Raw genomic sequence first — 56,003 nt, forward strand, 5'->3', positions numbered from 1 at the left:
ATCTATAAGTCATCAAAGGGACTTTTCACCTTGTTTAAGGTCTTTTGAGATACATGGGTATAGATTTCAGTAGTACTGCTACTTTGATGACCGAGCAGCTCCTGAATGATTCTCAGGTCTGTACCTCCTTCCAGCAAATGGGTAGCATAAGAATGCCTAAGCCAATGAAGAGTGACAGGTTTTTTGATTTTTGTCTTTTTTAATGCTGATTTTAATACTTTTTGAATGCTTCCTTCACTGTAAGGTCTGCCTTCCTGTTGTCCCTCAAACAGATAAATCTTTGGTCTGCAACTTAGGTAATATCGACGCAGCATTTCAATGGTTTTGTCGCTAATTGGTACCATTCGGTCCTTTTTTCCTTTTCCTTTGTTTATTCTTAGTATCCCTCTCTCAGATTCTACATCTTCGAGTTGCAGATTCAAAAGTTCCTCCCGCCGAAGCCCACAAGCATACATTAAACTGAGCATGGTTCTATGCTTTAAATTTTGATGGGCATGCAGAATTGCTTTTACTTCAGCTTTACTTAGCACATGAGGTAGTGTTTTTTCATTTTTGGGTCGTTCAATATTAAGGGGGTCAAGCTTTCTGTTTTTTTGTTTTTCAAAAAATTTTTTGACAGCATTGATTATTCCGGATTGATAGGAAACCGAATAGTTATTCTCTAAAATATAATTTTTCTGAAAAATCTGTAAATCCTCGGAATCAATCAGCTGGGGTTCTTTATTGTCCAAAAATCTGAAAAATAGAATTAATCCGGACGCATATTGCTTTATCGTAGATTCTGATAGTCGCCGATTTCTCATATAATCGACAAACTTCATTATATCCGATTTTCGATCTTCAGAAAGTCTGGGGAGGAGATCTGAGGGGGCTTGCTCTATTTTCTTAAACCCTGAATAATCAAGCCAGGCTTTTCCTTTAAAAGCGGAAAGCAGGTCCGAAATGATGGAATCGGAATGGGGCAGAATCCATGCGCGCAGACTAGGACTCCAAGTAGCTCCCGAAAAGGTCTTTATCGTACGGATCAAAAGCGGATCATAGTTAAACTGCACATGGATTACAGGTTTCTTTTTACTTCCGGCGCTTTTGACTCTGATTGTCTGCATGTCGGTAAAAATAAACGATGGATTAAATTACTATTTTTTTGGAAAAAGAGCAGGTTTGAGATTAAAATTTTTAGTTTGATTTTTGCCTCCAGCCTCACAGGGTTAAGGAAGGTTGTTCGAGATTTGAAATCTCGAACTCTTATCCTAGGATTTGTAATCCGAATTGAAACAGGTCGCGCCTTCAGCGCTCTTGTAATGATCTGACTCTTTTGCCCCAAATTGCATTTGGGGCTCTAATTTTTTGCGTCTTCAGCGTATTTAGGTAAACCAACCCTCCTGAGGATTAGGTTTTAACTGTGATTATGAAAAAGGGAAGTCTTCTAGTTGTGACTGGAGATCCATCGAGGGCGGACGGGCTACTCATCACTGTGATGTGGTTAATCCGAAAGATAATAGAATGGACCGGTATTGAGATTTGTGGTTTTTGGTCCTTTTGGGCTAAGCCAAAAGGACAAGAAAAGGAACAAGTAATCTAATCGGCACCGAATGGAAAATAGTCTTGAGAACCTCAATATTGGCTTGATTTTTACCTATTCGCTGAACCCTCCAAGGGATTGGTTTTTTTGAATATTGTGAAAAAATATTATCCTTCTTTTCGAATAAGCAAAACCCTTGGAGGGTTTTTAGTTATTTTTTTCGAAGACCTGCCAGGCCTAGAACCAAAAAAAAGCCCCGAATATCGAGGCTTTAAGTTTTAAAAGGTAGAATTCATATCAAAGGCTTCCAGGTAGTCAGCTACTCGCCGCACAAACATGCCACCTAAGGATCCATCTACCACTCGGTGGTCATAGGAGTGGGAGAGGAACATCTTATGCCGAATAGCAATCACATCGCCTGTGGGCGTTTCTACTACGGCTGGTTTTTTGACGATCGCACCCACTGCCATAATGGCAACTTGTGGCTGCGGAATAATCGGTGTGCCCATGACATTGCCAAAGGAACCTACATTAGAAACGGTATAAGTTCCTCCGCTAAGATCATCAGCAGTCAGTTTGTTGGTTCTCGCACGGTTGGCGAGGTCATTTACTCTTTTAGAAATCCCTACCAAATTGAGCTGATCGGCATTTTTGATGATCGGTACAATCAAATTACCGGAGGGCAGCGCTACGGCCATTCCGATGTTGATGTCCTTTTTCTTGATGATGCGATCCCCGTCTACGGAAATATTAATCATTGGAAAATCCCGGATCGCTTTGGCTATCGCCTCTATAAAGAAAGGGGTATAGGTAATGGATTCTCCGTATTTCTGTTTGTAGGCATTTTTGTTTTTCTCTCTCCACTGCACGATATGGGTCATATCCGCCTCGACAAAGGAGGTCACATGGGGTGAAATCCGCTTGGAATCCACCATACGCTGAGCAATCATCTTGCGCATGCGATCCATCTCGATGATTTCATCGGTGGCAGAGATACTGACCTGAGCTTTCGGCGTTTCAGCAATCGATGGTGCAGGTGCAGCAGGCTGACTAGTTTGAGCCTGTGAGCCTCTGTTTTTCAGGTAATCCAGCATGTCCTGCTTGGTGACGCGACCTTCTTTGCCCGTTCCGGGGATTTTGGAGAGTTCGGCTGCTCCTATACCTTCCTCCTTTGCGATGCTTCGCACCAAAGGAGAATAGAATCGTTCGTCCGATGCAGCTGATTCGGATTCAGCTGCCGCTAGTAAGGACTCGGTATGCGCAGGTGCAGCGGCTACAAGTTCTTCCTTAGGGGAAGGTTTTTCTTCAGAAGCAGGAGCGGCAACAGCTGGAGTCGAAGAAACCTCTTCGTCCGTCTCAATAATCGCGATAGGTGCGCCTACAGCAATGACATCTCCCTCTTTAGCCAATATCTTTTTGAGTACTCCACCATGAGTGGCAGGTACCTCGGTATCTACTTTATCGGTGGCCACTTCCAAAACCGACTCATCTTGCTCGATGGTATCTCCCTCGTTTTTGAGCCAGGTAAGGATGGTGCCTTCTATGATACTTTCGCCCATTTTGGGCATCAGCATTTCTACACTTGCCATACTATTTTTGGTATTTAATTGGGTTTATATTCAAGTTTTAAAATTAAATTTTATCAAACATTGAAACAAGCCTTTAGTATAAAATTTTATTCTTCAATCTTGGAAATGAAAATCCTCAACATATTGAGAAGTGCCACTCCTGTAAGTTGAATATTTAGCATTCGATCCTGAGTCAGTTGCAGTTTTTTGGTTTTTGTCTCTTGTCCATTACTGACTGCTATCCAGACGGTTCCTACGGGTTTTTCCTCACTACCGCCATCCGGACCGGCGATTCCACTGGAGGAAAGCCCAAAGTCTGACTGAAATAGTTTCCTCACACCTTCAGCCATTTCTTGAACCGTTTCTTCGCTGACAGCTCCCACTTTTTGAAGGGTATCGGGCGAAACGCCCAAGATTTCAGTCTTAAACTGATTGTGATAAGGGACTACCGAACCTTGGAAATAAGCACTGCTTCCAGCTACCGTTGTGATCAAATGAGAGACATAGCCACCACTACAGCTCTCTGCCAAAGCTAGGGTTTTCCCCGAATTCTTCAAAAGTTTGGCAATTGCTGTTTCCAAGGTCTCCGCATCAAATCCATAGACATACTTCTCGATACGGGGCAAGACCAAGCGGATTTGCTGCTCTACCTCTTGCTGAATTTTTTCCAGATTTTCTCCAAAGACTGTCAGTCTCAATTTGACATGACCCAATGAGGGGAGGTAAGCGAGCCGAATGTGTTCCGGAAGTGCATTTTCCCAATCATTAATCATATCAGAGAGCCAGCTTTCGCCGATTCCGGCTGTTTTAATCACTTTATGATAAATCACCGGCAATTCGAAAATTTCATGCAGTTTTGGAAGCACAAAGTCGTTCATGAGCTTTTTCATCTCATGGGGTACTCCAGGCATGGACATCCAGTAGCTGTCTTTTCGCTCAAACCACATCCCCGGAGCAGTTCCCACTTCATTTGGTACATAGGTGCAGCAGGAGGGAAGATGTCCTTGGAGGATATTCAGCGGGGTCATTTCACGTCCTCTACGTTTGAAGAAGTCAGTGATGGCTTCGACTGCCTCGGGAAACTCCCGAATCGGACAATCAAAATATTCTGCCAAAAGCGGCTTGGTCAAATCATCTTGAGTGGGCCCCAATCCTCCTGTGATCAAAATCAAATCTGCACGCACCTCCGCCTCGGCGAAAGCTTTTAGGATATCTGCTCTATTGTCACCGACGGTAGTCTTGCGGATGACCTTGACTCCTTTGAGATCCAGCTGCTGAGAAATCCAATGGCTGTTGGTGTCCACGATCTGCCCGTAGAGTAATTCATCTCCAATAGCAATGATTTCTGCTTTGATCTGCTTCATGGTATTATCTTACTTTAGCTTTGTTGAGGATTTTGGAAAAGAGTGTGGGAAAGAAACGCTTGAGATACACGGCATAGGTTTCTTTTCCCCCAATGAGTACTTCTTCTTTTTTTCGGTTGATGGCTTTGAAGATTTCTTCAGCACAATCTTCGGGTTTCATTCCTTTTTCCTGTGCCTCATCCATTTCATTAAGCGGGCTACCATCGGCAGTTAAAGCATTAATCGAGACATTGGTTCGGATAAAACCGGGACAAATTAAAGTTACCGTGATATGGTCTTGAAAATGCTCTGCTCTCAGCGTATCAAAAAAACCGTGAAGGGCATGTTTAGAAGCAGCATAGGCTGATCGATAAGGGGTGCCAAATTTTCCCACCAAACTGCTTACCACACCAAAATGTCCCTGCTGATTTTGAATGAAGTGGGGGAGAATCGCTTTGGTCAAGGCGACCGTACCGAAGAAGTTGATTTCCATTAGCTTTCGATCCACCGAAAGTGCAGTTTCTTTGATTAGAGACCGCTGACTGATGCCGGCATTGTGAAGGAGAATGTCGATTTTTCCGAACATAGCAATGGCTTCTTGGGTCTTGTTTGGCATTTCTTCTGATTTGGCCAAGTCCAAGCCTAAGATTTTCACATGATCCGATGTAGGGCATTGGGCTTTGACTTCCTCCAAAGCTTCGAGATCACGTGCCGATAGAATCAAAGCATAGCCTGCATTAGCAAAACGTAGTGCTGCTGCTCGTCCAATTCCGGAAGATGCTCCGGTGATCCAGATTACTTTTTGATCAGTCATTTGGGCTATTTTCGTTCATAATCGACAAAGCGAAAAGCATAGGAATGTCTCTCATCTGTAGGATGATATTCTTCGAAAGTGATTTTCCATTCGGCAGGATCAAACTCCGGAAAATAGGTGTCCCCTTCAGGTTCGGCCTCTACTTCTGTCAGGATCAACTTGTCTGCAAGTGGAAGGGTCTGTTTATAGATTTCTCCACCCCCGATAATAAAAAGCTCATCCAAATTCAATTTGTTACAAAAGGTAAAGGCATCTTCAAAATTTTGGAAGGTATAGTGACCTTCAGGCACCTCGAATTCAGGATCTCGGGTGATGACCAAGTGTGTTCGATTGGGAAGAGGCTTGCCGAGTGAAAGGAAAGTTTTCCTTCCCATCAATAAGTAGTGACCTGTAGTGATGGCCTTAAAACGTTTGAAATCAGCGGGTAGCCTCCATACGAGTTCATTTTCTTTTCCGATGACGTTATTTTTTGCCCGAGCGGCAATTAGAGTTAGCTTCATATATTCTTGTTCAAAGCGGAATTTACCTCGATCAAGTGGTTTTAAAAAGTCAAAATTTATCAAAAGGGTGAAAATGAAAAAAGGCAATGGATTAACCGCTGCCTTTTGATTTCTAAGTATGTTTGTGAATTAATCCTCACCCATTCCCTGCATAATATTTGGGTATTCGGCCATGGTTAGGGATTTGGGGCTGTTCATATCGATTTCGATGACGTTCATTTCTACCGTGCTGCCATCCACATCGGTAAAGGTCATGGCCATAAAATCACCGGAAGGAAGATGGCTGAATCGCTTGGCATACTTTTCTTTAGTGGCTTTTTTCATCATGGGACTGTTCATTCCCCAGAAAGCAGTAAGGCCTTCGATCGGCTCTTGTGTGATCCAATAGTTTCCTTCTCCATCCTCACTTTTGACATGGTATTCATCGCAGGTGTATCCTAGGATGGTTTTGGTATTACCTGTTTTTTCAAAAGTAATATCCTGCTCATCGATTTGATTATCCACTTCCTGATCGACGATAGTTTCGGGATCCATTTTATAAGCAAAGCTGTTTTTAGTGCCTTCGCTATCCATAAAGACGATGGAGGCTTTGTTTTTCGTGTCAAAAATAATGGTGGAAACCGCCTCTTTGGACTTGGGGTCGGTGATTTCCATTCCGATGTATTCGTTTGGCGTCAAAAGTGATTTCATCTGCACGGGATCTTCGGCCTTTCCTTTGGCATTTTTGGAGATGATTTCCATAGTCATAAACCCTGTAAAATCGTAGGCTTCCTCGGTATCCACAGGTTCACCCATTCCCGCCATAATGGATTCCATATCCATATTTAGAGGACTGGACTCACTGCTTCCTAGAGCGCTGAGTTGCTTTTCTATTTGCCGCTGCACGAGCTTATTGACTTCTTCTTCGGTTTTTTTCTCGAGCGCATTTTGGGCTCCACGCTCTGCTGCCTGTTTGAGTTTTTTGATTAATTGAGCTTCTACCGTGGTACTTGCTAAAAGTAAAATAGGTAGAAAAATAAAGAGTAGCTTTTTCATAATTCTAGTTTTTAAAATGCTGGTTTGTTTGAGTTTAAAGTTCTTTAAAATTTGGTGGAATTAAAAATTTCCCCCTTAAATCTGCAAAGATCATGGTTAAAAGAGGAGGTTTAATTGTAAAAAAAATCCGCGAAGAATACACGAATAAGACTTTGGTTTAATGGAAGAAATAGCCTCAGAGAGAACATTTGATTTTGAAAGAAATAGGGAGCTCAGCCACGAATCCACGAAAAAGGTTTTGGCTCAAGGGATTTGGCTAAAAAACGCTTGGACAAAAGCACGGAATGATTTTTTGATTTATGGAAGAGTTTTTCAAAATCTTCGATGATTAGCGGGCAAAAAAATCTTGCTTTGGCATTCATGAAAAATATTAGTGAATTAGTGGCATAATATTCAGCTACTAATACACGAATAAGACTTTGGTTTAATGGAAGAAATAGCCTCAGAGAGGCGCCCTTATTGTAGAACAATTGAGAATAAAGAGAGAGAGCTTCGGAGAAGCGATTTGATTTGTTTATTAACAAAAGCCACGAATTCGCGAATAAGGTTTGGCCAAGAACATTTCAAAAAATCAGCGCATTTTGGCTTAAAATTTAGCCACGAATGCATGAATGCGAATTTGGTTTGATTTCGAGTAAAACGAACTAGTGATCTCATGTTTCCATTTGATTGTAAAGCTATCTAATCCTTAAAATTTTGTAAATTAGTAGCAAATTGTTGCCTTATTACATCAATCGTATGACTAATTGAACTCAAATGAAGACGGTAAGAAAAACTATCACAGTAACCCAAAAACAAAGCGATTGGATTAAGTCCCGCCTTGAAGCAGGTGATTTCACCAATGAAAGTGAATACATCCGGGATCTTTTAAGAAAAGATCAATATCAGAATTCAGAATTTACCATAACAAAGGCTTTGATAGAGGAAGGCTTAGAAAGCGGAGTTAGTGAGGCGGGTATTCCTGAAATTATGAGGGAAGTTGAGGAAAAAATGAAGCGAGATGGGAGATTATAAGTTGTCCAATGCTGCAAAGAGAGACCTTTCCTCAATCTACGAATTTGGGATTGAGACTTTTGGTATTCATCAAGCTAGGATTTACTTAAATAAACTGCATAAGGCCTTTTTGATATTAGCGGAAAATCGGGAATTAGGCCACGATGTATCCGAATTTGCCGAAGGATTAAGAAGGTATATTTTTGATTCTCACGCTATATTTTACCTACCAATAGACTCTGGGGTTTTTATCGTAAGAGTATTGGGGCAGCAAATGGATTATAAAAAGCACATTAAATAAGAATTTTTTAGAAAAGAAATGCTTCGTTTTCTAAAAAACAGCCACCAATACACGAATAAGATTTGGTTTAATGGAAGGAAAAGCCTCAGAGAGGCGCCCTTATTGTAGAACAATTTAGCATAACAAGGAAGAGAGTTTCTGAAAAGCGATTTGAGTGGATGAGTTTTAAAAGCTAGCCACGAATAAATTTAAAGCAGATTGGAACAATCAACTCTCTCAAATTTTTCCCGCAGAAAGACGCAGAAAAAGGAGCAGATGATCGCAGATTTTTAGTGTACCAAATAAAGAGTGGTAAAATGCTTCAAAAATAAATTAGTGCATTTTGGCTTAAAATTCAGCCACTAATACACGAATAAGATTTGGTTTAATGGAAGAAATAGCCTCATAGAGGCGCCCTTATTGTAGAATAATTGAGAATAAAGGGGGAGAGAGCTTCGGAGAAGCGATTTGATATAGTTCTTTAAAAAAGCCGCGAATTCACGAATAAGGTTTGGAGAAAAGAATTTCAAAAAATTCGTGCATTCGTGGCTTAAAATTTAGCCACGAATTCACGAATAAGAATTTGGTTTGATGGGAGGAATAGCCTCATAGAGGCGCTCTTATTGTAGAATAATTGAGAATAAAGGGGGAGAGAGCTTCGGAGAAGCGATTTGATATAGGTATTAATAGAAGCCAAGAATTCACGAATAAGGTTTGGAGAAAAGAATTTCAAAAAAATAATGCATTCGTGGCTTAAAATTCAGCCACGAATTCGCGAATGAGAATCAGCTTAAAGCTCCTAATTTAACTTAGAAAAGGACGATCATTCCTGCTCTAATGAACAGATTTGTGTTCCTAGGAGATCTGATACCCTCGCAGAAAATCCTCAGCTTTCATCCGCTTTTTACCCTCTAGCTGTAATTCCAAGATTTCAAGAGGCGTGGTTCCCGTTCCTATCAGAAAGGATTTCTTCTCATCCGACCAAAATTCCCCAGGCTCCAATTTTTTCTTCTCATCTGAAATTTTGGTCTTATAAAATTTCCAAACTTTACCATCAATTTCTGCCCAAGCAGCAGGATAGGGGGAAAGCCCACGTACTAAATTATGAATAGACTCGGCTGTCTGATTCCAGTCAATTTTGCCCGTTTCCTTGAAGATTTTTGGGGCATGATGACGCGCTCTGCTTTCATCTTGAGGTAAGGGCTTGACTTCATCTTTGGCTATGGCTTCCACCGTACTAAGGACTAATTCAGAACCGATATTCATCAGTTTCTCGTAGACCGAACCCAAATCATCCTCGGGGAGGATTGGTACTTTCTCCTGAAAAATAATACTCCCGGTATCGATTTCATGCTTGAGAAAAAAGGTGGTGACACCCGTTTCGGTCTCCCCATTGATGATGGCCCAATTGATCGGGGCAGCTCCTCGATAATCGGGAAGCAGGGAGGCATGAAGATTAAATGTGCCCAATGGAGGCATGTTCCAAACGGATTCTGGAAGCATCCGAAAAGCGACCACAATCTGAAGATCAGCTTTCAGCGCTTTTAATTCCTCTTGAAATTCAGGATTTTTAAGGTTGGTTGGTTGCAAGATGTGAAGTCCAAGCTTTTGGGCAGCTTGCTTGACGGGGGAACCCACCAATTTTTGCCCTCTCCCTTGGGGCTTGTCCGGGGCAGTGATCACTCCGACAATATTCCACCCGGACTCGACCAGCTTTTCCAATGCGGGCACAGCAAATTCGGGCGTGCCCATGTATATAATTCGTAATTCTTCTTTTGACTTCACTGCTGTATTTATCATTCGTTATTCAGCGCTTTTTTATTTACTCTAGATTTAGCAAAAAACAAAAGCTTCAATGTTTAAACTGCTCTATTTCTGTCTTCAGTCTTCCTTCTCCTCTCTTATTCGTAAATCAAATACTTCTCCCGCTTCTGCATGTAGGCTTTCAAACCTGCTTTCCAACTTTCCCTTATTTCTGACTCACTTTTTCCAGCTAAAATCTGTTTTTTGAGTTCATCTGTTCCGGCTAAGGTATTGAAGAAATTATTGAAAAATTTCTCTTTCATCCCTGATTTCTCATACGCGTCCAGCAAATACTTGAGCGTAAATTGATGATCAAGTGATTCATCCCGTAAGTCCACACCATAGCAGCGTTTATCTTGATGGGGTGGGGTTTTGGACATGCCATCTATACTTACAGGAGTAAAGGTAAAATTCCCGAATTTAGGATCTGGATAGCCATACATCTGAAAAGGATCGTAAGTACCTCTACCTAATGACATCACCGTTCCTTCAAAAAAGCAGGTGCTTGGATACAATTTGATAGCCAAATCACTGGGTAAATTTGGGGAAGGTTTTACAGGAAGGTTATAAGCTTGATCCCGCTGCCAATTGGCAACAGGGATGACTTCTAAATCGGCAGATATCCCTCCTTTGAGCCATTTTTCTGCATTGATCATTTGGGCGAGTTCTCCCACAGTCAACCCATGTACTACAGGGATGGGATGCATGCCCACAAAGGATTCGTAGCCCGCCTTGAGCATGGGGCCATCCACGAAGCTGCCATTGGGATTTGGGCGATCAAAAATGATCACTTTTTTACCTTGTTCTGCACAGGCCTCCATCACGTAGTGCATAGTGCTGATATAAGTGAAAAACCGTATTCCTACGTCCTGTAAATCAAAAATAACTACATCCAAGTCTTTGATCTGATCTGCGGAAGGTTTTTTGTTATTGCCGTAAAGTGAAATGATGGGAAGTCCTGTTTTTTGGTCTATGCTGTTATCCACTTTCTCTCCGGCATCGGCGGTACCTCGAAATCCATGCTCGGGTACAAATACTTTTTTGATCTCAACTCCCTTTTCCAACAAAAAATCCACCACATGTTTTTTGTCAGATTGGGGGAGAATGGAGGTTTGATTACCTACTAGCCCCACTTTTTTACCTTGAAGCAAAGGCAGATACAGCTCGCTTCGCTCAGCCCCGGTCAGGGGAGTTGGCTGAGCATGAATGGAAAACATCACCACGAGAAATAAAACCCCTGTCAAAAAGTGGGAAAGAACTGTATTTTTCATATGCTTCATAGTATTTTGCGCTGCGTTTAGACAAATTAAATCACTCTATTGAACCTTTCCTATTTCATAGCCAAAAGAATCAGTTTTAAAGGTAGCGGGGGCTTTTCCAAAACCATCCACCAAATAGCAGTGGGGAGTTTGGCTTTGGGCTTGGCTGTCTCTATTCTTTCCTTTATGGTTTTGGGAGGTTTCCAAAAGACAGTTTCTGAGCGTGTTTATGGTTTTACTGGACACTATCAGGTTCAGCGCTTTAGCATGAGCAATGCCTTTGAAGAATTGCCTTTTTCTCTCAAATCAGAGTTCTCCGAAAAGAAATCCTCCTTAGCATTTATTGAAAAAACCCAATCCTTTGCGCATAAAGCAGCCTTAATCAAGGGCGAGCAGGAGGTGGAAGGCGTTTTGATGAAAGGAGTGGGGCTGGATTTTGACACCTTGGCATTTAAGGAATACCTGGTGGAAGGAAGATTGATTCAAATTCCAGAATCAGGCACCTCCAATGAATTGATGCTAAGCCGCTTCATTGCTAATCGGCTTCGGTTGAAAGTGGGCGATCGAATCATCCTGTATTTCGTACAAGATCCTCCTCGGTACCGACGTGTGGAAGTTGTGGGAATCTATGAGACATTTTTGGAGAATTTTGATCAAAAAATAGTAATCGGCGAACTCCAAACCATTCGAAATCTGAATGGCTGGAAGTCAGATGAGGTAGGGGGAATAGAAGTTTTTGTGAATCAGGATCCGAGCGAAGAATTGAGCTACAGGATGGAGGAAATCCTAGACCTTGATCTTAAACTGATCAATTCGCAAGACAAATATTTGGAAATATTTGATTGGCTAAAGCTCCTGGATACCAATGTGTATGTGTTTATCAGTTTAATTGGTTTCGTAGCCATTTTCAACATGGGAGCCATCCTGTTTATCCTGATTATGGAGCGTACGCAGATGATTGGATTGCTTAAAGCCTTGGGCGCAAAGAATGCTCAAATCCGTCGGATTTTCTTCTGGAATGGCATGCGGATTTTAGGTCGGGGCTTGCTGATCGGAAATGCCATAGGACTTGGCTTTGGCTTTTTGCAGTATTACTTTCGATTGATTCCTTTGGACACTCAAAGCTACTACATGAGCTATGTTCCGATTGATTGGAATTGGCCGGTATTTTTACTGATCAACATGGGTATCACCGTATTGACGGCACTTGTGCTTTGGATTCCTGTGGTGGTTATTTCAAGGGTGAATCCCATTCAATCGATTCGCTTTGATTAAGCTTATAGGGTGAAAAAATACTTTTAATTTTCATCCAGATTACCCCTAATACGGCTTCTTTGAAGATTCCTTTGCTCATTTTCGAAGTGCCTTTAGTTCGGTCTGTAAAAATGATCGGTACTTCGGTGATCTTAAAGCCCAATTTCCAAGCGGTAAACTTCATCTCGATCTGAAATGCATAGCCGATAAAGCGAATATTATCCAAGACTATTCCTTCCAAGACCGATCGGTGATAGCATTTAAATCCTGCAGTGGAATCTTTGATCGGTAGTCCTGTGATGAATTTGACATATACAGAGGCAAAATACGACATCAAAACGCGACCGATCGGCCAATTAACTACATTGACACCGGTGATGTAGCGTGAGCCAATAGCCAAATCAAATCCTTCATGAGCACAGGCTTGATAAAGTCGGATAAGGTCTTTGGGATCATGAGAAAAATCCGCATCCATTTCAAAAATGTAATCAAAGCCTTTGCTCAAAGCCCATTTAAAACCCGAAATATAGGCTGTCCCCAGGCCTAATTTCCCTTTTCGCTCCAAAAGATGTAATCTATCGCTAAATTGGTTTTGATGGTCCCGAACAAGTACAGCGGTGCCATCAGGGGAAGCATCATCGATAATTAACAGTTCAAAATTCCCCTCCAAAGCCATCACAGCCTGAATCATATCGGCAATGTTTTCACATTCGTTATAGGTGGGGATGATGACGAGTTTGCGATGCTTCATATTCTTTCTAAAGTCCAAAAGTAATCTTTAGCAGGAGTTTTTGAAGAATGGTGCTTGCTAATTTTACTTAAAAGCTACATTTGCAGCAAAATCACCCCTATGGAAACAAAGATTGCAATAGTTAGCTATTTTTCAACAGGTGCTTACGATGCCAACACTGTCGATGAAAACGAAATTCTCTCTGGCATACTTACTGACCTTGGATTTTCCAATGAAATCGTCGCCTGGTCCGACCCCCAAGTTGATTGGTCTTCCTATTCTACCTTGCTGATCAAGTCGGTTTGGGATTATTTTGATTATTATCCTGAGTTTTTGACCTGGATGGATAAAATCAATGAGTTGGGGATTCCCGTGCTCAATGATTTGGATACCATTCGATGGAATAGCTCCAAGTCGTATTTGCTGGAAATAGAAGAAAAAGGCTTCCCTGTGATCGCTGGAAAACTCCTAGAAAAAGGTTCAATTCCCAAGCTAGAGGAAATAAAAGAGCATTTTGACCAAGAAGTTTTGGTAGCCAAGCCCCTAGTGAGTGGGGGAGCAAAGAATACCTTTAAAATTCCGGTCAATGAATGGGAGGATTATGCTCCAAAGCTTCAAAAATTACTGGAGGGAGAGGCCTTTTTGCTGCAGCCTTTCATTCCCGAAGTGGCTAGTGTAGGGGAGTATTCTCTGATTTTCTTTAATGGGATTTTCTCTCATGCTGTTTTGAAAACTCCTGCCAAAAAAGATTTTAGAGTTCAGCATTATTTCGGAGGAACGATAAGTGTGATCGAGCCAACAGCGCATTTACTTGAAACAGCTAAAAGTTTCATACGAGAGTTTGCTTCTAATTCGCTCTATGCCCGAGTCGACGGTGTGTTGGTCGATGGGAAATTTTATTTGATGGAGTTGGAACTGATCGAGCCCTATCTCTTTCTCGACCGTACTGCAGAAGCTATTCCCAACTATATCAAGGCACTCAGCGATCGCTTATTGTAAATTTAGCTACATAGGTCCAAGTGACTCTGAGCATAATCCGAACCTTTACTCGCTGCTTCTTGGATAAACAGACAGCCTTGGGAGTTTCCCATTTGGGTCATGCAAATGCCTTTTTTGGCTAAAGCTTCCACATGCTTGGGATTTTGCTTCAGTACCGCTTCAAAATCCTCTAAAGCCCAATGAGGATAGCCTGCTCGCATTAAGGCAAAGCCTCTGTTGTATCTCCCGATCATGTTGTCAGGCTCGTACTTCACATAGGTATTAAATGAAGCCGCGCAGCCGAGGACATCGCCCAAATAGGCCCGGGCCATTCCTTGATAATAGTGCAGTTTGGGCTCTTTGTCATTGATTTCTTTGGCTTTTTGGAAAAACTCATCAGCCTGTCTGTAACTCTCGGTCATTAAGAGAGCCTTGCCTAAATGATAGAGAATCTGATAATCTTTAGGGTCTTTTTTGGCGGCATTGAGGAGGGCTAGTTCTGCTTCCTTGTAGCGTTTTTCCTGATAATAGATCTTACCAATTCCTGCAAAAGCTTGTGCATAGTTGGGGTCGAGGTCAATGATCCGTTCATAATCCTTTATGGCTTCAGGGATACGGCCAAGTTCTTCATAGGACCTTGCTCTGAGGTGCAGGGCTTTTAGGTCTGTGACTTGAAAAAAGAGGTATTGATTAAGCTCGGAGATGACTTCTTCGTATTCCTGATTGTAAAAAAGACGCTCGGCATTTTGTAAGGTAGATTGGCAGGAAGAAAATAAAACGGCGAGCAGTAAAATAGTTGGTGTATGAGTTTTTCGTAGCATGGCTAAATAAACAAAAAAATAAAGGGATAGAAAATTATTTTTAAAAAATTCTATCCCTTTTTTTACTTTTTTAACTTAGAGAACTCCCTTAGTAGAAGGTAGTTGGTCAAGGTTTTTTGGATCACGCTGTACGGCCATTTTTATGGCTCTTGCTAGACCTTTGAAAACAGCTTCAATTTTATGATGCTCATTTTCCCCTTCTGCTTTGATATTCAGGTTACATTTTGACGTGTCTGAGAAGGATTTGAAGAAATGGAAAAACATTTCTGTTGGCATATCGCCTATTTTTTCCCGCTTAAATTCAGCTTCCCATACTATCCAAGGTCTCCCTCCAAAGTCAATTGCTACCTGAGCCAAGACATCATCCATAGGCAAAAGAAATCCGTATCGATAGATTCCTTTTTTGCTGCCAAGGGCTTGCAGATAAGCCTCTCCAAGCGCTAATGCAGTATCCTCTATGGTGTGATGCTCATCTATGTGCAGATCGCCATTCACCTGAATCTCCAAATCCGTCGAACCATGCTTTCCGAGTTGCTCCAGCATGTGATCAAAGAAATGCAAGCCCGTATTGATTTTACAGATGCCTTTTCCATCTAGGTTGAGCTTGATGAAAATGTCTGTTTCAGAGGTAGTTCTTTTGACTTCTGCTGTGCGCGAAGGGAATTTGAGAAATTGATAGATCTCATCCCAGTCCTTGGTCGAAAGTAATGCATCCCGCTGTGGTTCTCCAATGAAAATCGCTTGTGCACCAAGATTTTTGGCCAGTTGAATATCGGTCAAACGATCACCGATCACAAAGCTTCCCTCGAGATCGTATTCTTCAGAGAAGTATTCCTCCAAGAGCCCCGTTCCAGGCTTTCTTGTGGGTAAGTTCTCATGTTCAAAACTATTATCGATATGAATGGCCTGAAATTGAATATTTTCCTGTTCCAGGGTTTTTAGCATTTTGTACTGTGCAGGCCAAAAGTCTTTTTCGGGAAATGAATCCGTGCCCAATCCATCCTGATTAGTGACCATTACGAGTACAAAATCGGTTTCTTCGGCGATTTTCCGAAGGTTGGAAATTGCCTTGGGCACAAATTCGAGCTTTTCCAAGCTATCTACTTGATAATCCGTAGGTGGCTCTTTGATGATCGTGCCGTCTCGGTCTATGAATAAAACTTTCTTTTTCATCTGATTATAATTTGTTTTTTAGAGGTCAGATGGAATCTCGCACATTTTCCCCGATCCATCGGGGCATGCCTCTGTGTGTCGTTTGCGTCGTGCTCGATTTCATGTGTCTATAATTGATTTTCAAAGGTCACTACCTGTCCCGAACTTGATTCGGGATAATCTTGCATACTTGATAGTTATCCCAGTGTGTGTCGCTTTTTGTCATGCTCGATTTCATTAACAATTTTTGATTTGCGAGCTTTTCAATTTCTAAGCTCCTATTTTTCGCTAATTCTTTGAAAATTTTGCAGCGAGTTTATCTAAGTCTAGCTACTAATTTTCGATTTCTGAAAAAACGTTTTTGAGTGCGCTTATCAGGGTTTCATTTTCATATCGTGTGCCTACTGTAATGCGGAGGCAATCCTCACAAAGGACCACCTTAGATCGGTTGCGGACGATGATCTTTGAATCTATAAGCGCCTGATATACCTCATTTGCTTTTGGCATTTTGACCAAGAGAAAATTAGCCTGAGAAGGGAAGACTTTTTGAATAAAAGTCAAATTTGACAATTCCTTTTCTAGATAAGCTCTTTCCTCTAAAATCTCCGCAATCATTCGGTTAACTTTACCAACATTTTGGATGGATTCTAATACGGTATCTTGAGTCAAGCCGGAGATATTATAGGGTGGTTTGATTTTATTTAAAATCTGTATCAGCTCTCTAGAAGCAAAAGCCATCCCGAGTCTAAGTGATGCCAAACCCCAAGCCTTGGAAAAGGTCTGCATGACTAATAAATTGGGAAATTCACTGAGATGCGTCGTAAAACTCGGTTCGTCATTGAAATCGATATAGGCCTCATCTACGACTACTATACCTTCGAATTTTTGAAGGATATAGAGGATATTTTGGCGATTGACCTTATTGCCACTAGGGTTATTTGGGCTACAAATGAAAATGATTTTGGTATTTGCATCTACCTTTTCGAAGATCAAATCCACCTGTAATTGAAAGTCTATGCTGAGTGATACCTTTTTGGTCTCCACATCATTGATCGCAGCACTTACTTCGTACATGCCGTAGGTGGGAGGTAGGAGAATCACATTGTCTTTTCCTGGCCTGCAAAATGCCCTAAATAAAAGGTCAATGGCTTCATCGGAGCCATTTCCCAAGAATATCTGACTCGGGTCTACTTGTTTTATTTTTGATATTTCGGTTTTTAAAGCCAGCTGATAGGGGTCAGGGTATCTGTTGAAATCTTCATCGGTGATAGAGCCATAGGGGTTCTCATTGGCATCTAGAAATATCCCTTCTTTACCTGAATATTCATCCCTAGCCGAAGTATAAGGCTGGATTTTGGCAATATGGGGACGTAGCAGAGAATTCAGGTCGAAACTCATAAATTATTTTCTTTCAGGTAATTGAGTCTGATGGTCACAGCATTTTTGTGTGCGTCAAGGAGCTCATTTTCAGCCATGATTTCTACTGTAGGTCCGAGGTTTTTCAAGCCTTCCGGACTTATTTTTTGATAGGTGATTTTTTTGACAAAGGAATCAAGTGATACTCCGCTGTAGTTTCTCGCGTAGCCGTAAGTGGGCAGGGTGTGATTGGTGCCTGAAGCATAATCTCCCGCAGACTCAGGTGTATAATTTCCTATGAAAATAGATCCGGCATTCACTATAGCATCCACTGTTTCTTCCTCTTTTTGCACAGAAATAATAAGGTGCTCGGGAGCATATTCATTGATAAGGGCAATCGCCTCATCTTCATCTTGCAATACCACTGCTACAGAATTATTCAAGGCCTTTTTGGCTATATCTCTTCTTGAAAGCTTTTCGAGCTGCTTGTTGATTTCTTTCAGTACTTTTTTCGCAAATTTTTCTGTGTGAGTCACCAACACTACTTGTGAATCTACTCCATGCTCAGCTTGAGACAATAAATCTGCGGCGACAAAGGAAGGAACTGCAGATTCGTCAGCATATACCAACACTTCTGAAGGCCCCGCCGGCATATCGATAGCCACTCCGTATTTGGTAGCTAGTTGTTTGGCTGCGGTCACAAATTGATTGCCCGGCCCAAATATTTTATCCACCTGAGGCACTGATGCTGTCCCAAAGGTCATGGCCGCCACGGCTTGTGCACCGCCCACTTTGACAATCTTGTGGATCCCAATTAACTGAGCGGTGAACAGGATAGCAGGGTGCACTTTTCCCTCTCGATTGGGAGGCGTACAAAGGACAATTTCTTTACATCCAGCGATCTTGGCCGGAACTCCTAGCATCAAAACAGTACTAAATAAGGGTGCAGTACCTCCCGGAATGTATAATCCCACTCGCTGTACGGCTACACTTCTGCGTTTGCAGAGCACACCGGGCATGACTTCTTCTACCAGTTCGGGACTAGCTTGGGCTTGGTGAAAACGTTCAATATTTGCTTTGGCAGTCTCAATAGCTTGTCTCAGCTCAGGACTTAAGGCGGCAGAAGCAGCCAAAATCTCCTCTTCTGAGACCAATAAGCTATCCAAGTCAACATGATCGTATTCATGGGCAAACTTGTATAAAGCCTTATCCCCGTTCCGTTTGACTTTTCTTAGGATGGGTTTAACTATTTTGTTGATCTCTTTGGTTTTAAAAACAGGACGGGCCAATTCTTTTTTCCAAGTAGAAGGAGCGGGATTTACAAGAATATTCATACGTACAAAAATTTTTAGATGACCATTTTTTCAATCGGTACTACCAAGATTCCTTCAGCACCTGCCGCTCGAAGTTCTTCGATATTTTCCCAGAATTGATCTTCACTGAGTACCGAGTGTACAGAAGACCAGCCCTCTTGGGCAAGTGGCAAAATAGTAGGGCTTCGCATACCGGGGATCAAGCTGATAATTTTGTCCAGTGATGCATTGGGTGCATTAAGAAGGACGTATTTGTTGCTTTTGCCTTTTTGAACAGCATTGATTCTGAAGAGAAGTTTTTCTGCTATTTCTGATTTCCAATCCTCCAATTGACTATTGGCGATCAGCACTGCCTCAGATTTGAAGATTTCTTCTACTTCCTTGAGTCCATTCATCATCAGCGTGGAGCCTGAACTGACGATATCGCAGATGCCTTCTGCCAAGCCGATAGAAGGAGCGATCTCCACAGATCCGGAGATTTCGTGAATGTCTGCAGATATATTTTTGGAGGCTAAATAGTCCCCAAGAATTTTCGGATAGGAGGTGGCTATATTTTTTCCTTCAAAATACTGTATTCCATTGTATTCCTGTCCTTTGGGGATGGCTAGGGAAAGTCTACATTTAGAAAACCCTAGTTTTTTGAGGGTTTTGACTTTTTTGTCTTTTTCGACAAGCTCATTTTCTCCTACAATCCCCAAGTCTGCCACTCCATCAGCAACATAGCCGGGAATGTCATCGTCTCTGAGGAATAGAAACTCGATGGGGAAGTTGGTGGAGGTTGATTTTAATTTACCTGTTCCGTTGTAGAATTTGATTCCACATTCTTTGATCAGGCTGAGAGAATCATCGGATAGTCTGCCACTTTTTTGGACAGCGATGCGAATTATTTTTTCCATGATGCAAGTTACACTTAGAAATAAAAGGCTGGTAATAAATTAGTGGTGAATGGCCGAATCCCTATCATCAGCGTCACCGGGTGGGGGTATAAAAATATTCCTCAATGGGAATGATGGAAATGATGCATCCCGTCTCTATGAAGCGGGGCATTAAAAATCTCAATTGCGGGGATGAGTTGTTTCATTTCGAAAGCAAATATACGTTCCCCTATCAAACAGGCAAGTCCGCGAACTGTTTTTTAAAAGTTAAATTCATTTGAGATCGAAAGCGTAGGTTTTTGGAGTAAGTTTCAAAATCAAACTGTAAATTCTTAAAACACTCAACATCCTTTTACGGAGTGATTGCTGAAAGTAATCATGCTTTTTTAGGTATCACCTCCAGAGTAAAGTCCATGATGGCCTGGTAGCCTTTGTCCGAAGGATGGATTAGATCCTGAGAAAAGAAGTCCGGTTCTAGGTCTAGATGGAGAGTTTGATAGTACAAGATTGGGTTTGCGGATGCCAAATTCTGCATTTCAGATGTGAGGTACCTGCGCTGGATTTTGAGGTAGGATTGAAGTGTTTTGGGAAAGGCAGGAAATAAATGAACAGGAGGAATGTCCGCTAAATAGATCCAACTGGGTTGAAATCTATGCTCGAGATATCCAATCAGTTCTTGGAGTTGCTGCTTAAAACGTTTAGGGTGGGTTAGTTTGAAGGAATCATTAGCTCCCAAAAACAGGAGTATTCCTTCTTTTTCTCCTGCGAGCTGTTCGAGATCTTTCCTGAAATAAGGCAAGCACTCACCTGTACGAATTCCGTTTTTCCCAAAGTTGTAGACTTGTATTTCCGGTCCAAGGGCTTGATAGAATTTACCTGCTAGTGTTTGGCTTTGATCAGAAGCTCCGACACCTGCTGCAGTAGATTCTCCCAAAATCAAGTACTGATCAGGTCCACTTCCTGGGATCAAGCGTTCACTTTGGGCTGGAGGAAGTGGGAATCTTTTTTTGACAGAACTTGCCTGCCAGGCTAAGTATGGAAGCATGGGGTATAGCCTAAGCTGAAAAAGTGTATACGAATACATCCGTTAAAAATTAAAGCTTCTAAGCATCCTTTTCCACTCAACCACCGGATTTTTTGGCCTTATATCCCGCTGAGAGTAGCACCTGAAGTACCTTATCCCTGTGATCTCCCTGAATCAGGATTTCTCCCTCTTTAGCTGACCCACCTACACCACATTTGGTTTTGAGCATTTTACCCAAGTCTTTCAAATCATCTTCACTGCCTACAAATCCGTCGACAAGCGTAACTTGCTTGCCTGCTCGGGCTTTTTTGTCCAACATGACTTTGAGGTTTTGCTGCGCAGGGGGAAGTGTGTTTTGGTTTTCTTCCGAATCGTAATCAAACTCAAAGCGGTCATCGGTCGAATAGACCATTCCGTCACGTTTCTTCCAGTCGTTGTTTCTTTTTGCCATAGCCAAAATTAAAAAAAGCCTGCATCTTAAGGCAGGCTTTTGTTATTATTCTTTAGTTCTAAAGGTCCAAACAGGCCTTTTTGCGTGATTAACTACGTCTTCTGCGATGCTTCCTGTGATCAAATGCATAAACCCTGTCCTCCCGTTGGTTGCCATTGCGATCAGGTCTGCTTTGATATCCTCTGCAAACTCGATGATGCCACCTTCTTCGGAAAGGGAATTGTAGATTTCCGCTTTCACATTTTCGAAATTAAACTGCTTGGTGAAGTATCTTATTCGCTGAAGTGATTCACGACTTGTCTCAAAAGTGCCCGGCGTATTGACAATAACGAAATATAGCTCCGCATCAAATAAATGCTTTAATCGCTTCACTCTTGCTGCTACTTCTGGTGAGTTTTCTCTGAAATCACTGGCAAATACAATCTTTTTGATGTCCTTAGGATGAATGGCACTCTTGATCGTGACCACGGGACATTGTGAATTTCGAACAACCTTCTCGGTATTGCTACCGATCAAGATTTCTTCCAATCCGGAGGAACCTTGAGAACCCATCACTACAAGATCAGGTTTTTCGGCCTCGATCGATTCGTAAATGCCTTTGAAAGCATTTCCCATTTTCAAGTTGGTAGAAAATTTGAAATCGCTTTTTTCATATTTCTTCTCCAAATCGGCCATTTGGGTTTTTCTTCTATTGGTAAGCTCAATAAAGAAGATTTGATTTTCCATTTCAGGAATCATTTCTCCACCTCCCATGGTACCAAATCCAGTATTTGCAGGGATTTCCATCACATGAAGTACTTCTACATGGACATTGTCCAGTCGCTCTGCAAGGGCAATACTGAAATCTAGAGCAAATTGTGCTTTTTCAGAGAAATCGTAGGGTACGAGTATTTTGGTCATTGTCAAAAAGGTTAATGTTTATGCCAAATTAACAGATTTTTTAGATCAAAAAAGGATTTGAACCCGAATGATCAAAAAAGAATCCCTAGTCCAAACAGGAGTACCCATAGTAAGGTGCTTAATGCCATTCTTTTCAAAAAAGGATCTGTTTCTTTCGAAGAACTGGCTCTTTGTACCCCTAGTCCGACTAAGATCATCAGTGGCAAAGCAATTAAGGCTAATAATGAGTAGTAATGCTCTGACAAAATAGCCCATAGAATCAAGCTGATATTACCAAGGTCCACCAAAGCCCAATTGTAGGTGATGGCCCATTTTTTTCCAATCCTCACCGGGATTGATTTTTTGCCGGCATTTTTATCTGATTCTATGTCTCTAATATTATTAATGTTCAAAACTGCGGTGCTAAAAAAACCGACAGCAGAAGCGATCAATAGTGAAGCGGGAGAAAAGGAGAGGGTATGAAGGAAATACGTTCCTAATACACCCAAAAGACCAAAAAACAAGAAAACTGAGATGTCTCCCAGGCCGGCATAGCCATAGGGATTTTTTCCCGAAGTGTAGGTTATGGCCGCCCAAATCGCTGACAAACCCAAGCCTAGAAATAAAAGGAAAAGCTTCCAATCCTGGAGTGCAATGAAAATCAATAATAAACCAGAGATAAGCGATAAAGCTCCAAAAAGGATCATGGCTTTTTTCATTTCGGAAAGGCTGATAAGACCTGATTGAACAGCTCGGATTGGACCTTCTCGCTCAGCTGAATCTGCTCCGTGAACCGAATCTCCGTAATCATTGGAAAGGTTTGACAGAATCTGTAAAAAGGTTGTCGTCAGTGCGGCCAAAAGTAAGACCTCCCAGCGGAAGTCACTGTCATATGCTGCCAAAAAGGAACCTGCTAAAATACTGGCTAGGGCTAGGGGTAAAGTTCGAAGCCTGACTGCATGTAGCCAGGCTTCTTTTTTAGAACTTAATTCTTTATCCACTGATTAATAGTTATTACTGAGATACTAGTGAAAGTATTTGTTCATCTAGGGGTGTCACAGAAGAGGGAAAGAACTTTTCTAATTCCCCTGCTTCGTTGACGTAATATTTACAGAAATTCCATGAAGGCTCCTGATTATTCCATCCATTTTCTTTTTCGTCAGAAAGCCATCTGTAAAGTGGGTGTTTGTCAAATCCCTTGACAGAGATTTTCTCAAAAACAGGGAAGGTTACGCCATAGTTGGCAGAACAGAATTCTTTGATTTCCTCATTGCTGCCCGGTTCTTGTCCTCCAAAATTATTGGCAGGAAAGGCCAAGATGACGATTTTGTCACCGTAATTCTCATGGAGCTCTTGCAGGGCTTCATATTGTGGAGTATAGCCACATTTGGAAGCCACATTGACGAGTAGAACTTTTTTGCCTTTAAACTGCTCGAAACTTACTTCGTTTCCGTCGAGATCCTTGAGCTTGAAATCGTAAAATTTACTTTCCATGGTTTCTTGATTAAGGGTTGATTCGCTCGATATATAATCAGCTGGGCGCTCCAATGTTTTGCCACAAGCTAAGGTGGCCGTAAGCATGAGAATTGAAAGAAGTTTTTTCATTGTAATAAAATTAGAGGTTAGTGGACGCTCAGGTTTCCTGTAAAGGTAAGTCTGTTTTTTTTGCAGGTTATCTTTGGTGAATATTCATTCAAGACGGACCACCGCTTACATCCTTTCAGGCACTGCAATACCAAGCAAACTCATTCCTTTTTTGATTGTTTTGGCTGTCTGAGAAGACAAAGCTACCCGAAATGCCAATAGATCGGTGTCGTTTTCAGAGAAAATAGGCACATCGGCATAGAATCGATTGTATTCCTTAGCCAAATCAAAGAGGTACTGAGCAATGATGGCCGGGGAAAATTCTGCGCCTGCCTGTTTGATTTTTTTCTCAAAGTCATTTAAAACCAAAATCAAGGAAGATTCTGATTCCGCCAATTGATCGATTTTGGAAAAGTCGGCTTGTTGATAATCTACACCAATCTGATCTGCCTTGCGAAGGATAGAAGCGATGCGAGCATGAGAGTATTGGATAAAAGGTCCTGTATTGCCTTGGAATTCTATGGATTCCTTAGGATTGAAAAGCATTCGCTTTTTAGGATCTACTTTGAGCAAGAAGTACTTCAATGCCCCTAAGCCCAGAATTTCGTAAAGCTCCTTGGCCTGTTCCGTATCAAATCCTTCGATTTTGCCCAATTCCTTGGTATGGGATTCTGCCGTAGCTATCATTTCCTTCATCAGGTCATCGGCATCTACCACTGTACCCTCTCGTGATTTCATTTTCCCTGTGGGCAAATCTACCATTCCGTAGGAGAGGTGATACAAACCCGGTCCATAGGGTCGGCCGAGCTTTCTCATGATTTTAAACAAGACATCAAAGTGATAATCCTGCTCATTTCCAACTACATAAACTGATTTATCGATTTTGAAATCATTGTATTTCAAATCAGCCGTGCCCATATCTTGTGTGATGTAGACAGAAGTGCCATCTGCGCGCAAGACAAGCTTTTCGTCTAGGCCTTCTTCGGTCAAGTCAACCCATACCGAGCCGTTTTCTTTTTTATAAAAAACCCCTTTTGCCAAGCCTTCTTCTACGATATCTTTTCCAAGTAAATAAGTATCAGACTCGTAATAGAATTTATCAAAATCCACACCCATGGTTCTATAGGTGCTATCAAAGCCCGCATACACCCACTCGTTCATTTGCTTCCAAAGTCCAACAGTATCGGGATCATTTGCTTCCCATTTGCGAAGCATGTCTTGAGCTTCTAAGAGAATAGGCGCATTCTTTTTGGCATCTTCCTCGGATTGACCTTGATTTTGGAGTTCTTTGATTTGTTTTTTGTATTCCTTGTCAAAAAGCACATAATATTTTCCCGCTAAGTGATCCCCTTTAAGCCCGGATGAAGTTGGCGTTTCCCCATTCCCGAAGTGCAAATAAGCCACCATAGATTTGCAGATGTGAATCCCACGGTCATTGACCAAATTGGACTTGATGACTTCGTATCCATTAGCTTTGAGAATCTCAGCCACGGCGTAGCCTAGGAAATTATTGCGAAGATGGCCTAGATGAAGTGGCTTATTGGTGTTTGGGGAGGAGTATTCCACCATCACTTTTTGCCCGTTGGCGGGAAGCTGCCCGATTTGACCTTTGGAATAAAGCTGTGTAAAGACGTCTATCCAAGTGTTTTCGTTCAGTACCAAGTTTAGAAAACCTTTGACCACATTAAAATCACTAACATCTTTACAGTTTTTCTTTAGGAAATTCCCAATTTGAGTTGCAGTGGCCTCAGGTGCTAGTTTGGTGATTTTTAGGTAAGGAAAGACTACAAAAGTGTAAGTCCCAGCAAACTCCTTACGAGTAGGTGCCAGGCTGAGTGTATCTAAGGCCAATTCCTCCTGAAACAATTCTCTGAAAGCCTGCTGAATTGCTGAAAGGATATTTTGCTGGATGGTCATGTTATCTTGATGAGTTAAATGCGCTGTTTTCCTATGATTTTTACTTGATCATTAGGAGTGTATTTTTCGAATTAGAAGTGATCTACAAGTGATTTGGTAGTGATTTCAAGTACCTCAAATGCAGCTTCAGCCATGGTGTTTTCAGTGTCTAAGGTAGGATTGACTTCTACTATTTCCCAACAGCACACCCGCTTGTCTTTGATTAATTCTGCATTGAGGGTGATTGCCTCTTCCACAGTGAGTCCGTCCGGTACAGGTGTGCCAGTGCCTACAGAGATGGAGGTATCTAAACTATCCACATCAAAGGAGATGTAGATTTGATCACAGTCTTTTAAAATTTCTAAGGTCTGGGCTGCAATTTTGGAAATCCCTTGCTCCCTTACTTCCTGTGTTTTAAAATTTCTGATTCCGTATTTTTCCATTAAAAAATCCTCAGGAGCTTCCGTGTCTCTTACGGATATAAATACAATATCCTTTGGGTTGATTTTTGGTTGGTCACCACCGATTCGCTTGATTCTTTCCCAATAAGTAAGTGTCTCTTCTGAGGGTTCGTTGACTTTGGACTCCAAATTATCCAAATGAGAAACCATCGCTAAGGGCATTCCGTGCATATTGCCGGATGGAGTAGTAAAGGGAGTGTGTAAATCTGCATGGGCGTCAATCCAAATGATGCCCAAGCGTTTATCCGGGTCAGCGGCTTTGATTCCCATGATGGTACCCGCTGCTGTGCTATGGTCTCCGGCTAGGACGATGGGGAATTTTCTGTCCAGTCTGAGGGATTCGATGGTAGAATAGACGTTTTTTAATACCTGATAAACTCCATCAATGTACTTGGCATTTGGATACTTATTGCCTTTCCAGAGGTAATTGTTGGCGTCTTGGACATTGATCGGGTCAAACTGCGTGAAGAAATCTGATTTTTTGTCCAAGCTGGCGATCTTCAAGGCATCTATTCCCAAGCTAGCTCCTCGTGTGCCTGCGGCGAGTTCTGAGCGAACCTCAACCAATTTAATATCTCTCATAAGCATAAAAGTAATTTGGGTGTAATTTTTAGAGTGCGCAAAAGTAGCTAAAAAGCCCCATTTATCCATTTTTTTAAACTTCAGAAATTCATTTCCTTTCCTAGGAATAGGTGATTTTAATCCCTTAATTCTCCAAACAAGAGGAACCTTTGAGGGGATTTTTAGTATTTGATTTGATATCCAATTAGAAAAAGCAATTTTTGTAAAGAAATCTATAAAACAGGGCAAATGAACCGATATATTGATCTAATTCAACAGACTTTTGACTTTCCTACCAAAGAATTTCATGTGGAAAACAATGAATTGTTTTTCAACGGAGTGAATCTCATGGAAATCATTCAAACCTACGGCACACCGCTAAAGCTCACGTACTTGCCCAAGATTTCTGAGAGTATTCAAAATGCCAAGACTTATTTTAATAATGCCATTCAGACGCATAACTACCAAGGGAAATATACTTACTGCTACTGCACTAAATCTTCCCATTTTAGTTTTGTATTGGATGAGGCACTGAAGAATGATATTCATATCGAAACTTCCTCCACATTTGATATTCCATTGGTCAGAAGTCTTTATGCCAAAGGCAAAATCACCAAGGACACTTACATTGTTTGCAATGGTTTTAAGCGTGAAAAATACAAGCAATACATTGCCGAATTGCTCAATGACGGTTTCAAAAACTGTGTTCCTATTCTGGATAATTTGACTGAAATCGATTATTACCTTGAGCATGTCAAAGTGCCTTTTCAAGTAGGGATAAGAATAGCCGCAGATGAAGAACCTAAATTTGGATTTTACACCTCAAGGCTAGGGGTAAGGTACAATGATATCATTCGTCTCTTCGAGGAAAAAATCAAGGATAATCCTCAGGTAAGCTTGAAAATGCTTCATTTCTTCATCAATTCGGGGATAAGAGATACTGCCTATTATTGGTCCGAATTGACGCGCTTTATTCAAAAATACGTGGACCTTAAGAAAATAGCCCCAAGTCTCGATACGATGGATATTGGAGGCGGTTGGCCCATTAAAACCAATGTGTTTTTTGACTATGACTACCAATACATGGCAGATCAAATCGTCAAAAATATCAAATGGATGTGTGCTAAAAACAACACGACCGAACCGAATATCTTTACCGAATTTGGTAGCTATACCGTCGGGGAAAGTGGAGCGGTCCTGTATTCTGTGTTAGAAGAGAAGCTCCAAAATGACAAAGAGCTCTGGTACATGATCGATGGCTCTTTTATCACTCAATTGCCAGATAGCTGGGGTCTCAATCAAAAGTACATCATGCTGGCTGTCAACAATTGGGAAGAAGAGTATCATAACATTTCTCTCGGAGGCCTGACTTGTGACAGCATGGACTATTACAACTCCGAAGCGCATCAGTTTAATATTTATCTTCCCAAAGTAGAAAAAGGAAAAACGCAATACATTGGATTTTTCCATACGGGAGCTTATCAAGAATCCCTTGGTGGATATGGAGGAATTCAACATTGTTTGATACCTGCACCCAAGCATGTATTGATAGATAGAGATGAGACGGGTAAGATTACCCATCGTCTTTTTGCTGAGGATCAGACTGAGGAGAATATGCTTAAGACGCTGGGCTATACTTCTTAAAGGACATTAGGCTGTCTCTTGAGGTGTTAGGAAATGCCTAGGAGATAGCCATTATTGATTTTTACAAAATTTAGGACAAAAAATTTTACATCATAAATTTTCCTGTCGGACAAATTTTATTTGGTTTCCTATGTGGGTAAACCTAGTGGCTGATTGCAACAATCGATTGCGTCTAAAACAATATTCGAGCTGCTTAATTTATTGACAAAAAGCCAATTATTGTTTGGCAGGTAATTTGGACATTAAGCAATTATGAAACAGTTTTTCCTGGCATTGAGCCTGAGTTTTTTCTTAATTCAATTAAGTGAAGCGCAGGAATCAAAAAATTATAAAGGTGGCTATACCTTCAATAATCTTCGGGGAATTGGAGATTTTGATTATTACCTGACCGATGAAAACGAGCCTGTTCTGAATGGTAAATTTCTTTTTGAGTACAAGAAGCTGGATAGTCTGTCCAAAACAAATTTTTTGAAATTGGAAGTAGAAGGAAACTTCAAGGCCTACCAAAAGGATCAAAACTGGAAATACAAAAAGTCCGCTCACCGGGTAAGGATAGAGGACATTGTAGAAAGAACCATTCAGGCTGATTTAGATACGCGCTTGATAGATTTGACGGCTCAGTATCAGGAGGGAAAGCTCGAGGGTCGATGGGATTACATGGAGAAAAAATGGGAACAGGATACATTTGTTGATGTTTTCAAAACCAATACATTACGATTTGATGATGACAAATTGATCGGGGAGGTACGCTTTGAAAGCGCAGAGCAGGGAAATGCCTATCAAATTTTTGGTCAACTAGATGAAAAAGGCTTGATGGATGGAAATTGGGATTTCTTTTACACCGCAGATCAAATTCCTATTCATGAGACCCGTCGCTACGAAAGCGGATTTTTGATTGGACTATCCAAAGTCAATAGCCTGACCAATGAAAAAATAGATGAAGTAGTCTTTTTTAATGCCATCGAAAAACTGGACTCTCTCAATCAGGGGTTTGAAGTAGATTACTCAGTTTCCGAGGAGTTTTTTGGTTTGACGTTCAATGATGGCTTTGCTGAGACAAGCGAAGAGTTCCAAGAGCAATATCGAGGTACTTATCTCTTGGAAGATGCCTTGTTGAGGATTTTGCAGTTTGAGCAGGAGACTTTTGTGGAAAGTGACGAATTGATTAAGTCCCCGATCTCCACTCGTCGATTTGCCTATGAGGTAAGCGAAGAAGATGAAAAGCGCTATCAACAAATTATTTTGCTTTTTGATGAACTGAAAGATGAAGCTAACCGCAAAAGCAGAATAGATTTTCTATCTCTCAATCAAAATACCTCGGATTCTCTCTCGTATGGTTTGGCCTATTTCGAGTATTTAAGGGACAAACTATCAAAGTTTGACCGAGTTATGGATTTGTTGCGAAGTGAAGACATTCGGTTTTATGATCCTAGTAATTATCTCCGGGACGGCCTGGACTTTCTGGATGAAAGCGAGGAGATTAATTACAGCTTTAGAGGGAATTTGAAGACAAAAGTGTTGGATTTTTCAGAAGTAGAAAAAGTCAATATGCTAGGGGAGGATTTGCTCAATTACCTAAAGCAGGAATACGCCCTTTTTGAAGATCTCAATGGTTTCATTAGCATTCAACAGCAGTCTTTCAGACAAGATAAGGATCTGGAAGCTTTGGAGTCTAGGGTGTTGAGCGAAAAAGGACTGATCGATAGTGTCAAATCTTCCCTTCCAATTCGAGACGAAGCTAATGAGACTTTGGTTAACGCTTTTTATGAAAATCTCGCAGTACAGCAATACCAATCGCTTCTTGATGAATACAATCAAACCGAAGAATTTTTGGAAAAAGCCAACAAAGGTGATGAACTCATCGAGCTACTACAATTTGTACGCACAAGGTTGCCGGAACTGTCGAAATATAGCTCAATGGGGGAAAGGTTGAAAAGCAGGTTCACTGAAAAGACGCTAGATCCCTTCACTTTTGAGACGGAGTTTGAGGTATTGCGACAGGCTGTTTTAGTCGAATCGGCTCAGCGCATCTTAGCTTATGAGCTGCAAGAGATCAAGCAGACCACCGACTTTAATCTAGTCAGAGCGAGACTGTTGACCTTGGATGAATTAGAAAACCGACTTTTGGAACTCCAAGGCAGAAATACGAAACGCCTGGAGCGGAATCTAAATCAGTCCGCCGGAGATATTAATCAACTCAAAAAATTGCTATCACTGTGAGATTAAAGGATATTAAAATACTTTGTTTTTCCTTGTTGTTCATGATGGCAATGAGTAGTGGGTTTGCGCAAGACTCCTCCAATAATGGGGACGAAGATCAGCGAATTACCTCGAGAAGATCTGAGCTTTGGAATGGATTGTACACGAAGTATCGGGTGGGAGAGAAGCTCTATTACTACGGTGAATATCATGTGAGGACTCGGGATCAGCTTGTGCAGAATATGGCACAGATTTACTTGAGGTTTGGGATGAGTTATATCATCAATAAAAACCTGGAAATCACAGGGGGTATCGTGACACCATTTTATTGGGCTCCGCCGGAGTATCAAAATCAGGAAAAAGAATATGATAATATCGTCAATCAGTTCAGGTTTTGGCAGCAAGCTTTATTCATCCAACCTTTGGGGAGAGCAAAAATATATCATCAGATCAGAACCGAACAGCGTTGGAGAAGAGATTATTTCGTAGACTCACCTTTTGAGCTGACGTATAGATGGAGATATAAGATAGCTTCCTATATTCCAATCAATTCACCCAAACTTCAGAAAGGAACTTATTTTCTCTCTGTTTACAATGAGGTATTTGTCCAAACTGGTAAAACAGTTATCCGAAATCCCTTTGAGGATAATCGATCTTTTATTGGTTTAGGTTATATCTTGAATGAGAACATTCAGTTTCAGGCAGGATATGCTAAGAGCTTTCAGCAAAGAGAATCCGGTATCAATTACAACAATCGAGATTTGATCAGATTCTCGGTCTATCACAATTTGGATTTTACAAAAAAGAAAACCCCTCCCGTAGATTTCCAGCCTGTGTTTTAAATAAAAATGTAGGGAATGTAGATCAAGCAAGCAATTATAAAAGCGGTAAATACAGCAAAGGTCACCGCTCCTGAAGCTATATCCTTGATGAGGCCAATTTTGGAGTGAAAATCCGGATGGATAAAATCACAGACTTTTTCCACTGCTGTGTTGAGACTTTCGATGGCTAAGACAAGTCCTATAGCCAAAACCTGCAGCGCCCACTCAAATCGATCGATTTGGAAATAAAATCCCAAAATAGTAAACCCAAAGGCAAAAATAACTTGAGTGATGATGGAGTTTTCATTTCGAATCAGCCAGAAAAAACCTTTTAAGGCATAAACGATACTTTTGATTCGACCAAGAATAAAACTGGACATGAGAATAATTTTTGTCAAAAATAGAAATAAACGGCATTGCCGAAAGGAATAAAAAATTCCCTTCCTCGAGTGAAGAAGGGAAAATTGAACCAGAAATGAATCTGCACTATGGTATTTTATTTGTCAGCATGAGATCCTTCACAGTGGTCTATGATTTTCCCGTCAAGACTCAAATATCCCCCCATGGCATCCGCAGTCATACAGGAGTGTACAGGAAGAATTCCCAGCAATTGACCTACTTCTGCAACATTCATTAAAGCGTCTGAGGCTTTGATGATTCCGTGTTCCTGTGAGATACTTTTTAGATAGGATCTGTTTTGTACTTCCGGAATTTCCCATCCGCTTTCGTTGAGATAAACTACTTCGCCAAAATTGTTTGAGCCATCTGCCTCTAAGAGTACATCTTTTGCCAAGTGCACTCCCCCTCCGTGTACTAAAATTTCATTTCTTTCACGATTGATATCAACGATAGGGACTGCAAGAGCAACAGCAATGTCGGATTTATCACAGCCACCAAGTTTTTCTTGCATCAAATCATAAAAGACGAAGTTACCGGGGCCCATTTCATCGATTTCACCAAAATCCTCCATCACTGCACAGCCTGGTGTGTCTCCTGTCCGAGTAAGTAGGAGGGGGTACTCGGTACTATATTTATTTTTTAGCATTTCGAGCGCATTGCGCGTTTGCTCATAGAGCGCTGGAATATCGGGCATGTAGTAGGAGTGCCCTGCATGAAGATAAAAACCTTTAAAATTAAGCTTATCGGACTTTTTTGCGATCAGAAGGATTTCTTCGATTAAGCCAAAATCAGCGACAGAAACACCAGTACGACCATATCCTGCATCGATCTCTATAAAAAATTCTACAGGGACAGCCAATTCATCCACCAAACGCTGGGCAGTCACTGGATTGATTACCTGAACGGAAATGGATTGATCGGTTGCTATTTTATTCAGGCGAGGGATTTCTCGTACGTTAAATGGAAAAGCAATATGGATGGTTGACCACCCTTGCCCACTGAGGTATTCCGCCATTTTGATGGAGGAAGTAGAAATTTCAGTGATACCATAGTCTTTTGCCCATTCTCCGATCATTCGGGATTGGGCAGTTTTCCAGTGAGGGGCTAGGTTTAGACCATGGCGTTTGGCCTTTTCTGCCATTCGTTGAATATTGGCTCTACAAATTTTTTCGTCTATCAGTAAGGTAGGTGAGGTAATAGAGGATAGGTAATCCATTTTGGTGGTTTTAGGTTTTGATTGAAAACTAAAAATAGGAAATTCTCCCGAAGGCCTAATAAAATTCGATTTTTCCTGAAGAAATAGAGCGGGATATAGAGGGCATTAAATTATAAAAATCATGATTTTAATCAGCGTAATTGGTGATATCTGCTCCTGACAAATTCAAAGATTCTTTCAATCTTGTATCACAGATGAAAACTGATCCTATGCTGTTCAAATCAGAAAGTCCATTTTTACGCGAAGTCGGAGAGATTGCGAGGTTTACCGGACGGTTTTTCCGCGAGGTAGTCAAGCCTAAGCAGGAGTGGGAGGAGTTTGTCAACCAATGCTACTGGGTAGGATATAAGTCCTTGACCTTGGTGGGGATCACTGCATTTATCATGGGGCTGGTGCTGACGATTCAATCTCGACCTACCTTGGTAGAGTTTGGTGCCGCTTCGCTTTTGCCTTCTATGGTTTCGGTTTCCTTGGTTAGGGAGATTTCTCCCGTCATCACGGCTCTGATATGTGCGGGGAAAATCGGTTCGGGTATGGGCGCAGAATTGGGGTCGATGCGGGTGACTGAGCAGATCGATGCCATGGAAGTGTCCGGTACCAATCCCTTCAAATATTTGGTAGTCACCAGAGTTTTGGCTTCTACCTTGATGGTTCCGGTTTTATCAAGTCTTGCCATTGCCATTTCTATTTATGGTGGATACTTGGGAGTGAATATTCGGGGACAAGTCAGCTGGTCCTTGTATTGGCATCAGGCTTATGATGCTTTGAGTTATGGAGATTTCATACCTGCCTTTATCAAGACATTTTTCTTTGGCTTTGCCATTGGCATCATAGGTACCTACAAAGGCTATACCTCTCAAAAAGGTACAGAGGGAGTAGGGAGATCAGCTACTACTGCTGTGATAGTAGCTTCTCTCCTGGTATTCGTGATTGATCTGCTAGCTGTTCAATTGATGGATTTATTAGGCCTGACTTGATATGAATAAGGAAGCAGCCATCATTACGGTCGATCATCTGAGCAAGGCTTTTGGAAGCAATGTAGTACTGACGGATTTTTCTATGGAACTGAATCCTGGAGAAAATCTTGTAATCCTAGGGAAATCAGGATCCGGTAAATCGGTTTTGATCAAATGTATCATCAATTTGATAGCGCCTGATCAGGGAAAAATCAGGGTCTTAGGGAAAGATATCAGTGAACTCGACCAAGAAGAAATGGATAAACTTAGAGCAGATATTGGTTTTCTCTTTCAAAGCAATGCCCTCTATGACTCTATGACGGTGCGACAAAATCTGGAGTTTCCACTTCGCAGGCATTGGACTGAAGAGGAGCGGGAAAAAAATGCCAAGAATGCAGTAACCGAAGCTTTGGAAGATGTTGGGCTGGCTCATACGCTAAACATGATGCCTTCGGAATTGTCGGGAGGTATGCGAAAGCGGGTGGCTTTGGCGAGGACCTTGATTCTAAAGCCAAAAGTAATTCTTTATGATGAGCCTACGACCGGTCTTGACCCCATCACTGCACGAGAAATAAGCAATTTGATCGTGAAGATTCAAAAAAAATATCAAACTGCCTCCATTATCATATCCCATGATATGAACTGCATTCGCATCACTTCCAATCGGGTAATTATGCTGATCGAGGGAAAAAATTATGCGAGTGATACCTTAGAAAATTTAAAGCAAAATCCGGATCCAAAAATCCGTGAATTCTTCGATTGATTATGAAAAAGGAAAAACAAATAGCAAATGCAAAACTAGGGTTCATGGTGCTGGCGGGTCTGGTATTTTTGGTTTTTTCGCTCTACATGATAGGGAAAAATCAAAATATTTTCGGGACCTCCTTTCGGATTTATGCTGATATAGAAAATGTAAATGGACTCCTTCCCGGCAACAATGTGCGTTTTCGCGGAATGGATGTAGGAACAGTCTCAGCAATGGATATGCTCAATGAGGAAACGATTCGTGTAGAAATGCTCATTCATAAATCCAAACGAGAATTTATCAAGAAGAATTATCAAACATCGATTAGTACGGATGGATTGATGGGTAATAAAGTTCTGCAAATTTTAGTGGTAGAAGGAAGTGCATCGGTGGTAGAAGAGGGCGATGTCCTACTACCGGCTACAGCCTCCGGCACTGATCAGATCCTAGAAAAGCTTGAGACCTCTGGAGAATACTTGGAGAAATCCCTGATTAACCTGGCTGAAATCACCGAAAAACTAAATACCAATGTCGTCCTGTGGGAATTATTGGGGGATGAGGAACTCGCCCTTTCCATCAAATCGGCTGTTGGAGAGTTTAGAGCAGCGGGCGAAGCGGCCAAGGGAATGACAAAGGTCGGTGAGTCTATGATGAAAGAATTCGAAGCAGGAGAAGGCTTAGTTTCTCGACTTTTCACGGATACCAGCATGGTCAATTCGCTTCAAGTATCTCTAGATGCGATACAGGTCAGTAGTCTGCGGGCAGATGCTATGGTTGCAGATCTGGGTCAAGTCGTAAGTAATTTAGAACAAGGAAAAGGTGCTGTGGGAATGGCACTAAATGATTCTACTTTTCAATCCCAAGTCTCGGAGACTATTGTTGAATTGATGGAAAGTGCTCAGAAGCTGAATGAGAACCTCGAGGCTTTACAGCACAATTTTCTATTCAGAAGATATTTCAAGAAAAAAGCCAAAGAAGAAGAGAATCAAGAGCTTTGAGCAATGAGGAAAGCTTAAGCTATCGGAGGAGTATTTGAGGGATTTTTGAAGGGAAAATACCAAATGCTTGCGATGAAGCCCGCCATTTCTACTAATTTTGTCACCCGATGAAATCGACACGATTAAAATCATCATTAAACACACAGGGCAATGATTATATTAATCGTCAAAGATTCCATAGCCTGCCCCGACTATTCGGGGTGACCTTTAAAATTCAATTATAAACACATGAAAAAGGCCCATTTTTGTGCCTTAATTAGCCAAATTATTCAATATTCGAAGTCATATCTTCATGGAAGCAAAACAAATCCGGAGTACATTCATATCCTTTTTCCAGTCTAAGCAGCATCAATTTGTCCCTTCAGCACCCATCGTGGTCAAAAATGACCCCACTTTAATGTTTACCAATGCGGGGATGAATCAGTTCAAAGATGCCTTCTTGGGTAATGAAACGGCAAAATTTTCTCGAGTAGCCAACTCTCAAAAATGTCTTCGAGTCAGCGGTAAGCACAACGACCTGGAGGAAGTAGGGGTAGATACCTATCACCATACCATGTTTGAAATGCTGGGGAATTGGTCCTTTGGAGATTATTTTAAAAAAGACGCCATTGCCTGGGCTTGGGAGCTTTTGACTGAAGTATATAAACTCCCCAAAGACCGATTGTACGTTTCCGTTTTTGAAGGGGATTCAATTGATCAATTAAGTATGGATCAGGAGGCTTTTGACTTTTGGAAAGCAATCGTTCCTGAGGATAGAATCATCATGGGGTCTAAAAAGGATAATTTTTGGGAAATGGGAGACACTGGACCCTGTGGACCCTGCTCTGAAATCCACATTGACCTTCGTTCGGATGAGGAGCGTGCTACGGTCCCTGGGAAAGACCTAGTCAATCAGGACCATCCCCAAGTGATCGAAATCTGGAACTTGGTTTTTATGCAGTTTAATCGTCTTTCCGACGGAAGCTTAAAGGAACTGCCGGCTAAGCATGTGGATACAGGAATGGGTTTTGAGCGACTGGTGAGAGCGATCCAATTCAAATCCTCCAATTACGACACGGATTTGTTCACCCCATTTATCCAAGAACTCGAAAAAAAATCAGGAAAAGAGTATGGGAAAGAAGAGCAGACTGATATTGCATTTCGTGTCATTGTGGATCATATCAGGGCGATTTCTTTTACTATTGCTGACGGACAATTGCCATCAAATAATAAGGCCGGGTATGTCATTAGAAGGATACTGAGAAGAGCGGTTCGTTATGGCTATACCTTCTTAGGTTTTAAGGAGCCGTTTTTATATGAGTTAGTGCCCATGATTTCGGCCAATTTTGGAGAGATTTTTCCAGAGGTGAAGCAGCAGGCAGAGTTTATTTCCAAAGTGATTCAGGAAGAGGAGACTTCCTTTTTGCGCACGCTGGACAACGGTCTGAAAATGCTTGACTCCATTAAGACAGAACTGACAGCTAATGGTGAAAAAATCATTTCTGGCAGGACTGCTTTCGAACTTTATGATACCTATGGCTTTCCATTGGATTTGACTTCACTGATCGCTAGAGAAAGCGGCTTTTCCTTAGATGAAAAAGGCTTTGCTTTAGAAATGGAGAAGCAAAAAAACCGGTCTCGAGCCGCTTCAGAATCAGAAACTGGAGATTGGGTCTTCGTTCATGAAGATGATGGAGTAGAATTTATCGGTTATGATTTTCTGGAATCCTTCTCCCATATTATCAAGTACAGGGTCGTTAAGGATAAAAAAGGAGATAAGTTTCAGCTGGTCTTGGACAAGACACCTTTCTATGCCGAGAGCGGTGGACAGGTAGGAGATACTGGCTGGCTGATTTCGGAGAGTGAAAAAATCCGCGTCGTCGACACCAAAAAGGAAAATGATCTAATTGTTCATTTTGTAGAGAAGCTACCCAAAAACCCGGAATTCAGATTCTCGGCAGAGGTAGATCGGGAAAAAAGGCAATTGACCATGAATAATCATACGGCAACCCACTTGCTCCAATCGGCTCTGCGGGAAGTACTTGGAGATCATATTCAGCAGCGAGGTTCTTTGGTGAATAATCAAGTCCTTCGATTTGACTTTTCTCACTTCAGCAAAATGACAGAGGAGGAGATCATACGAGTGGAGGAGATAGTCAATGCTAAAATCCGTGAGAACATTCCCTTGATGGAGCAGCGTAATGTGCCGATAGAGGAGGCAAAGAAAATGGGTGCCACGGCATTATTTGGTGAAAAATACGGGGACTATGTGCGTGTCATCACTTTTGATAAGGATTTTTCTGTAGAGCTTTGTGGAGGCACACATGTTCCATATACTTCTCAGATCGGTATTTTCAAGATTGTCTCGGAAGGCTCTGTAGCATCTGGAGTTCGGAGGATAGAGGCGATTACGGCGATGGCTGCTGAGAATTATCTCAGAGAGCAGGAGCAAATGCTAAAGGAGATCAAGGATTTGTTAAAGAATCCAAAAGACCTGCGGAAAGCTGTAGAAAATTTGTTGGGAGAGAGGAATGAGCTGAAGAGAGAAATCGAAGCACTTCATTTAGAAAAAGCTTCTTCGGTTAAAAAAGAGCTGCTCCAAGAAGTGATATCAAAAGATGGGATCCAACTACTCATTGCAAAGGTAGAACTTCCACATGCAGATGCTTTGAAAAAACTGGCTTACGAATTGAAGAATGAATTGGAAAAAGCATTTGTGATTTTGGCAGCCAATATTGGGGAGAAGCCTCAGATAGCTGTCATTTTAGATGAGGAATTGATCGCTTCAAAAAGTCTGAATGCCGGTCAAATTGTACGTGAATTGGCTAAGGAAATCCAAGGAGGGGGAGGTGGACAGGCTTTCTTTGCTACTGCAGGAGGAAAAAACCTACAAGGACTCGACAGCGTCATTACCAAGGCTAAAGAACTGTACCTTTAAAGAAAGAATCAAACGCTAATGATCAGCGAGCAAATAAAAGATAAATATCAATTAGTGATCGGTCTGGAAGTTCATGCCCAATTGCAGACTAAAAGTAAAATGTTTGCGGCAGATGCTACGGAATACGGTAATCATCCCAATGCTCAGGTATCGGTAATTACCTTAGGTCATCCGGGGACTTTACCCAAAGTGAATAAAAAAGCGGTAGAGTATGCCGTGAAAATGGGCTTGGCATGTAATTCAGAAATTACTAGGCTGAATATTTTTTCCCGTAAGAATTATTTCTATCCGGATTTGCCAAAAGGCTATCAGATCACCCAAGACAAAGGCCCTATCTGTGTGGGTGGAACTGTTCCGATCAGGCTCGAAGATGGAAGTAGCAGAGCTGTTTTGCTAAACCGGGTTCATATGGAGGAGGATGCCGGCAAATCAATTCACTTGGAGGGAGAGACAGATACGCTGGTAGATTTTAATAGAGCGGGTACGCCTTTAATAGAAATAGTGACTGAGCCAGATTTGAGAACCTCTGAGGAAGCTTACGCTTTTTTGGCGGAGATCAAGAAATTGGTGAAGTATTTGGAAATCTGTGACGGTAATATGGAAGAAGGATCGCTTCGATGCGATGCCAATGTGTCTGTGATGTTGAAGGGAGCCAAAGAATACGGTAAAAAGGTGGAGGTTAAAAACATGAATTCGTTCCGAAATGTGGTCAGAGCAATTGATCATGAGCATGAGCGGATTATCGAATTGCTTGAAAAGGGAGAGGACGTCATTTCCGAAACCAGAACCTTCGATGCCGATACTGGAACTACCTCTAGTATGCGAACCAAGGAGGATTTAAATGATTACCGCTATTTTCCCGAACCGGATCTCAGTCCTATCATGATCTCGGAGGAATGGCTCAATTCGATACGTGTATCTATGCCACAGCTGCCTAGGGAGCTGTATTCCAAGTTTGTTGATAAATACGGTCTTCCATCCTATGATGCCGGTTTTTTGACAGAATCCAAAGAGATAGCCCTATGGTTTGAGGAGCTTTGTGCTTTGACATCCAATTATAAAGCTGCCTCCAATTGGATGATGGGGCCGATTAAATCCCATTTGAATGAGCGAAATAGTGGTATTGAAGATTTACCACTAACTCCCAAAGATTTGGTTGATTTGATCCAATTGGTAGAAGAAGGAAAAGTGAGCTTCTCTGCTGCTTCGCAAAGTGTTTTTCCTGAAATGCTTCAATCCAGTCAAGAAAGCCCTTTGATAATCGCCAAGCGTTTGAATATTATTCAAGAGAGTGATGAATCTTCTCTCAGACCGATAGTAGAGCAGGTTTTGGAACAAAATCAATCCAAAGTAGCCGAATATCGCTCTGGTAAAAAGGGGCTGATGGGTATGTTTATGGGTCAGGTGATGAAACTGTCTCAAGGAAAAGCCGATCCCAAAGTAGCGACAAAGCTTATTAGGGAATTATTAGAAAATTAAATTTAGCTGAACTCAAAAGATGCACAAAAAGGTGATTTTGAGTTTTGCTCTATTCTCAGTCCGCTGATTGTCGGACTAAAAAAGCCAATAATAAATCATAAATACATGAAATACTCAATGTTTGGAATTTGGACGTTAGCCCTTTTTACCTTTTTTTCTTGTGGGAATACAAGTACGCAGGAAGATGATGGTAAGGTAGAAATTAAAGGTCAATTGGTCAATGCTCCGAGTGGTGTGGTGATTTTATCACAATTCACAGACAGTCGGCCCAAAGTACTTGATACCTTATCAGTGAATGATTCGGGAGAGTTTAGCTACGAATTGGAGGTGGATACGCCCACTTTCTATGAGCTCAATCTTTATGGGCAGCGCTCGGTGAGATTGGCATTGCTTGATGAAGATGTGGAGGTTTCATATGACTTCAACTCTCCTTCAAGTCTGTCCATCGAAGGTTCTCAGGATAGCAAGGAGATGCTGAAATTAGAGACCCTGATGAATGAATATCAGGTTCAAGTCAATAACCTCAATGAAGCTTATTATGAAGCCATGGGTAATAATGACAGTGAAAAGATAAAAGAAATCCAATCACAGGCTTTATTGCTCGAGTCCAGTCAGGCTGATCGGGTCAAAGAAACAATTAACAGTATGGGGGATAGTTTTGCTGCTTTGGCTGCAATCGGTCTACTCAATCCCAAAAATGATTTTCCATTTTTGGATGAGCTTGTAGAGCGACTCAATGAGAACTACCCCGGTACGATAGCCATACTTCAAATGAAGCAGCAATTGGATGAGATGAGAGCGTTGTCTGTAGGTCAGCCGGCGCCTGAGATAGAGCTTCCCAATCCTGATGGAGAAATCATCAAACTTTCTGATTTGCGAGGTAAATATGTTCTGATTGACTTTTGGGCAGCATGGTGTAAGCCCTGCCGTGTAGAAAATCCCAATGTGGTCAGGTTGTATAATCAATACAAGGATAAAGGATTTGAAGTTTTTGGAGTGTCTTTAGACCGAACCAAAGAGGATTGGGTGAAAGCCATAGCAGATGATGGTTTGACTTGGCCTCAAGTATCAGATCTTAAATATTTCAATTCCGAGGCAGCAGAGACTTATCAGATTCAAGCTATTCCAGCGACTTATATGATTGATCCGGATGGGAAAATCATTGCAAAAGATTTGAGAGGGCCTAGTTTGGAAAATAAACTGGCCGAGCTCTTCGATTAATTTCCAAATTCATAAAAAGAAAAAAACCTGTCTCTATCGGAGGCAGGTTTTTTTTTGAGCAGAAGTCAAACAGAAAAGGAAGGATTAAAAGTACCAAACAATCCTTCCTTTAAAAATCGTGTCATCGAAAAAGGAATAGCAAAAGTTGTTTATCACCCGAGACAAAACTAATGAAAATATTCAAAATAAAAACAAGCTTAAAATAATTTCATTTTTACTAAATAGTATTTTACTAGTAAAGGATTGTATAAAAACAGTTTTTTGTAATTGAAAAAGCCCTTTCTGATTAATTTGAGGGCATGCCTTCGAAAAAAGAATTTTGAAAAAAAAGCAAAAAAATACCGATCTGAGTGATCGGTTAAACACTGTTTTGAGTTTTAGGCTATTTTTCAATTTTTTCATAGCTGGCAATTACTCCTCTAACCATTGCCGAACTGAACCCTTGATGCTCCATCTCATTTAAGCCCACAATAGTACATCCCTTCGGTGTCGTGACCTTATCTATAGCTTCCTCCGGATGCATATTTTTCTGAATCATCAATTCAGCTGCACCTTTTACCGTTTGGTTGACGATTTTACTTGCGGTAGCGGCATCAAATCCAATTTGAATCCCACCTTGGATCATGGCCCGCATAAAGCGCAGCACATAAGCGATTCCGCATGCGCCTAGAACCGTAGCCGCTTCCATTAGATTTTCATCGATAGGAATCGTAAAACCTACGGCATCAAATAATTCCTGAATCAAAGTTACTTGAGACAGGTCAGCATTTTGTGAGCATATACAGGTAATGGACTCTTGAATATCCGCTGCAATATTGGGCATTGCCCTGAATGTGGTGGATTCTTTATCAATCACCTCAAAAATCTCTTCCAGGCTCACCCCTGTGGCCAATGATATTATGATTTGTTTTTTTGGGTCTAACTCGGGCTTAATTTCCTTGAGAATCGGAGTAATGTTGAATGGTTTTACTCCTAAAATCAAGATATCGGCGTATTTGGCTGCCTGTAGATTATCATTGTGAACATGCACTCCCTGAGCTTCATATTCTGACAGTGCTTGGGTATTACGCTTCGTCAGTGTGAGGTTTGAGGCTTGGAAACCCTTCATCTGAAGAAGACCATTTGCTATGGATGTTCCAAGGTTGCCGCAACCGATGATGGCAATTTTTTGATCGAATAGGTTCAAAATTTTCAATTTTTTGTGGATGGGTTAAATAAAGGTAAATAAAAGTGAGCTTTTATTAAAGAATTTAAAAATGGGTAGAGGTCTAGATGTAATTTTTTTGCATAAATATTTTGACATAATATCAAGTTTGTTTTACATTTAGTAAAAATTATTTGACGTATGAAAACTGATTCCCTTTTTATTGTACCCTTATTTGAGCCCGCTTGGAAAAGAATAGCCTTGATCTTTTTTCCACTGCCAGTACTATTGGTGATTGGATTAGGGATTTCCAATCCGGAATTTGACCCCAATGATGTAGCTCAGATCATTTATGGTTTTTGGGCGATAGCCTTTGCTATACTGAACTTGACGAGGGAAAAAGTCGAGGATGAAATGATTCAGATGATGCGTCTAAAAGCTTTCCAAACCGGATTTTTTTGGCTGATATGGGGCATGGGAGCATTGATGCTAATCAATTATGTTCGTTTTGAGCGCTTTACTTCTGAGATGTTTACTGCCTATTTGATCCTTTTTCTTCTAAATGTCTACATCTATGCAGCTTTCCGATTACAGCTTTATCTTACCAAAAATGACAAATAATATGAACAGTTTTATATCTAAGATTCTACTTCCTCATCGGTTCCATTGGATAGGTTGGGCACTATTTATTCCGTCTGCTATTCTGGCCTTATTGACTTTAAGTTTCGAGTTTGAGTTTGAATGGCTCGAACTAGCCAATGTTCGCACACCGGAATTGTTTGTAAATGCCGATGAAAATTTTACCAATGAACTGGCTGTGGTGCTATTATTCCTCAGCTTGTTTTTTGTAGCCTTTTCTAAGGAAAAGAAAGAAGATGAGTACATCCAAAAAATCCGTTTGGATTCCATTCTATTCGCTTGCTATGGCTATTTTATTTTAAATATCATTGGAGCCTTATTGTTTTATGGCTTGGATTACTTTGCCTTCATTCTATTCAACATGTATTCTATTCCTGTTTTGTTTATTCTCCGGTTTCGATGGATTATGTTTAAGCAAGGTCAATCTTTGGGAGTTTTTGCATGAAAAATCTAATCAAAGTAGAACGGGCTCGCCATAATCTGACACAGCAGGATTTGGCAGATAGAGTGCAGGTATCTCGCCAAACCATAAATTCTATCGAAGCGGGAAAATACGTCCCTTCTACGGTTTTAGCTCTCAAAATTGCCAGAGTTTTCGGAGTCGCATTAGAAGCGGTTTTTGAATTGGAAGAAGGGGATTAAAATCAATTGAATTTTGAATAAATTGAGTTGATCCATTCAAAATCGGCATGATTTTGTCACTTTTTGGCCTTCATGAAAATTGAGTTCAGGAATATTGTTTGAGAGCTGCTTTTAAATAAGCTCAAAACCCCTGAATCTTGTACCTTTGCGTTTTTAGAAGAAAATTGCTGATGCCAAAAATAATCCGAATAACTACCGTTCCGCTTTCCTTAAAACTTTTGCTAGCCGGGCAAATGCACTTTTTGAAAAAAAAATCTTGGGATGTGATCATGGTAAGTGCAGATGGGAGAGAAGTAGAATCTATCAAGAAGTCCGAAAAAGTAAGGTATGAAATCATTCCTTTCACCAGGAAAATTACACCTTTTCAAGATTTACTATGCATCTGGAAGCTCTTTCAGCTTTTCAAAAAAGAGCAGCCTGATATCGTTCATACTCATACTCCCAAAGCTGGGCTTTTGGGGATGATAGCTGCTAATTTGGCAGGTGTTCCGATTAGGATACATACACTTGCGGGTATTCCTGCCATGGCAGCCAACGGAAGAAAGAAGGGACTTTTGGAGCAGGCTGAAAAGTGGACTTATTCTAATGCCACTCATATTTGGCCTAATTCACAGGGATTAAAGGACTTTGTCCTAGAGCAGAAACTTTGTGAAGCTTCTAAACTGCAAGTGATTGGAAAAGGGTCTTCCAATGGTGTGGATTTGGAAAAATACAACAGAAGCGCACTCAAAGAAAATCACCTTGTGGCTGCTACCATGCGGATTCTGCCTGGAGAGGATGAATACTTAATTTTAACGGTAGGTCGTCTGGTAAAAGATAAAGGAATAGAAGAACTGGTCGAAGCATTTCTGGGCTCTAAGATAGTGCAGCATTCCAAATTGATTTTGTTGGGAGCCTTTGAGCAGGAGTTAAATCCACTTAATCCGGAAACGATTCAGACTATTCAGGATCATCCTAAAATCGTTCAGATCGATTGGTCTGATCATGTCGCTCATTACATGGCTTTGGCAGATGTCCTAGTGCATCCTTCTCATCGTGAAGGATTTCCAAATGTGCTCTTGGAGGCAGGAGCGATGCAATTGCCTGTGATTTGCTCCAATATAATTGGAAATATAGATCTGATTTCCCAGCAGAAAACAGGATTGATTTTTCCTGTCAAGAATGTAGAAGTCTTGCGCGAAGCCTTAGAGTTTGCCTTTGTGAAGAGAGACCACATGATCCAATTAGCAGATAACCTTTATCAGGAGGTCGTACGGCATTATGATCGTAAATTTTTGCAGCAAGCTATTTTTTCTAAATATCAAGAGCTATTGTCACCTCCTAAAACCAATGAATAACTTATATTTGGTCGATTAATTATGCTGCTTTTTCCCTTATGAAATATCTCGTTACCGGTACGGCCGGTTTTATAGGTTTCCACGTAGCCCAAAAGCTTCTTGAAAGAGGAGAAGAGGTCGTGGGACTTGATATCGTGAATGATTACTATGATATCGATCTTAAATTTGACCGATTGGCCCATATGGGGATTGGAAATGAGGCAAAAGAGTTTAATCAACTAGTGCAATCTACCTCAATACCGTCTTATAAATTTATAAGATTGGACTTGGCAAAGAAGGAATCTTTATTAAGTCTTTTCGAAAAGGAAAAGTTTGATGTCGTAATTCATCTGGCTGCTCAGGCCGGTGTTCGCTATTCTTTATCTCATCCTGAAGTCTATATCGAAAGTAATATTATCGCTTTTTTGAATATACTGGAGTCTTGTCGCTTCCATCCTGTAAAGCACCTCGTCTATGCGAGTTCTAGCTCAGTATATGGAAGTAATGAAAAGATGCCCTTTTCTACTTCTGATAGTGTGGATCATCCGATTTCACTTTATGCGGCATCCAAAAAGTCTAACGAGCTGATGGCGCATACCTATAGTCACTTGTTTGGAATCCCGACTACCGGCTTACGCTTTTTTACTGTGTATGGGCCGTGGGGAAGACCCGATATGGCGCTTTTTCTCTTTACCGAAGCTATCTTGAATGACAAACCGATTGATGTTTTCAACTATGGCAAAATGAAAAGAGATTTTACCTTTATCGATGATATCGTAGAGGGTGTACTCAAAGTAGCCGATCATCCTGCTCAGCCTAATAAGGACTTTGATCCGCAAAACCCTGATCCGGGAAGTGGAAAAGTACCTTTTAAAATTTACAATATTGGAAACTCATCTCCTGTTTTATTGATGGATTACATTAAAGCGGTGGAAAATGGCTTGGGCAAAAAAGCACAAATGAATCTTTTGCCACTTCAGCCTGGTGATGTACCTGCATCCCATGCAGATGTAGAAGACCTGGTGAGGGATGTGGGCTACAAACCCAATACTAAAATAGAAGATGGAGTTAGAGCTTTTACCGATTGGTATTTATCCTATTATAATAGAAAAGTCGATGAGTAAATCAATTTTAATCACTGGAGGAGCCGGTTTTATCGGTTGCCATGTAGTCAAACTTTTTGTAGAAAAGTACTCGCAATACAAAATCGTCAATTTAGATGCATTGACTTATGCGGGAAATCTAGAAAACCTCAAATCTGTAGAGGGGAAGGAAAATTATTTCTTCGAAAAAGTGGATATTCAGGATGCTGAGGACTTACAATTGGTGTTTGATAAGCATAAGATTAGTGATGTGATTCATTTGGCAGCAGAGTCTCATGTGGATCGATCTATTTCGGACCCTTTGGCTTTTGTCAAAACCAATGTAGTCGGTACGGTGAATCTCTTGAATGTAGCTAAAAAGTACTGGGAGGGAGAATTAGATGAGCACCTATTCTATCATGTTTCAACTGATGAGGTGTATGGTTCTCTGCATGATGGAGGTTTTTTCTTGGAGACTACAGCTTACGATCCGCAGTCACCCTATTCAGCATCTAAAGCAGCCTCTGATCATTTTGTTCGGGCCTATGCCAACACCTATGGCATGAGAACGGTAGTGTCCAATTGTTCCAACAATTATGGTCCCAATCATTTTCCCGAGAAATTGATCCCCCTGTGCATCAACAATATTAAAAATAATAAACCATTGCCAGTTTATGGAAAGGGTGAGAATGTGCGGGACTGGCTTTTTGTAAAAGATCATGCACGGGCTATTGATACGGTATTTCACCAAGGGAAAGCAGGAGAAACGTATAATATAGGCGGCTTTAATGAATGGAAAAATATTGATATTGTCCGCTTGCTCTGTAAAAAAATGGATGAGAAGCTAGGAAGACCACCCGGAACATCCGAGAAGCTGATCACTTTTGTAAAGGATCGGGCTGGACATGATTTGCGCTATGCGATTGATGCGACTAAAATCCAACAGGAATTGGGCTGGGAGCCAAGTCTTCAGTTTGAAGAAGGAATAGAGTTGACTATAGATTGGTATTTGGCAAATGAGGACTGGCTTGACCATGTGACCTCCGGTGCCTATCAGGATTATTACAAAGAACATTACGAGTAAGTAAAAGGAGGCTGCCTTAAAATGGCTTCTATATTCAGCCTTATAGCCCGGAAACAGTACGGGTTCGAAGGTTGATTCTAACCATTCGGGCTACATTTCGATTTTGAAACTCTCTTTTCTCTTGTGCTACATGTAATCCAATGCACTCCTGAAATAAACACTTTTTTTATCTTATTAAGCTTTGCTGATATTCTACGGGAGTCATTTGATAGGTTTCTTTGAAGCATTTGATAAAATAGGATGGTGAACTGAATCCCACCGAATATGCGATTTCAGCTATGGTATCATCTGTTTTCTCTAGTTTTTGTAGAGCTTTGCGTAAGCGCTGATCCCGAATGAAAGCAGAGGTAGACAATCCTGTCAATGCAGTGAGTTTGCGATGCAGTTGCATGCGGCTCATCCCCAGTTTCTGACTGAAGTCATCCACCGAAAAATTTGATTCCAGGAGGTCTGAATCAACGATTTCTTGAATTTTTTGTAGGAATTTTTCATCAGTGGAGCTGACAGCTATTTCATTCGGAGAAATGAAATTCCCTTGAGAATAGCGGATTCTGAGTCGATTTCTGAGTTCGATTAGTTTCTCAATTCGCATCGCTAATTGTCGGGAGGAAAATGGCTTTTGAATGTAATCGTCCGCACCAACTTCCAAGCCGATGAGTTGTGTTTCTTCCTCAATTTTTGCAGTCAGAAGAATGATGGGAATATGGGAAGTTTTCTCGTTTGTTTTGAGCTCTTTGCAGAGAGTGAGTCCATCTATCTCTGGCATCATGATGTCTGATAAAATCAAGTCAGGGATATGTTTGTAAGCCTCATAAATCCCCTCTTTGCCATCTGCAGCTTCGACGATGTGATAAGAATGACTGAGCTCCTTCACCAAGAAGTCCCTCAAACTTTTATTGTCTTCTACGATCAGGATTCTTGGTGCTTGATCACTAAGCTTGGTATCGGTCTCACTTCTTTTTATTTCAGCCATTTCCCATTCATCCTCATCCACCACTTCTGAAGGATGAAAAGAATATTTATCCAAGGAGAACTCCATTTCGATGCTTTTGATTCTGCTTTCCTTTTGACCGAATGTAAATGAACCATGGTGTGAAATAATCAGTTTTTCGATCAGTTTTATTTTCAAGTCAGGATCCTCAAATTTATTTCGGGAAGTTAGATTATCTTTTTTATTTAATTTGGACAAATAAAGTTTGAGCTTTTTGGGAGAATAACTGACCTGGAATCTTACCACTTTATTATTATAAATTGCTTCAAAACCGATGGTACTATTGGTTTCTGCTTCCTGAATCACAAAGTGAATAAGATTTTCCAGAATTCTCTCTATTTGATCCGAATCAAACCAGACTTCAGTAATCAGCGGAATAGTGGATTTAATCGTGAGATTTTTTTTGGTACTGAGTTCATAAAAGTTGACAAGAACCGATTGGATCAAAAGACCGAGATTACCTTTTCTGATCTTTAGTGTAGTTTTTTCTGCTGTGATTTTTCGGATGGAGAGGATTTTGTCTATTACTACCAGTAGTTTTTTGGCATTTTCTTGAATCAGGTTTAATTGAGACTTTTGAATTGGATTTTCACACTCTTGAATCAGTCGTTCGGTGGGACCCATGATCAAGCTCAGCGGGGTTCGCAATTCATGGGAAATATTGCTGAAGAATGCCGATTTTAATTGGTCGATTTCTTTGAACCGGAGGGCCTCATGATTTTTGATTTCCAATTTGTAGTTCATGGCCCAACGCCACTTGAGGTACTGATAGATGAGGATAAAAAGTCCTGTCAAAATCAGCAAATAGGAGAGTTTGGCTAAAAAACTTTGGTACCAATGGGGAATGATTTGAAATGAGAAATTGACGGGAACATCATTCCAGACACCGTCATAGTTACTTCCTTTGACCTGAAATTCATAATCTCCCGGATTTAGGTTTGTATAGGTAACCGAATTATTCCCCTGTTGGATTTTCCATTTTTCTTCATAGCCGCGAAGGCGGTATTGATATTGGTTTTTTTTGGGATCGGAGAAAATTAAACTAGAAAAATGAAAGGTCAAATCGTTTTCAGTTGGCCTAAATCGTTTATTGGGTTCTGGTGAATATTCTTTAGGACCATTCGAGATTTTAGTGAAAGCTACTTTTGGGATGCTTTGATTTTGTATGATTTCCTCTCCTTTAAAATGGAGTATTCGATCAAATCCCCCAAAAAATATTCCCACCATTGGAGTTGAGGTAAATGCTCCGGGATTAAAAGGAGAGGCTAAATTCTCCGAATGGGTATAGTTAAATATGGCAAAGAGATCATTTGGTTTTTGCTGAATGGAAGAAATTCCCCGATCGGAGCTGATCCAGATCTTCCCTTCTTGATCTGCTGTAATTCCATGAATTTGCACTTCTTCAAACTCCCTTAATTCAGGCTTGTTTGTCCAAGTTTTTGTTGCTAAATCAAATAGCTTTATTCCTTGATTATTGGTTCCTACCCAAAGTTTTTTTAAATCATCTTTGTAGAGGGAAGTAATTTTTGGTGCGGAAACCGAATCTTGCAGTGCTTGAAATTCATTTGTTGTGACATTGAGTTCAATCAGTCCTTTGGTCTTTGTGGCCACAATAAATTCATTTTCCTTTACTTGAACTAAATCGACAATGTGATTATCCGGAAACGGATTTGGGGAATCTTCTCTATACTGGTAGGATTTTAAGATTCCTCTGATGGGGTCAAACTGAAGCAGTCCTTCATTCCAAGTGCATATCCAAAACCGATTTTGTTCGTCTTTAATAATACGTAAAATCTGGCTTGCAGATAGCGCAGGTTGAGAATTTTCATTGAAATGGCGGATTGTATTCTCCTTGAAGTTCAAAATGCTTAGTCCTTCATTTTGATAGCCTATCCAGATTTCTTCATCGATTCCTCCAAGGCTTATGATTCTATCCTCTTTTAATTTTACTGGATAGTCAGAAGATGAAGAGTAAGAATTCCATTTTTTAGATTGCAAATCGTAAAAAATTAATCCGTTTCCGGCGCTTCCTATCCAAAGTCTTTTTTTGGGATCTACATATACAGCTCGAATATTTTCTAAGTGAATGTAACTTGGTGCATCATCATTGGAAATCACCTGAAACTTGTCTAGGTAAGGATCAAAAAAATTCAATCCTGCTCCAAGTGTTCCGATCCAAGTAGTACCAGCGTAGTCATGGTACAAAGCCGCAATGTCATTTACTTTGATAGAATAAGGATTGGTCTTTTGATGGTCCAGGTGTTTAAAACTTTTGTGTGTCAAATCATAAATAAATACTCCCAAACCATAGGTAGCTATCCAAAGCTCATTTTCATTTTTCAATTTGAGGTCCAAAATCGGGGAGTTAATTTTAACTTTTGGGGTCAAGGAATCAACTGGTTTTAAGGTTTCTGTCGAATCAAAAGAATAAAGCCCATTTTCGAATGTGCCGATCCAAAGCTTACCTTCTGCATCGATTGATGCTGAACTAAATACCAATGAATCTGTAGATGACTGGGAATACAAAGATTTAAATTCCTTGGTTTGAGTATTGATTTTTCCAATTTGATTTTTGAACAGTATGAAAACTTCTTGGTCTCTTGTTGGATTTTTGAATAGGCCGATGATTTCCTGATCAGGTTTGGCAAGAATCAATTCCTTAATTTTGTCATCTTGTTGGTAACTAAAGAGTTGACCACTTAATGTCCCAAAAAGAATGTTTCCAGATTGAGCTTCCGTCATGGCAGTTACTGAATTGACATTGGGTATTGTGATAAATTGATTTTTTTCCCTATCAAAAAAATTGGGATGGAGAGATCCTGAGATTGTCCATATCTTATTTTTAGAGTCTATCATCAAACTGCTTTTGAGCAAAAGATCCCTGTCAAGCAGAAAATTGAAAACTTTGGGATAGGTTTTGATCTCATAGCCGTCATATCGGTTGAGTCCTTTTTCTGTGATGATCCAGAGAAACCCATCCTGATCTTGCTCAAGGTCTAAAACCCTGTTGTTGGTCATCCCATCCGGCATCCACACTTGATGAAATTTTGGATTTTCCTGCGAAAAAACTTGAATAAAAGAGAGGCTTACAGCACCCAATAGAAAGCAGATAAAAGCTATTTTTTTCATGGTTTTCTAGTTCATGAAAATGAAATTATCATTTGATTGGACTTGATATAGGGTATGTATCAAATTCTTTGTAATTGGTTAATTTGAGATTGAACCAAATAATTATTGCTTTTTAGCAAAAAAAATCAGTGATGCCTGTTTAAAACCTCTCCAAAATGAATAAATAGGTGTATTTTAGTTTTTCCTTTTCAGCAAATTGTTTAGATAAATCTATGTTTTATGATCAGAGTTGCCATTTTGGATGATGAGTCAAAATCTATCCGATCGTTAGTTTATGAGTTGGAGCAATTTGAAGACCGAGTAGAGATCGTTGACCAATATACTCGTGTAGAAGATGCCTTGAATAAGCTGTCGGAAAATCAACTGGATTGTCTTTTTTTAGATATCGAAATGCCCGGAATGGATGGTTTTCGATTTTTAGATCAATTACCTGACAAATCTTTTGAAATCGTTTTTGTGACGGCCTATTCCGAATACGCTATTCAGGCCATACGTGAGCGTGCTTTTGATTATTTGCTCAAACCTGTCGACGGAGAAGATTTGGATAGGGTATTGACCAAATTAGAATCTCAAAAATCCAATCAATCTACCCCGGCGAAAAGAGGTAAAGTTATTTTGAATACTGATCAGGAAATTCACGTAGTAGACCCTGATGAAATCTTATTTTGTCAGAGTGAAGGAAGTTATTCTTGGGTAATTCCCCAATCGGGTAATAGGATTTTGGTCTCCAAGAATCTCAAGCATCTTGAAGGCATTCTTCCCGATCGGCAGTTTTTCAGAATCCATCACAGCTATTTGGTCAATGTCCGGCGTATCGCAGTTCTGGATAAATCTCACTCCAATGTAATCTTGGATTCAGGGGTGAGTTTGCCTCTTTCCAGGCTTCGCAAAAAAGAATTTATTGAAACCTTAAAATCCACTCAAAAGTCAGGCTGATGGAGGGAATCATAAGTTTTTTACAAGATAGCAATTACAATGGATTGGGCTTTAGTATCATTTCCATTCTATTCTATTTATCAATTTATCACTTTGTCTTATACCTCAAAAACAAAGACAAATTTTATCTTTTCTATAGCATTTATGCTTTTACCAATGTCCTGATATTGGTACCTATTCCGTACAATGTGTTTTTGCAGGATATTTTCTTGGCATTTCCTAATTTTTTTATTGAGTTGGATTCCCCTTTAAAATTTGCCAGCTATATTTTGTTCTCTTATTTCGTGATCGAAGTCCTTCATTTAAAAAACCACCTTCCAGGATTTGTTCGTTTTTTTAATTACTTCACAGTAGCTGGAATAGGTATCTATGTGATATTGGGGGGGATTGAATTATTCCGTCCAGAGATTGATTTTTCGCACCACTTCTTTTATTTCATTTTTTTGCCCATTTACTTTTTAGTGATGATTTACGGTTCGATCCTGATTGTTCGAATCGATGAAAAGGTCAAAGCCTACATTCTGACAGGTTCCTTATTCTTAGGAGTAGGAGCTATTCTTTCTGCTATCTTGACCGTAGGACAACCGGCTGAGGTGATTGATCAGAATTTTTATGTGTACTACATCGGGGTGCTAGTCGAAAATCTTCTTTTTACATATGCATTGGCTATTAAACAGCGAGAGGTATATAAAGAAAAGCTTCGCTTTCAGGAGGAATTGGTTGTCAAGTTGAAGGAAAACGAGGAGTTAAGAGAGAAGCTAAATCTGCGCCTTCAAAGTGAGTTGGATCAGAAAGAACAACAAATTGTGACTTTGGCAGCAGATGCCGAAAGTGAACGAATGGCACGGGTAAAGGCCCACTATGAACGAGAAATCACAGAATTGCATTTGCGATCGCTCAGAAGTCAGATGAATCCGCATTTTATTTTCAATGCCCTGAATTCGATCAAGGTTTTTCTGATAGAAAATGACAAAGATCGGGCGATTTTGTATTTGAATCGCTTTTCCAAATTGATTCGATTGGTGCTGGAAAGCTCCCGGAAAACAAAGATTTCGCTCGGGGAGGAGTTGGAAATAGCCCAACTCTATTTAACCTTAGAATCGATCCGTTTTGAAGAAGGCATCGATCTGAAAATGGAGATAGCAGAAGATGTCCGACTTAATCAAATTGAAGTCCCCCCTTTACTATTACAGCCCTTTTTTGAAAACTCGATTTGGCACGGACTGATGAATAAAGCTGGAGAGAAATGGATCAAAGTGGTATTGAAAAAACAAAATAATGGTTACCTACTTTCGATTAGAGATAACGGAATAGGCAGAAAAGCTTCGCAAGAAATCAATTCCAAGCGTACGATGAAAAAGGAATCTATCGGAATGAGTCTATCCAAGGATAGGCTGGAGCTCTTCAATAAAAATGAAGCTGTCAATTATCGTTTTGAGATCGTGGATCATTCAGATACAGGGAATACGGGTACTGAAATTATTTTTTGGCTCTAGAGTATTCCTTAAATAAATGGCTTGATGGGAAATTTGCAGGTCTTTTTTGAAAATAGTAATCGGAATGGACTGGCATTAATGGCGGTTTCGATTCTTTTTTACCTCGCAGCTTTTCATCTGATCCTTTTTCTCAAAAACAAAGAAAAGTACTTTTTGTACTACAGTATTTATTCTTTAGTCAATGCAGTGGCTTTGATTGGAAGGCCTCACGATAGTTTTTTGAAGGATATTTATTTTGCTTTTCCCGAGTTTTTCAAACTGACCCTTACCCCGCTACAGTTTGCTAGCTTTATAGTTTTCTCTTATTTTTTGATTGAGATTTTGCATTTAAAATCACACTATCCCAAATTCATTAAATTCTACCTCCATTATACAATCTTCATCTCCTTGGTGTATATGGTGTTTTTTCTAGGTGTTTTCATTTGGGATGGATATGATCTGATGAGGAGTTTTTACTTCTTTGGATTTATTCCAATCACTTTTGTATTCATGCTTATTGGAATTTTCCTGATAATCAAAACTGATGAAAAAGTAAAAGCCCAAATTCTCTATGGCTTTCTAACTATCGGATTAGCTTCTTTTTTAGTTGGTTTTTTGACAGTCGGGAAGGAAGCAAATGCTACCGATCGCTACTTCTATATTTTCTATTTGGGGATTTTGATCGAGAATTTTTTCTTCACCTACGCTTTGGCTTTAAAGCAGCGATCGATTTTTGACGAAAAAATAAAAATTCAAGATGAATTAGTTCATAGGTTTAAAGAAAATGATGACTTGCGGGCTCAATTAAACCGTCAACTTCAGGATGAAATCGTCCAAAAGGAAGAAAAAATTATCAAGCTGGAATCGGATGCTGAATCTGAGCGCATGGGAAAAATCAAAGCCCTTTATGAGCGTGAAATCACCGAACTCCATTTACGTTCCCTTCGCAGTCAGATGAACCCACATTTTATATTCAATGCGCTAAATTCGATCAAGGTTTTTCTCATCGATAAAGAAAAGGATTGGGCGATTTTATATTTGAATCGCTTTTCCAAATTGATTCGCTTGGTTTTGGAAAGCTCACGGAAAGCAAAAATTTCCCTCGGAGAGGAGTTGGAGATCGCCAAACTGTATTTGACACTGGAATCGATCCGCTTTGATGATGGGGTAGACCTATCCATGGAAATTGCCGAGGATATCCGCCTCAGTGAAATTGATATTCCGCCCTTGCTGCTACAGCCGTTTTTTGAAAATTCGATTTGGCATGGTCTGATGAATAAAATTGGGGAAAAGTGGATTAAAGTTAAGGTGACATGCCAAGAGAAAGGCTATCTGCTCTCGATCCGGGATAATGGAATTGGTAGAAAAGCTTCGCAAGAAATCAATTCCAGGCGTACGATGAAAAAGGAATCCATTGGGATGAGTTTGTCCCAAGAACGTTTGGAACTTTTTAATCAAAATGAACGAGTTAAATATCAATTCGAAATAATTGATCATGAAAATGATCAGTTGGGGCCCTCAGGTACGGAAGTGATTTTTTATTTGGAGACTGCTTGTATAAATTAAATTCGCAGATTATCAGCTGAAACTGGCCTGTTTTTTATCTTTTGTTACAAGAGTAGGATCATTTGTTACAGGATTTTTATCGCATTTTTTTTGGGCCGATTACCTTGCCTGTCTCATTTACAAAAAAACTATAGACAGCGATGAAAGCACATCAACTGATTATTTATGCTTGTTTTACCGTTATGATTTTTTCCTCATGTGAAGAAAAGACCACCTCAAATACTGCTGAGGAGCAGGGGGATGGGTTGACCCAAAGTCATGCTGAGTCTTCAATTGGAAAAACCTGGCTTCAGGTACTGATGGAGAAGCAACCTCTGACGGAGGACGAATATATGGCATTGGTTCCTGCGACATTACAAGGATTTCCATTGCAGAGTAAAGAACCTAAATCAGGCTTAAATGGCTTTATTGCTTTTTACAGTCATGAAGAAGGCCGCGAACACCCGGGATTGCGACTGGAAGTGATCGATGGGGCAGGAAATAATCAATTTCAGCATGTCAATACAGTTTATAAAATGCTTGAAACTGTTCGTAATGAATCTGGAGATGATTTCCAATCCGAAATCAAAGACCACCAAGGCGAGCGGGTACTTTTTGTCAGTAAAACCAAGCAGGATCGAAAAGATTTTCAACTCGAATACATTCAGAATCAACGCTATCACGTGGGAATCCTAGGAAATCTGGTGGGGACAGGTGAAATCTACGGAGCTTTTGAGGAGCTTCAAAACAATCAATTTCCAAAATAAAAAACGATGAAATCGAGCATGACCCAAAGCGACACACAGTGGTATACCCCGATGGATCGGGGAATGCTTGCGAAGATTCCATAGCCTGCCCCGACTATTCGGGGTGGCCATTAAAAATCAAATTATAAACACATGAAATATCCATGACGGGAGCGCGACACACAGGGGGATGATTATATCCCAGCATCCACCGTTTTCGTAGAAAT

General features: G+C 40.6%; 49 protein-coding genes. 24 read left to right on the forward strand and 25 right to left on the reverse strand.

Annotated elements, in window-relative coordinates:
* Positions 1–2: 2 nt before the first annotated feature.
* Positions 3–1,106 (reverse strand): site-specific tyrosine recombinase/integron integrase, encoded by a 1,104-nt coding sequence (xerA, locus tag BLQ57_RS15250; protein ID WP_092824103.1) that lies wholly within the window; start codon positions 1,104–1,106, stop codon positions 3–5.
* 302 nt (positions 1,107–1,408) lie between these two features.
* Between xerA and BLQ57_RS21220 the strand changes: the two genes are divergently transcribed.
* Positions 1,409–1,582, forward strand: a complete 174-nt coding sequence (locus BLQ57_RS21220) for a hypothetical protein (protein ID WP_169712816.1) — start codon at positions 1,409–1,411, stop codon at positions 1,580–1,582.
* Between the two features lie 218 nt (positions 1,583–1,800).
* Here BLQ57_RS21220 and BLQ57_RS15255 read toward each other — a convergent pair whose 3' ends face one another.
* The 5 genes from BLQ57_RS15255 to BLQ57_RS15275 form a co-directional block, all read right to left on the reverse strand.
* The gene (locus BLQ57_RS15255) at positions 1,801–3,111 is read right to left on the reverse strand and encodes a dihydrolipoamide acetyltransferase family protein (protein WP_087940466.1); all 1,311 of its coding nucleotides are present in this window, start codon (positions 3,109–3,111) and stop codon (positions 1,801–1,803) included.
* An 86-nt stretch (positions 3,112–3,197) separates the two neighbouring features.
* On the reverse strand, positions 3,198–4,454 hold the full coding sequence (locus tag BLQ57_RS15260; RefSeq protein WP_087940465.1) for a competence/damage-inducible protein A: 1,257 nt from the start codon (positions 4,452–4,454) through the stop codon (positions 3,198–3,200).
* A 4-nt stretch (positions 4,455–4,458) separates the two neighbouring features.
* Positions 4,459–5,247 (reverse strand): SDR family oxidoreductase, encoded by a 789-nt coding sequence (locus tag BLQ57_RS15265; protein ID WP_087940464.1) that lies wholly within the window; start codon positions 5,245–5,247, stop codon positions 4,459–4,461.
* 5 nt (positions 5,248–5,252) lie between these two features.
* The gene (locus BLQ57_RS15270; protein ID WP_087940470.1) at positions 5,253–5,747 is read right to left on the reverse strand and encodes a dihydrofolate reductase; all 495 of its coding nucleotides are present in this window, start codon (positions 5,745–5,747) and stop codon (positions 5,253–5,255) included.
* A 129-nt stretch (positions 5,748–5,876) separates the two neighbouring features.
* Positions 5,877–6,782, reverse strand: a complete 906-nt coding sequence (locus BLQ57_RS15275) for a DUF4412 domain-containing protein (RefSeq protein WP_087940463.1) — start codon at positions 6,780–6,782, stop codon at positions 5,877–5,879.
* A 756-nt stretch (positions 6,783–7,538) separates the two neighbouring features.
* Between BLQ57_RS15275 and BLQ57_RS15280 the strand changes: the two genes are divergently transcribed.
* Positions 7,539–7,796: a ribbon-helix-helix domain-containing protein gene (locus BLQ57_RS15280; RefSeq protein WP_087940462.1), complete on the forward strand. Its 258-nt coding sequence runs from the start codon at positions 7,539–7,541 to the stop codon at positions 7,794–7,796.
* On the forward strand, positions 7,783–8,076 hold the full coding sequence (locus BLQ57_RS15285) for a type II toxin-antitoxin system RelE/ParE family toxin (RefSeq protein WP_087940461.1): 294 nt from the start codon (positions 7,783–7,785) through the stop codon (positions 8,074–8,076). The genes BLQ57_RS15280 and BLQ57_RS15285 overlap by 14 nt, the downstream gene beginning before the upstream one ends.
* 834 nt (positions 8,077–8,910) lie before the next feature.
* Here the strand turns inward: BLQ57_RS15285 and fmt are convergent.
* Complete coding sequence (fmt, locus tag BLQ57_RS15290; protein ID WP_205635633.1) at positions 8,911–9,855, reverse strand: methionyl-tRNA formyltransferase; 945 nt, start codon at positions 9,853–9,855, stop codon at positions 8,911–8,913.
* 101 nt (positions 9,856–9,956) lie between these two features.
* Positions 9,957–11,075: an exo-beta-N-acetylmuramidase NamZ family protein gene (locus BLQ57_RS15295; protein WP_240507844.1), complete on the reverse strand. Its 1,119-nt coding sequence runs from the start codon at positions 11,073–11,075 to the stop codon at positions 9,957–9,959.
* 102 nt (positions 11,076–11,177) lie between these two features.
* Between BLQ57_RS15295 and BLQ57_RS15300 the strand changes: the two genes are divergently transcribed.
* A complete protein-coding gene (locus tag BLQ57_RS15300; protein WP_087940458.1) occupies positions 11,178–12,392 on the forward strand; it encodes an ABC transporter permease in 1,215 nt (404 codons plus the stop codon).
* Here BLQ57_RS15300 and BLQ57_RS15305 read toward each other — a convergent pair.
* On the reverse strand, positions 12,349–13,122 hold the full coding sequence (locus BLQ57_RS15305; protein ID WP_087940457.1) for a polyprenol monophosphomannose synthase: 774 nt from the start codon (positions 13,120–13,122) through the stop codon (positions 12,349–12,351). The genes BLQ57_RS15300 and BLQ57_RS15305 overlap by 44 nt on opposite strands.
* A gap of 99 nt (positions 13,123–13,221) precedes the next feature.
* Here BLQ57_RS15305 and BLQ57_RS15310 point away from each other — a divergent pair, with 99 nt between their 5' ends.
* A complete protein-coding gene (locus BLQ57_RS15310) occupies positions 13,222–14,100 on the forward strand; it encodes an ATP-grasp domain-containing protein (RefSeq protein WP_087940456.1) in 879 nt (292 codons plus the stop codon).
* A 2-nt stretch (positions 14,101–14,102) separates the two neighbouring features.
* Here the strand turns inward: BLQ57_RS15310 and BLQ57_RS15315 are convergent, their stop codons facing one another.
* The 12 genes from BLQ57_RS15315 to BLQ57_RS15370 all read right to left on the reverse strand — a co-directional run bounded on the left by BLQ57_RS15315 (position 14,103) and on the right by BLQ57_RS15370 (position 26,473).
* Positions 14,103–14,900, reverse strand: a complete 798-nt coding sequence (locus tag BLQ57_RS15315) for a tetratricopeptide repeat protein (protein ID WP_087940455.1) — start codon at positions 14,898–14,900, stop codon at positions 14,103–14,105.
* Between the two features lie 75 nt (positions 14,901–14,975).
* Positions 14,976–16,073, reverse strand: coding sequence for a bifunctional histidinol-phosphatase/imidazoleglycerol-phosphate dehydratase HisB (gene hisB, locus BLQ57_RS15320; RefSeq protein WP_087940454.1), 1,098 nt, complete (start codon positions 16,071–16,073; stop codon positions 14,976–14,978).
* A 312-nt stretch (positions 16,074–16,385) separates the two neighbouring features.
* Positions 16,386–17,450 (reverse strand): histidinol-phosphate transaminase, encoded by a 1,065-nt coding sequence (gene hisC / locus BLQ57_RS15325; protein WP_087940453.1) that lies wholly within the window; start codon positions 17,448–17,450, stop codon positions 16,386–16,388.
* Positions 17,447–18,742, reverse strand: a complete 1,296-nt coding sequence (gene hisD / locus BLQ57_RS15330; RefSeq protein WP_087940452.1) for a histidinol dehydrogenase — start codon at positions 18,740–18,742, stop codon at positions 17,447–17,449. Before hisD ends, hisC begins: the two co-directional genes overlap by 4 nt.
* A 14-nt stretch (positions 18,743–18,756) precedes the next feature.
* A complete protein-coding gene (gene hisG, locus BLQ57_RS15335; RefSeq protein ID WP_087940451.1) occupies positions 18,757–19,617 on the reverse strand; it encodes an ATP phosphoribosyltransferase in 861 nt (286 codons plus the stop codon).
* A 355-nt stretch (positions 19,618–19,972) separates the two neighbouring features.
* Positions 19,973–20,641 (reverse strand): SGNH/GDSL hydrolase family protein, encoded by a 669-nt coding sequence (locus tag BLQ57_RS15340; RefSeq protein ID WP_169712776.1) that lies wholly within the window; start codon positions 20,639–20,641, stop codon positions 19,973–19,975.
* A 76-nt stretch (positions 20,642–20,717) separates the two neighbouring features.
* Positions 20,718–21,071, reverse strand: a complete 354-nt coding sequence (locus BLQ57_RS15345) for a translation initiation factor (RefSeq protein ID WP_087940449.1) — start codon at positions 21,069–21,071, stop codon at positions 20,718–20,720.
* Between the two features lie 45 nt (positions 21,072–21,116).
* Positions 21,117–21,971: a universal stress protein gene (locus tag BLQ57_RS15350; RefSeq protein WP_087940448.1), complete on the reverse strand. Its 855-nt coding sequence runs from the start codon at positions 21,969–21,971 to the stop codon at positions 21,117–21,119.
* Between the two features lie 71 nt (positions 21,972–22,042).
* Entirely contained in the window at positions 22,043–22,951 is a 909-nt protein-coding gene (locus BLQ57_RS15355; protein WP_087940447.1) for a 1,4-dihydroxy-2-naphthoate polyprenyltransferase, read from the reverse strand.
* A 13-nt stretch (positions 22,952–22,964) separates the two neighbouring features.
* The gene (locus tag BLQ57_RS15360) at positions 22,965–23,555 is read right to left on the reverse strand and encodes a glutathione peroxidase (protein ID WP_087940446.1); all 591 of its coding nucleotides are present in this window, start codon (positions 23,553–23,555) and stop codon (positions 22,965–22,967) included.
* A gap of 105 nt (positions 23,556–23,660) precedes the next feature.
* The gene (gene argS / locus BLQ57_RS15365; protein ID WP_087940445.1) at positions 23,661–25,451 is read right to left on the reverse strand and encodes an arginine--tRNA ligase; all 1,791 of its coding nucleotides are present in this window, start codon (positions 25,449–25,451) and stop codon (positions 23,661–23,663) included.
* A gap of 71 nt (positions 25,452–25,522) precedes the next feature.
* A complete protein-coding gene (locus BLQ57_RS15370) occupies positions 25,523–26,473 on the reverse strand; it encodes an arginase (protein WP_087940469.1) in 951 nt (316 codons plus the stop codon).
* 228 nt (positions 26,474–26,701) lie between these two features.
* Between BLQ57_RS15370 and BLQ57_RS15375 the strand changes: the two genes are divergently transcribed.
* The 3 genes from BLQ57_RS15375 to BLQ57_RS15385 all read left to right on the forward strand — a co-directional run bounded on the left by BLQ57_RS15375 (position 26,702) and on the right by BLQ57_RS15385 (position 31,137).
* Positions 26,702–28,096, forward strand: coding sequence for an arginine decarboxylase (locus tag BLQ57_RS15375; RefSeq protein ID WP_087940444.1), 1,395 nt, complete (start codon positions 26,702–26,704; stop codon positions 28,094–28,096).
* A gap of 252 nt (positions 28,097–28,348) precedes the next feature.
* Positions 28,349–30,316 carry a hypothetical protein gene (locus tag BLQ57_RS15380; RefSeq protein WP_087940443.1) on the forward strand — a complete coding sequence of 656 codons (1,968 nt, stop codon included), beginning with the start codon at positions 28,349–28,351 and terminating at the stop codon, positions 30,314–30,316.
* Positions 30,313–31,137, forward strand: a complete 825-nt coding sequence (locus tag BLQ57_RS15385) for a DUF2490 domain-containing protein (RefSeq protein WP_139162756.1) — start codon at positions 30,313–30,315, stop codon at positions 31,135–31,137. Before BLQ57_RS15380 ends, BLQ57_RS15385 begins: the two co-directional genes overlap by 4 nt.
* Here BLQ57_RS15385 and BLQ57_RS15390 read toward each other — a convergent pair.
* Positions 31,134–31,496 (reverse strand): diacylglycerol kinase, encoded by a 363-nt coding sequence (locus tag BLQ57_RS15390; RefSeq protein ID WP_087940441.1) that lies wholly within the window; start codon positions 31,494–31,496, stop codon positions 31,134–31,136. The two genes, BLQ57_RS15385 and BLQ57_RS15390, sit on opposite strands and share 4 nt — an antisense overlap.
* A 116-nt stretch (positions 31,497–31,612) precedes the next feature.
* Positions 31,613–32,731: an alanine racemase gene (locus BLQ57_RS15395; protein ID WP_087940440.1), complete on the reverse strand. Its 1,119-nt coding sequence runs from the start codon at positions 32,729–32,731 to the stop codon at positions 31,613–31,615.
* Between the two features lie 194 nt (positions 32,732–32,925).
* On the opposite strand from BLQ57_RS15395, the gene BLQ57_RS15400 reads away from it, so the two are divergent.
* The 6 genes from BLQ57_RS15400 (at position 32,926) to BLQ57_RS15425 (ending at position 41,047) form a co-directional block, all read left to right on the forward strand.
* Positions 32,926–33,708 (forward strand): MlaE family ABC transporter permease, encoded by a 783-nt coding sequence (locus BLQ57_RS15400; RefSeq protein ID WP_240507843.1) that lies wholly within the window; start codon positions 32,926–32,928, stop codon positions 33,706–33,708.
* A gap of 1 nt (position 33,709) precedes the next feature.
* Positions 33,710–34,450, forward strand: coding sequence for an ABC transporter ATP-binding protein (locus BLQ57_RS15405; RefSeq protein ID WP_087940439.1), 741 nt, complete (start codon positions 33,710–33,712; stop codon positions 34,448–34,450).
* 2 nt (positions 34,451–34,452) lie between these two features.
* A complete protein-coding gene (locus tag BLQ57_RS15410) occupies positions 34,453–35,430 on the forward strand; it encodes an MlaD family protein (protein ID WP_087940438.1) in 978 nt (325 codons plus the stop codon).
* 292 nt (positions 35,431–35,722) lie between these two features.
* Positions 35,723–38,347 carry an alanine--tRNA ligase gene (gene alaS / locus BLQ57_RS15415; RefSeq protein ID WP_087940437.1) on the forward strand — a complete coding sequence of 875 codons (2,625 nt, stop codon included), beginning with the start codon at positions 35,723–35,725 and terminating at the stop codon, positions 38,345–38,347.
* 18 nt (positions 38,348–38,365) lie between these two features.
* The gene (gene gatB / locus BLQ57_RS15420; RefSeq protein ID WP_087940436.1) at positions 38,366–39,826 is read left to right on the forward strand and encodes an Asp-tRNA(Asn)/Glu-tRNA(Gln) amidotransferase subunit GatB; all 1,461 of its coding nucleotides are present in this window, start codon (positions 38,366–38,368) and stop codon (positions 39,824–39,826) included.
* Between the two features lie 105 nt (positions 39,827–39,931).
* Entirely contained in the window at positions 39,932–41,047 is a 1,116-nt protein-coding gene (locus BLQ57_RS15425) for a TlpA disulfide reductase family protein (protein ID WP_087940435.1), read from the forward strand.
* 382 nt (positions 41,048–41,429) lie between these two features.
* Here the strand turns inward: BLQ57_RS15425 and proC are convergent, their stop codons facing one another.
* Positions 41,430–42,233: a pyrroline-5-carboxylate reductase gene (gene proC, locus BLQ57_RS15435; RefSeq protein WP_087940467.1), complete on the reverse strand. Its 804-nt coding sequence runs from the start codon at positions 42,231–42,233 to the stop codon at positions 41,430–41,432.
* 159 nt (positions 42,234–42,392) lie between these two features.
* Between proC and BLQ57_RS15440 the strand changes: the two genes are divergently transcribed.
* From BLQ57_RS15440 to rfbB, 6 genes are all read left to right on the forward strand, one after another.
* The gene (locus tag BLQ57_RS15440) at positions 42,393–42,812 is read left to right on the forward strand and encodes a hypothetical protein (protein WP_087940433.1); all 420 of its coding nucleotides are present in this window, start codon (positions 42,393–42,395) and stop codon (positions 42,810–42,812) included.
* A gap of 1 nt (position 42,813) precedes the next feature.
* Positions 42,814–43,275, forward strand: coding sequence for a hypothetical protein (locus BLQ57_RS15445; protein WP_139162757.1), 462 nt, complete (start codon positions 42,814–42,816; stop codon positions 43,273–43,275).
* Positions 43,272–43,472, forward strand: a complete 201-nt coding sequence (locus BLQ57_RS15450; RefSeq protein ID WP_087940431.1) for a helix-turn-helix transcriptional regulator — start codon at positions 43,272–43,274, stop codon at positions 43,470–43,472. The genes BLQ57_RS15445 and BLQ57_RS15450 overlap by 4 nt, the downstream gene beginning before the upstream one ends.
* A gap of 170 nt (positions 43,473–43,642) precedes the next feature.
* Positions 43,643–44,809, forward strand: a complete 1,167-nt coding sequence (locus tag BLQ57_RS15455; protein ID WP_087940430.1) for a glycosyltransferase family 4 protein — start codon at positions 43,643–43,645, stop codon at positions 44,807–44,809.
* A 38-nt stretch (positions 44,810–44,847) separates the two neighbouring features.
* Positions 44,848–45,912: an NAD-dependent epimerase gene (locus BLQ57_RS15460; RefSeq protein ID WP_087940429.1), complete on the forward strand. Its 1,065-nt coding sequence runs from the start codon at positions 44,848–44,850 to the stop codon at positions 45,910–45,912.
* On the forward strand, positions 45,905–46,954 hold the full coding sequence (gene rfbB / locus BLQ57_RS15465; protein ID WP_087940428.1) for a dTDP-glucose 4,6-dehydratase: 1,050 nt from the start codon (positions 45,905–45,907) through the stop codon (positions 46,952–46,954). Before BLQ57_RS15460 ends, rfbB begins: the two co-directional genes overlap by 8 nt.
* A gap of 166 nt (positions 46,955–47,120) precedes the next feature.
* On the opposite strand, the gene BLQ57_RS15470 is transcribed toward rfbB, so the two are convergent.
* A complete protein-coding gene (locus BLQ57_RS15470) occupies positions 47,121–51,074 on the reverse strand; it encodes a two-component regulator propeller domain-containing protein (protein WP_087940427.1) in 3,954 nt (1,317 codons plus the stop codon).
* Between the two features lie 219 nt (positions 51,075–51,293).
* Here BLQ57_RS15470 and BLQ57_RS15475 point away from each other — a divergent pair, with 219 nt between their 5' ends.
* The 4 genes from BLQ57_RS15475 (at position 51,294) to BLQ57_RS15490 (ending at position 55,797) form a co-directional block, all read left to right on the forward strand.
* Complete coding sequence (locus BLQ57_RS15475) at positions 51,294–52,010, forward strand: LytR/AlgR family response regulator transcription factor (protein ID WP_087940426.1); 717 nt, start codon at positions 51,294–51,296, stop codon at positions 52,008–52,010.
* Positions 52,010–53,506, forward strand: coding sequence for a sensor histidine kinase (locus BLQ57_RS15480; protein ID WP_087940425.1), 1,497 nt, complete (start codon positions 52,010–52,012; stop codon positions 53,504–53,506). The genes BLQ57_RS15475 and BLQ57_RS15480 overlap by 1 nt, the downstream gene beginning before the upstream one ends.
* A 24-nt stretch (positions 53,507–53,530) precedes the next feature.
* On the forward strand, positions 53,531–55,051 hold the full coding sequence (locus BLQ57_RS15485; RefSeq protein ID WP_087940424.1) for a sensor histidine kinase: 1,521 nt from the start codon (positions 53,531–53,533) through the stop codon (positions 55,049–55,051).
* A gap of 140 nt (positions 55,052–55,191) precedes the next feature.
* Positions 55,192–55,797 (forward strand): hypothetical protein, encoded by a 606-nt coding sequence (locus BLQ57_RS15490; RefSeq protein WP_087940423.1) that lies wholly within the window; start codon positions 55,192–55,194, stop codon positions 55,795–55,797.
* Positions 55,798–56,003: the final 206 nt, after the last annotated feature.

Origin of the sequence: Algoriphagus faecimaris (assembly GCF_900101705.1) — a bacterium.
Taxonomy (GTDB): Bacteria; Bacteroidota; Bacteroidia; order Cytophagales; family Cyclobacteriaceae; genus Algoriphagus; species Algoriphagus faecimaris.

Coding starts and splice junctions, on each gene's coding strand:
- xerA (WP_092824103.1), bottom strand. CDS start 1,106: ATGCAGACAATCAGAGTCAAAAGCGCCGGAAGTAAAAAGAAACCTGTA.
- BLQ57_RS21220 (WP_169712816.1), top strand. CDS start 1,409: ATGAAAAAGGGAAGTCTTCTAGTTGTGACTGGAGATCCATCGAGGGCG.
- BLQ57_RS15255 (WP_087940466.1), bottom strand. CDS start 3,111: ATGGCAAGTGTAGAAATGCTGATGCCCAAAATGGGCGAAAGTATCATA.
- BLQ57_RS15260 (WP_087940465.1), bottom strand. CDS start 4,454: ATGAAGCAGATCAAAGCAGAAATCATTGCTATTGGAGATGAATTACTC.
- BLQ57_RS15265 (WP_087940464.1), bottom strand. CDS start 5,247: ATGACTGATCAAAAAGTAATCTGGATCACCGGAGCATCTTCCGGAATT.
- BLQ57_RS15270 (WP_087940470.1), bottom strand. CDS start 5,747: ATGAAGCTAACTCTAATTGCCGCTCGGGCAAAAAATAACGTCATCGGA.
- BLQ57_RS15275 (WP_087940463.1), bottom strand. CDS start 6,782: ATGAAAAAGCTACTCTTTATTTTTCTACCTATTTTACTTTTAGCAAGT.
- BLQ57_RS15280 (WP_087940462.1), top strand. CDS start 7,539: ATGAAGACGGTAAGAAAAACTATCACAGTAACCCAAAAACAAAGCGAT.
- BLQ57_RS15285 (WP_087940461.1), top strand. CDS start 7,783: ATGGGAGATTATAAGTTGTCCAATGCTGCAAAGAGAGACCTTTCCTCA.
- fmt (WP_205635633.1), bottom strand. CDS start 9,855: ATGATAAATACAGCAGTGAAGTCAAAAGAAGAATTACGAATTATATAC.
- BLQ57_RS15295 (WP_240507844.1), bottom strand. CDS start 11,075: ATGTTTTCCATTCATGCTCAGCCAACTCCCCTGACCGGGGCTGAGCGA.
- BLQ57_RS15305 (WP_087940457.1), bottom strand. CDS start 13,122: ATGAAGCATCGCAAACTCGTCATCATCCCCACCTATAACGAATGTGAA.
- BLQ57_RS15310 (WP_087940456.1), top strand. CDS start 13,222: ATGGAAACAAAGATTGCAATAGTTAGCTATTTTTCAACAGGTGCTTAC.
- BLQ57_RS15315 (WP_087940455.1), bottom strand. CDS start 14,900: ATGCTACGAAAAACTCATACACCAACTATTTTACTGCTCGCCGTTTTA.
- hisB (WP_087940454.1), bottom strand. CDS start 16,073: ATGAAAAAGAAAGTTTTATTCATAGACCGAGACGGCACGATCATCAAA.
- hisC (WP_087940453.1), bottom strand. CDS start 17,450: ATGAGTTTCGACCTGAATTCTCTGCTACGTCCCCATATTGCCAAAATC.
- hisD (WP_087940452.1), bottom strand. CDS start 18,742: ATGAATATTCTTGTAAATCCCGCTCCTTCTACTTGGAAAAAAGAATTG.
- hisG (WP_087940451.1), bottom strand. CDS start 19,617: ATGGAAAAAATAATTCGCATCGCTGTCCAAAAAAGTGGCAGACTATCC.
- BLQ57_RS15340 (WP_169712776.1), bottom strand. CDS start 20,641: ATGCTTCCATACTTAGCCTGGCAGGCAAGTTCTGTCAAAAAAAGATTC.
- BLQ57_RS15345 (WP_087940449.1), bottom strand. CDS start 21,071: ATGGCAAAAAGAAACAACGACTGGAAGAAACGTGACGGAATGGTCTAT.
- BLQ57_RS15350 (WP_087940448.1), bottom strand. CDS start 21,971: ATGACCAAAATACTCGTACCCTACGATTTCTCTGAAAAAGCACAATTT.
- BLQ57_RS15360 (WP_087940446.1), bottom strand. CDS start 23,555: ATGAAAAAACTTCTTTCAATTCTCATGCTTACGGCCACCTTAGCTTGT.
- argS (WP_087940445.1), bottom strand. CDS start 25,451: ATGACCATCCAGCAAAATATCCTTTCAGCAATTCAGCAGGCTTTCAGA.
- BLQ57_RS15370 (WP_087940469.1), bottom strand. CDS start 26,473: ATGAGAGATATTAAATTGGTTGAGGTTCGCTCAGAACTCGCCGCAGGC.
- BLQ57_RS15375 (WP_087940444.1), top strand. CDS start 26,702: ATGAACCGATATATTGATCTAATTCAACAGACTTTTGACTTTCCTACC.
- BLQ57_RS15380 (WP_087940443.1), top strand. CDS start 28,349: ATGAAACAGTTTTTCCTGGCATTGAGCCTGAGTTTTTTCTTAATTCAA.
- BLQ57_RS15390 (WP_087940441.1), bottom strand. CDS start 31,496: ATGTCCAGTTTTATTCTTGGTCGAATCAAAAGTATCGTTTATGCCTTA.
- BLQ57_RS15395 (WP_087940440.1), bottom strand. CDS start 32,731: ATGGATTACCTATCCTCTATTACCTCACCTACCTTACTGATAGACGAA.
- BLQ57_RS15400 (WP_240507843.1), top strand. CDS start 32,926: ATGAAAACTGATCCTATGCTGTTCAAATCAGAAAGTCCATTTTTACGC.
- BLQ57_RS15405 (WP_087940439.1), top strand. CDS start 33,710: ATGAATAAGGAAGCAGCCATCATTACGGTCGATCATCTGAGCAAGGCT.
- BLQ57_RS15410 (WP_087940438.1), top strand. CDS start 34,453: ATGAAAAAGGAAAAACAAATAGCAAATGCAAAACTAGGGTTCATGGTG.
- alaS (WP_087940437.1), top strand. CDS start 35,723: ATGGAAGCAAAACAAATCCGGAGTACATTCATATCCTTTTTCCAGTCT.
- gatB (WP_087940436.1), top strand. CDS start 38,366: ATGATCAGCGAGCAAATAAAAGATAAATATCAATTAGTGATCGGTCTG.
- BLQ57_RS15425 (WP_087940435.1), top strand. CDS start 39,932: ATGAAATACTCAATGTTTGGAATTTGGACGTTAGCCCTTTTTACCTTT.
- BLQ57_RS15440 (WP_087940433.1), top strand. CDS start 42,393: ATGAAAACTGATTCCCTTTTTATTGTACCCTTATTTGAGCCCGCTTGG.
- BLQ57_RS15445 (WP_139162757.1), top strand. CDS start 42,814: ATGAACAGTTTTATATCTAAGATTCTACTTCCTCATCGGTTCCATTGG.
- BLQ57_RS15450 (WP_087940431.1), top strand. CDS start 43,272: ATGAAAAATCTAATCAAAGTAGAACGGGCTCGCCATAATCTGACACAG.
- BLQ57_RS15455 (WP_087940430.1), top strand. CDS start 43,643: ATGCCAAAAATAATCCGAATAACTACCGTTCCGCTTTCCTTAAAACTT.
- BLQ57_RS15460 (WP_087940429.1), top strand. CDS start 44,848: ATGAAATATCTCGTTACCGGTACGGCCGGTTTTATAGGTTTCCACGTA.
- rfbB (WP_087940428.1), top strand. CDS start 45,905: ATGAGTAAATCAATTTTAATCACTGGAGGAGCCGGTTTTATCGGTTGC.
- BLQ57_RS15470 (WP_087940427.1), bottom strand. CDS start 51,074: ATGAAAAAAATAGCTTTTATCTGCTTTCTATTGGGTGCTGTAAGCCTC.
- BLQ57_RS15475 (WP_087940426.1), top strand. CDS start 51,294: ATGATCAGAGTTGCCATTTTGGATGATGAGTCAAAATCTATCCGATCG.
- BLQ57_RS15480 (WP_087940425.1), top strand. CDS start 52,010: ATGGAGGGAATCATAAGTTTTTTACAAGATAGCAATTACAATGGATTG.
- BLQ57_RS15485 (WP_087940424.1), top strand. CDS start 53,531: ATGGGAAATTTGCAGGTCTTTTTTGAAAATAGTAATCGGAATGGACTG.
- BLQ57_RS15490 (WP_087940423.1), top strand. CDS start 55,192: ATGAAAGCACATCAACTGATTATTTATGCTTGTTTTACCGTTATGATT.